Below are 56,783 nucleotides of genomic sequence, written 5' to 3'. Positions count from 1 at the left end.
CTCCGCGTTGCCGTAGGCGTCGTCCACGGCGACGACGGCACGGCCCGCCGCGGCCAGCAGGGAGGCGGCGACGGCGGCGCGCATCCCGCCGGCGCAGTGCACCCACACCTCGCCCGCCGGGATCTCGTCGAGGCGACGATGCAGGGTGTGCAGGGGGATGTGGACCGAGCCCGCGATGAAGCCTCCGGCGCGTTCGGAGGCGCGCCGGACGTCCAGCACGACGACGCCCTCGCTCCCGGACGAACTCCCGGACCCGCTCCCGGCTCCCCTCCGCTCGGCGAGGTCGGCGAGGTCGGCGAAGGCGGCGCGCCGGAAGGACCCCAGCGCCTCGCCCTCACGCACCCAGCCCGACGGCTCGCCGGTGGCCGCGGCGGCGGGCCGGTCGATGCCGACCCGGACGAGTTCCCGCTGGGCTGCGGCCAGTTGACCGGCCGACTCCGCGAGCAGGGTCACCGGTTTGCCCCAGGGGATCAACCAGGCCAGATACGTGGCGAGTTGGCCTTCGGCCTCGAAGTTGAACGAGCCCGAGACATGCCCGCCGGCGAAGGCGACCCGGTTGCGCAGATCCACCACCCACTCCCCCGCGGCCAGCCGCGCGGCGATCTCCTCGGCATCGGCCACGGCGGGCGGGGTGAGGTCGACCGGCGCGGGTCCGGCGGCGTTGGCCGGTCCCATGTGCGTGTAGTAGGCGGGGACGGCGTCGAGCCCGGCGAGCAGGTCGGAGACGAAGGTCTCGACGTCCCGGGTGAGCGCCTCGTTCGCCGTCCTCTCCTTGCCGATGGTGCTGTCACTGCCGTCGGACCGGCCGGCGGAGCAGAAGCTGCCGAAGCCATGGGTGGGCAACACGGCGGTCTCGTCCGGGAGTTCGGCCGCGAGCCGGTGTGCGGAGGCGTGCTGGGCACGGGCCAGGTGTGCGGTCAGTCGCGGCTCGACGAGATCGGGGCGGCCGACCGTGCCGATGAGCAGCGAACCGCCGGTGAACACCGCGACCGCCAGTCCGTCCTCCTCCAGGACGTACGCGGTGTGGTGCGGGGTGTGACCGGGGGTGGCCATGGCCCGCAGGGTCAGACCGGCCGGACCGTCGACTTCGACGACGTCCCCGTCCCGGACCGGGGTCCGGGCGAAGGACACCCGGGCGTCGGCCGGGACCAGATAGGCGGCGCCGGTGATCCGCGCCAACTCGAGGCCGCCGGTGACGTAGTCGTTGTGGAGGTGCGTCTCCACGACATGGGATATCCGCACCCCGCGGCGGGCAGCCACGGCCAGGACCTGGTCGACGTCCCGCGGTGGATCCACCGCCACCGCGGTGTGCTCACCGCCCGCGAGGTAACTGCGGTTGCCGAGACCCGCCAACTCGATGGCATCGACGAAGAACACGCCGGTGACTCCTTTCCGTCGGAGATCCACCTCGGAGATGTACCCCCGGGGGTATATGAACGACAGTAGCACGGGTACCCCCGGGGGTATTTTCAGGGGACTGTCAGCCGGCCAGCCGGGCCAGGCCTCGAGACGGCCAGGCGGTCAGGCGGTCAGGCGCGACCTTTGAGCATGCCGTGCCAGTACAGGGCGGGCAGGCCGTAGCGCTTGAGCAGCCACATGTCGCGGCGCTCCTTGGTGGTGTCGAGCAGGGGAATGCTGGGGGCGGGGTTGTGGTCGTAGTCGAACTCGGCGAGGAGCACCCTGTCGCGGGCGGTGACCAGCGGGCAGGACGTGTAGCCGTCGTAGCGGCGCCGCCGACCGCCGCGTTCGCCTGCCAGCTCGGCCAGCAGGTTGGCGACCAGAACGGGGGCCTGCTTGCGGACGGCGGCGCCCGTCTTGGAGGTGGGCAGGTCGGCGACGTCGCCCAGAGCGAAGACGTTGGCGTGGCGCGGGTGTTGGAGGGTGTGCTTGTCCACCTCGACGTAGCCGTAGGGGCTCGCAGAGGCGGCGAGAGGGCTGCGCTCGACCCAGTCGGGGGCGCTCTGCGGCGGTACGGCGTGGAGCAGGTCGAAGGCGAGGCTCTCCTCGGCGCCGGTGGAGCGGTCGGCGAGGGTCAGCCTGCGGGCCGCGCCGTCCACGGCGGTCATCTCGGAGTTCAGGCGGACCTCGATGCCGTAGCGGTCGGCGACCCGTTCCAGGGCACGACGCCAGACCGGCACCCCGAACAGGGAGTCGGCGGGCAGCACGAGGACCACTCGGATGCGGTCCAGAACGCCCTGCCTGCGCCAGTGGTCGGCGGCGAGATAGGCGATCTTCTGCGGGGCGCCGCCGCACTTCACCGGGCCGGCGGGCTGGGTGAAGACCGCGGTGCCCGAGCGCAGGCCGCGGATCAGCTCCCAGGTGTAGGGAGCGTGCTCGGCGGAGTAGTTGCTGGAGACCGCGCCGTGCCCGACGGCGGCGTCCAGTCCGGGGACCTCTCCCCAGTCCAGCTGCAGACCGGGAGCCATCACCAGGAAGTCGTAGCCGATGACACGGCCCGCTCGGGTCGTGACGGTCCCCTCCTCGGGGTCTACGGCGACGGCGGCCTCGCGGATCCAACGCGCCCGCCGGGGCATCACGGAGGCTTCGGAGCGGCGGGTGACGCCGAGCGGGGCCCGGCCGCCGCCGACCAGGGTCCACAGCGGCTGGTACCAGTGGACGTCGGCCGGCTCGAGCACCGCGACATCGACGACGCCCGCGCGACACAGCCGGGCGGCGACCGTGATCCCGGCGGTGCCGCCGCCGACGATCAGCACCTGGTGGTGGTCACGGGCGGAGGCGGGGAGGGAGGCGGAGGGCGGGGAAGACACGGAAGACACGACGGACTCTCCTCACTGTCTGCTGCACTGCTGCACTGGTGCTCTGCTGCACTGGCGCTCTGCTGCACTGCCGCGATCAATACCCCCAGGGGTATTCAGCGATGGTAGGCCCGCATCCCGGGCGAGGGCCACCGAGAGCCCGAACAATTGCCTTACAGGCAAGGCGAGTTGACAGACGCCCTGCGACGCCCTCTCCTCCCTCGACCGCCTTGCCCGACCGTTTCGCGCCGACCGTCTCGCGCAGCGCACCGGTGTAGCCGACTGCACCACAGGTTCGGGAGCGCGCTCCCTCGTGGGGACGACCCGGTGCCGGGATGGTTGACGACACAAGGTCGTCGCTCTTCCGGCACCGGTTTCGACCTGTTCCCCGAGCGCCGACCGAGCGACGAGGCAGCCGAACACACGAGGCAGGGAACGACGTGAGAGCCAGGAGTCATATGACGAGCGACGGCGATCTCGAAGGGCGGAGTGTCGTCGTCAACGGCGCGGGATCCGGCATCGGACGGGCCTCGGCCCTCGGTTTCGCCGCGCTGGGCGCCAAGGTCGTGGTCGCCGACCGGGACGCGGCCGCCGCAGCTCAGGTGGTCAAGACCATTTCCTATGCGGGTGGCGCCGCCTGCGCGGTGATCGGCGATCCCTGTGACCCGCGCGTGGTGGACGAGGTCGTCACGATGGCCGTAGGGGCCTTCGGCGGGCTGGACGTCCTGGTCGACGACACCGGGATACCGCACCGGACGACCGCCCTCGCCGACACCCGCCACACCGACGCCACCGACGTCACCGATGTCGCCGACGACGCCGAGTGGCGCCGCGTCATCGAGGCGGGTCTGACCGCGCCCTACCTGCTGATCCGCGCCGCGCTGCCGCACATGTTGGCCAAGGGGCGCGGGGCGATCGTCCTCACCGTCTCCGAGGCCGGTCTGCGCGGCGGCGCCGCGGGCGCCGCCTGCACCGCCGTCGCGCACGGCGTCGTAGGCCTGGTGAAGTCCCTTGCCGTGCGCCACCGCGACCAGGGCATTCGCGCCAACGCCATCGCCGCCCCCGGCGGAGCCGGCGCCGATCCCAGCCTTGTCTGCGCCTGCGGCGCGGCCCCGTCGGGCAGGGCGGCCGAGTCGGCGGAGCACGCGGACGTCGTCCTCTTCCTCGCCTCCGAGGCCGCGAGGAACATCAACGGCGTCGTCCTGCCCGTGGACAACGGGCGGTCCGCCGCCTGACCCGGTCCGCCAGGCGCGCGAAGTGCCCGTACCGGAGTATCAAGGGCAGGACGACTCCGGCACGGGCACGCTCTGGGTGGGCCTAGGAGAACTGGTGCTTGAGGAAGGATCCCGACCACGCCATCAGGTCGGAGGGGACGTAGTAGTCCTTCTCCTCGTTGATGGCGTCCCAGTTCCTGGCGACGTCCTCGATCGAGGCGGGCCCGTCCTCGTGGGCGTATCCCTCGGTGGAGGCGATGAACAGCCGCGCGAAGCGGCCCGCCCCGGCCGTGTAGATCTCCCCGCTGACCGGGCAGTTCTCATGCGCGAGGTACGCGACCATGGGGGCGACCGCGTTCGACGGCATGTACGGCTGACCGGGCGTCGGCGGGGCGTCCTCGGGCGGCTCTCCCCCGCCCATCCGGGTCATCGCCGCCGGCGCGATCAGGTTGACCTTGATGTTGTGCGGCTCGCCCGCCAGTTTCGCGCTGCGCGCCAGCCCGATCGTGCCGCCCTTCGCCGCCGCGTACGACAGGTTGTTGGGAAGTCCCAGGACACCGCTCGACGTCGTCAGCACGACCCTGCCGTAGCCCTGTTCGACGAAGTGCGGCCAGGCGGCCCGCAGCGTGTTGAAGGAGCCGATCAGGTGGACGGCGAGATGCCGTTCGAGGTTGTCGAGGTCGACCTCGGGCAGGCCCGCCCACCGGATGATCCCGGCGTTGTTGACGAGGACGTCGATCCGGCCGAAGTGCTCGATCGCGGAGTCGACGATCGCCCGGCCGCCCGCCTCCGTGGACACGTCGTGCGTGTCGGCGACGGCCTCGCCGCCGGCGGCCCTGATCTCGTCCACGACCTTCTGCGCGGGGCCGGCGTCGGCGCCCTCGCCCTCCATCGATCCGCCGAGGTCGTTGACGACGACCTTCGCGCCCTGCTCCGCCAGAAGGCGGGCGTAGGCCCGGCCGAGACCACGGCCCGCGCCGGTGACGACCGCCACGCGCCCTTCGAAGCTGAACTCGCTCATGGGTGACTCCGTACGTTGTCGGGCGGTGTCCGGCGGCTCCGGGCGCCCTGCGCTGATCGGGGTGGTGCTCGGCTGCCGGGTGACGGCTACCAGGTGACGGGCAACTCGCTGACGCCGAAGGCCAACGCGTCGGCCGGCCGGAACTTCAGCTCGTCGCGGTCGACCGCGAGGCGCAGGGTCGGGATGCGCCGGTAGAGCGTGCCGTAGACGACCTGGAGCTCGATGCGGGCGAGCTGCTGGCCGAGGCACTGGTGGATGCCCCAGCCGAAGGCGTGGTGGTGGGTCGCCTTGCGGGTGAGGTCGAGCCGCTCCGGGTCGGGGAACGCCACCGGGTCCCAGTTCCCCGCGGGCAGCGGGACGATGATGCCGTCCCCGGCCTTGATGTCCGCACCCTCGAACGCGAAGTCCTCACGGGCGATGCGCCGCTGCCCGAACGTGGCGACGGTCAGATAGCGCAGGATCTCGTCGACCGCGTTCGCGACGATCTTCGGGTCGTCCGTCTCCCGCAGCAGCCGCAGCTGTTCGGGGTTGTCCAGCAGCAGGCCGGTGCCCAGTGTGATCATGGTCGCGCTGGTCTCGTGCCCGGCGATCAGCAGGATCATGGACAGCAGCGTGGCCTCGGGAAGGGTGAGGTCCCCCGCCTTGATCCGCGCCGCGAAGTCCGAGAGCACGTCATCGGCCGGCGTCTCCATCTTGACCTGCAGCAGATTGGCCAGATAGCCGCCCAGCGCCTCGCCCGCCGCACGGTCGTCCTCGGCCGTCTTCTCGCTCGTGGTCGCCACGCGGGCGTGCTTCTGGAAGAACTCGTGATCCTCGTACGGCACTCCGAGCAGCGCGCAGATCATCAGCGAGGGCAGCGGCAGGGACAGCGCGGTCGTCAGGTTGACGGGCTTCGGGCCCGCCAGCATCTTGTCGATGAGCTCGTCGGTGAACCGCTGGATCTCCGGGCGCAGCGCCTCCATCCGGGGGCGGGTGAACGGGCGGGTCATCATCCGGCGGATCCGGGTGTGGTCGGCGCCGTCGGCGTTGAAGATCGTGAGCGGGTGGTGGGGGGCGTTCTCCGCCATGGCCTGGTTCGGGTACGGGAACCCGGCCTGCTTGTCGTCCGAGCTCACCCGGGGGTCGGACAGGATCGCGCGCTGCGCGGCGTGGCCCGTGACGAGCCAGGGGGTGCTGCCGTCCCAGATCCGGCCCCGGGAGATGGGCGCCTCGTCGTTGAGGGCCCGCAGTCCGGGCGGCGGGGCGTAGGGGCACTTGGCGTCCCTGTCGTCCTGGTAGTAGTAGACCGGCTCGTCGGGGGCGAGCCGGACATCGGCCTCGGTCATGGTCGTTTCCTCCAGATACGTGGGGGGTAAAGGGGGAGCCCCGGGGCTGCCGGGGCCGAAGTCCGGGGGGAGCTATTCCTCGATGCGGATGGCCAGCGCCGGGCACACGGCGGCCGCGTTGCGGACGTCGTCGGCCAGCTCCGGCGGCGGGTTCTCGTTGAGCAGGACGACGATGCCGTCCTCGTCGCGCTGGTCGAACACGTCCATGGCGGCGGACACGCACTGTCCGGCGGCGACGCACTTGTCCTCGTCGACGACAACCTTCATGGGTCTCTCCTGATCGTTCAGTGGGTAGGGGTCGACGCGAACAGGGGTGCCCCCGCGCGCGTGGCGTCCGGGCGTGGGAGGGCGTCGACGACCTCCTGGCGGCGCAGGCGCGTCTGCTTCGGCATGTTCCAGCCGAGCACCCCCGTGACGCGGCCCTCGCTGCGGTAGCGGACCACGAACCGGCGGGCCGACAGGTCGCCCTCGACGACGTCCGCTTCGGCGTCGGGAGGAAGGAAGCCGTGGACCTGGAGCTTGGCGTCGAACTGGTCGGTCCAGAAGTACGGCACCGGCAGATACGGCCGGCCCTCGCCGAGGATGTCGGCGGCGACGGCGATGGCCTGCTCCGTGGCGTTCGTACGGTTCTCCAGGCGGACCAGACGGCCGAGGTGCTCGTGGTGGAAGCGGGCCACGTCGCCGACGGCGTAGATCCCGTCCTCCGCCCGGCTCCGTGAGTCGCACACCACGCCGTTGTCCAGCTCGAGACCGCTGTCCGTCAGCCAGTCCGTCGCCGGGGACGCGCCGATCGCGACGACCACCACGTCGGCCGGCAGCACCTCGCCCGTGCCGAGCGCCACGCCGGTGACCCGGCCCCGCTCGCCGGTCAGGCCCGCGACGCCGGCGCCCAGCCGCAGCCGTACTCCGCGTTCGGTGTGCAGTTCCGCCAGCGCTTCCGACACCAGCGGGCCCACCTGCAGGGCCATCGGGGCGGCGAGCGGGCCGGTGAGGGTGACGTCGAGGCCGAGGGTGCGCGCGGTGGCCGCGATCTCGGAGCCGAGGACGCCCTCGCCGACGACCACCAGCCGGGTGGCGGTCCGCAGGTCCTCCCGCAGGGCGAGCGCGTCGTCGAGGCTGCGCAGCACGTGCACACCGGCCAGGGGCTCCTGGCCCGGGAGCGTCCGGGCCCGCACCCCGGTGGCGATCACGATCGCGTCCGCCCGCAGCTCCCGCCCGGACTCCGTCCGCACGGTCCGCGTGGGCACGTGCAGCGCGGTCGCCCGGTCGCCCAGACAGAAGTCGGCGTTCAGGTCCGACAGGACCTCGGCGGTCCGCAGTTCGGCCCGGCCCGGTTCCCAGGCGCCGGAGAGGACCTGCTTGGACAGCGGCGGCCGGTCGTAAGGAGGGTGCGGCTCGTCGCCGAGGACCGTGACGGCTCCGGCGTACCCCGTGCGCCGCAGCGCCTCCACCGTGGTCAGTCCGGACGCTGACGCGCCCACCACCAGGACGCTGGCCGGGACTGTCCCGCGGTCCCCGTTGTCGTTGTCGATCCTCATGCGCGGCTCCATTGCGGCGTGCCCGGGGTCCGGACTGTGCGGGAAATATAGACCTAACGGTCGGTACAATCAATAGACGGGGCTCCGTCCAGAAGACCGGGCTCCGGCCCGGACTCACACCAGGTAGCGCCCGCCGTTCGCGCTGAGCGTCTGACCGGTGACGTAGCTCGCCTCCGGGGAGGCCAGATAGGCCACCGCGTACGCGACGTCCTCGGGGGTGCCGGCCCGCTTCATCGGCATGGTGGCGGCGACCGCCTCCACGTCGACGGGGCCCTGGCGGACCAGCGGGGTGTCGATGAACCCGGGCGGGACGTGGTTGACGGTGATGCCCTTGTCGATGTACTCGATCGCCAGCGCCCGGGTCAGGCCGATGACACCGCCCTTGGACGCCGCGTAGTGGGCCATGGCGGGCGCGCCGGTCTGCGCCGACGAGGAGGAGATGTTGACGATCCGGCCCCAGCCGGCCGCCAGCATGTCCGGCACCAGCTCCTTGGTGACCAGGAACGGCCCCTTCAGGTTGATGCCGATCATGCGGTCCCAGGCGTCCTCGGTGATGTCGGTGAAGGGCTGGTAGGCGGTCGTCCCGGCGTTGTTGACGAGGATGGCGACCGGTCCGAGCTCCTCGCGGGTGCGGGCGGCCGCGGCCGCCACCGCGGCGGCGTCGGAGGCGTCGCCGCCCACGGCGATCGCCTTGCCGCCCGCTTCCTGGATCGTGGCGACCGTCTTCTCGGCGCCTTCGAGGTTCAGGTCCCAGACCGCGACGGCTGCGCCCTTGGCCGCCAGGACCTTCGCGATCCCCTGACCGATGCCCCGGGCGCCGCCGGTGACCACGGCGACCTTTCCTTGCAGTGACATGCGTGCTCCTTAGTGCCTCTTGCGGATCCGCCGGGCGGGCCCGGTCAACGGGCCAGTGCCTCGCGGGCGGCGGTGCGGGCCGCCGTGGCGCGGGGGTAGCCGGCGTATCCGGCGGAGTGGTAGATGACCTCGGCGATCTCGTCCTCGGTCAGTCCGTTGGTCAGCGCGATCCGGACGTGGGTCTTCAGCTCCGACTCGGCGCCGAGCGCGATCAGGATGCCCAGCGTGACCAGGCTGCGGTCCCGGAACCCGAGCCCCTTGCGGGCCCACAGGGAGCCGAACACGGTCGTCAGGCCGATCTCGACAAGTTCCTCACCCACTTGTCCGTCCCGCAGGTCGACGTCACCCTCGGGAAACACCCCGGGCAGCACCGCGCGCAGGGCTTCGAGACCCGCGGCCCGCAGATCCGAGCCGGCTGCGGGCTCCTCGGACTCCTCGGCGGTCTTCGCGTTCATATGCGGCTCCTGCTTGCACGAGAAGGCGGCCATCGCCTTGACCGGAAAGTTAGATCAAACGGTCGGTACAATCAATGGCTGAAGCGGGTCGACGCACAAAACGTTCGCCACCGCGCCCATTGCCCGCACCGACCCCCTCATCTACGCTCGGTCTGAATATTCGATCGACCGGTCGAACTATGAATCACCGCAGGAGCACCACCGCCCCTGTCACCTTGGAGGGCAGATGAGCGAATCGACGAAGGTGTCGAGCGCCTGGACCGACGTCCTGGTCATCGGAGCCGGCGTCACCGGCATCTACCAGCTGTACCTGGCGCGCGAGGCCGGGTTCTCGGCGCGGCTGATCGAGGCGGGCACCGGTGTGGGCGGGACCTGGTACTGGAACCGCTACCCCGAGGCGCGCTTCGACTCCGAGAGCTACACCTACGGCTACCTGTTCTCGAAGGAGCTGTGGGAGGAGTGGGAGTGGTCGGAGAAGTTCGCGGGCCAGCCCGAGATCGAGCGCTACTTCAACCACGTCGTCGACCGGTTCGACCTGCGGCGCGACATCCGGCTCGGGGTCAAGGTGACCGAGGCCGTCTACGACGAGCCGTCCGGGACCTGGACCGTACGGGGCAGCGACGGCACCGAGTTCCGGGCCCGCTACGTCGTCGCGGCGACCGGTAACCTCTCGGTGCCGTTCATCCCCGCCATCCCGGGACGCGAGGACTTCCGCGGCGAGCAGCACCACACCAGCCGCTGGCCGAAGACCCCCGTCGACTTCAGCGGCAAGCGGGTGGCCCAGATCGGCACCGGATCCAGCGGTGTGCAGATCGTCCCCGCGATCGCGGACGACGTGGCCCAACTCACGGTCTACCAGAAGCAGGCCGACTGGCTCACCCCGCTCAACAACGGGCCGATCACGCCGGAGGAGCAGGCCGAGCTCAAGGCGAACTACGAGTCCATCCGCGACACGCTGAACACCTCGCCGAGCGGCTTCCTCCACCAGATCACCATGCGTTCCGGCCTCGACGACACCCCGGAGCAGCGCCAGGAGTTCTACGAGACTCGGTGGAACGGGCCCGGCTTCACCAAGCTGTCCGAGCACTACTGGGACATGCTGACGAACGAGACCGTGAACGCGGAGTGGTGCGCGTTCATGGCCGACAAGATCCGCGGCATCGTCAAGGACCCGGAGACGGCGGAGAAGCTGATCCCCAAGGGACACGGCTACGGCGGTCGGCGGCCTCCCTTCGGAACCGGCTACTACGAGGCGTACAACAAGCCGAACGTCTCCCTCGTCGACATCAACGAGACGCCGATCACCCGCATCACCGAGGACGGGATCGAAACCTCCGCGGGTGTCGAGGAGTTCGACATCATCATCTGGGCGACCGGCTACGACTTCGGCACCGGCGCCCTCAACCGGCTCGGTGTGCGCGGCCGTCAGGGCCTCCCGCTGAAGGAGTACTGGGCGGAGGGTCCGCGCACCTACCTCGGGATCGCGGCGGCCGGCTTCCCGAACTTCTTCTTCCCCGGCGGACCGCACGGCGCGACGGGCAACAACCCGCGGTACGCCGGCGACCAGGTGGAGCTCGTCACCGACGCGCTCGTCCACGCGCGCGACCACGGCCACGACGTCGTCGAGGCGGCCGCCGGCGCCGAGGAGGAGTGGACGGAACAGATGAACAGCAGCACGCAGTCCTCCTTCCTGGAGAGCAGCTACTTCTACGGGGCCAACATCCCCGGCAAGCCGGTCAAGCAACTGCTGAACCCGACGGGTCGGTGGGCGCTCCTGGAGACCGTCGCCGCCGTCAGGCAGAACGAGTACGCGACGTTCACCTTCTCCAAGGCCATGGAGAAGGACGACGCCTGAACACCGCGGCGGGGCCGGTCGGGGCTGCTGAACCATCCCCGACCGGCCCCGCCGTCTCGCACTCGGCGCTACTGCAGGAAGGTCGTCACCCGCCGCTGGAACCGCCAGACGCCGTCACGCCGGCTGAGCGTGTCGTCGTAGCGGCCCACGAGCAGCACCGCCCAGCCCGCCTCGCCGCGCTGGAAGAACGCGAGGTTGCTCACGGCGGTCGCCTCGTCCTGCGTCCACGAGGTGACGACGGTGTTGGCCGTCAGGTGGAGTTGGGGCTGGGTCGGGGCGAAGGCCGAGTACCCCTTGCGTATGGCCTCCTGGCCTTCGAAGGTGCCGATGCCGGCGATCTCGGCGACGCCGTCGGGCCAGAACAGCTCGGCCACGTCGTCGAGGCGTCCGGTGTCCAGCGCCTGTGCGTAGGCGGCGATCGCGGCCTGGACGTTCGCCGCGACCGAGGCCTCGGTCGATGTGCTCATCTCGCTCCCAAGGGTGAGAGGGTGGGACTACTGGACAGGGGGACTACTGGAAGGTGGTGCTCCTGCGGTGCAGCCGCCACCCGCCCTCGTCACGGCGCAGCGTGTCCTCGTAGTGCCCGACGAGCTGCACCGCCCAGCCGGACTCGCCCCGCTGGAGGAAGGCCACGTCGCTGGTCGCGGTCGCCTCGCCCTCGGCCCGGGAGACGACGACGGTGTTGGTCACCAGGTGCAGCTGCGGCTGCGTCGGCGCCCACGACTTGAAGGCCTCGCGCAGCGCGTCATGCCCCTCGATGGGGTCCATGCCCGGCAGTTCCAGCACCGCGTCGGGGGTGTACAGCGCGACGACGTCGTCCGTACGTCCGGCGTCCTGGGCCTGGGTGTGCGCCCCTATCACGGATCGCACGCCCGCCGCGACCCACGCCGCTGTGGAATCACTCATTAGTTCCTCCAGATTGTTTCGACCACACAGTCTATTGCTCTTGGCGAGATTAAGGGAGAGGCTACTCACCACAGCATCAAAGATTTGTTGACCGAACGGTACAATCTCCATAGCATACTGGTCGACTGTCAACGTGGACCGTCGCACGAGGAGGCAACATCGTGACCAAGCGTTGGAAGCAGCGTCCGCCCGGCTCGACCTGGGGCGAGTTCGGTGAGGACGACGAGCTGGGGCGCATCAACCTGCTGACCCCGCAGAAGGTCCTGCAGGGGGTGCGGGAGGTGGAGCACGGGATCACCTTCAGCCTGAGCCTGCCGCTCGACTATCCGGGCGGGACGGCCCTGAACCAGCGGCGCTACCCGCCGATCCTGCGGCCCACCGAGGACCTCCAGCACAAGCAGGACGTCTTCTACAACATCAGGGCGAGCGAGCACTTCTCGCCCGACCTCATCGACGTGTGGTCCGACGACGTGGTCACCCTGTGGCTGCAGTACTCGACGCAGTGGGACTCCCTCGCCCACCAGGGCGCCGAGTTCGACGCCGACGGCGACGGGGTCGCCGAGCCGGTCTACTACAACGGCTACCGGCCCGACGCCGACATCGTCGGGCCCCAGGACGACGCCAAGGGCGACGGCAGCGGCAGCGTCGGGTTCGCCCGCCACCTGGGCCTGGAGCACATGGCCCAGCACGGCGTCCAGGGCCGCGGCGTCCTCATCGACATCGCCCACCACCTGGGCACCGGCTATCAGGCGGTCAACTTCGCCCAGCTCCAGGAGATCATGGCGGCGGACGAGGTCGTGGTCGAGCCCGGCGACATCCTCCTGCTGCACACGGGCTTCGCCACCCAGATCCTCGCCTGGGAGAAGAACCCCGACCCCGTGGCCATCCACCAGACGGCGGCCTACCTCGACGCGGACGACCCGGAGCTGCTCGCCTGGATCGCCGAGTCGCAGATCTCCGCCATCGCGTCGGACAACTACGCGATCGAGGGCGTGGGGGTCACCCAGGCCCAGGGCCCCCACACCCTGCTGCCGCTGCACCATCTGTGCCTGTTCAAGCTGGGCGTCCCGATGGGCGAGCTGTGGTACCTGCACGACCTGGCGGCCTGGCTGCGCGAGCACCGCCGCAGCCGCTTCCTGCTCACCGCGCCCCCGCTGAACCTGCCGGGGACGCAGGGCAGCCCGCTGACGCCGGTCGCCACCGTCTGACGGCCCGACACCGGCGAAGGGCCCCCGGGATCCGATCCCGGGGGCCCTTCGCCGTGTACGTCGTGAAAGGCCCGCTCCGGCCGCACGGCTCAGACGGCCGCGATCCGCCGTACCGTCTCCGCGATGGTGTCCCGGGACGGGAGCCACAGGCGTTCCAGCGACGGGGCGTACGGGGCCGGCATCGACGGCGGCGCCACCCGGGTGACCGGTGCGTCGAGATGCCAGAAGCCCTCGTCGACGGCGAGCGCGGCCAGCTCCGCGCCGACCCCGAAGTCCCGTACCGCCTCGTGTGCGATGACCAGGCGGTTGGTCTTGGCGAGGGAGGCGAGGACGGTCTCGCGGTCCAGCGGGGAGATCGTCCGCAGGTCGACGACCTCGACGCTCACGCCCTCGGCCGCGAGCAGCTCGGCGGCGGCCAGGCAGTCCTGGACCATCCGCGACCAGGAGACGAGGGTGACGTCCGTGCCCTCGCGGACGACCTTCGCCCTGCCCAGCGGCACCAGGTGGTCCTCCGGCGGGCGCGGGCCCTTGAGGCCGTACTGCAGGCGGTTCTCCACGAAGACCACCGGGTTGGGGTCCTGGATGGCGGCGCGCAGCAGACCGTAGGTGTCGGCGGGGTTGGAGGGCATCACCACGGTCAGGCCGGGGATGTGGGCGAGGAGCGCCTCCAGGCTCTGCGAGTGCTGGCTGCCGGAGGAGCGGCCGGCCCCGAACTGGGTGCGCACGACGAGCGGCAGGGAAGCCCGGCCGCCGGTCATGAAGCGGAGCTTGGCGGCCTGGTTGAGCAGCATGTCGAGGCAGACGCCGATGAAGTCCATGTACATGATCTCGACGACCGGCTTCATCCCGGCCATGGCCGCCCCGACCGCCGTGCCGAGGATGGCGCTCTCGCTGATCGGGGTGTCCCGTACCCGGCCGGGGAAGGCCTCGGCGAGGCCGCGGGTGAGGCCGAAGACGTTGCCGCCCGCGCCGACGTCGATCCCGGCGACGAAGACGGACGGATCCGCCGTCAACTCGTGCTCCAGGGCGAGGCGTACGGCGTCCATGGAGCGGAAGATCTCGCCCTGGGCCGGAGCGGGCTCGGGCACGGCCGTGCGGGGTGCGGAGACGAAGTCGTACAGCGTCTCCGGGGCGGGCTCGGACAGACCGCGCGCCCACTGCACCGCCGCCTCGATCTCGTTGTCGATCTCCTCGTCGACGGCGTCGGCGAGGGCGGCCGGCACGCCCGCCTCGGCCAGAGCGCGGCGGGCGACCAGCAGCGGGTCGCGCTCCTTGGCGGCGGCGACCTCCTCGGAGCTGCGATAGCGCTCGGGGTCGCCCTCGTAGTGGCCGTGCCACCGGTAGGTCTCCGCCTCCACCAGCACCGGGCCGCCGCCCTTGCGCAGCCTGTCGACGACGTCGGTCATCATCCCGGCCACCGCGAGGACGTCGTTGCCGTCGACGTGCGCGTAGCCGATGCCGTACCCGGCGGCGCGGGCGGAGAGCGGGGCGCGGTGCTGCTCGGAGGCGGGCGAGAACTCGGAGTAGTGGTTGTTCTCGCAGAGGAAGACGACGGGCAGGTCCCATACGGCGGCCAGGTTCACCGCCTCGTGGAACATGCCCTGGGCGACCGCGCCGTCCCCGAAGAACGCCACCACCACGTCGCCGGCGGCGCGCAGCTTGGCGGCGGTGGCCACGCCGGCGGCGATGGGCAGGCCCGCGCCGACGATGCCGTTGGCGCCGTAGATCCCGAGGCCGGGGTCCGCGATGTGCATCGAGCCGCCACGGCCATGACAGGTGCCCGCGTCCTTGCCCATCAGCTCGGCCATCATCGAGGCGGAGTCCAGGCCCTTGGCCAGGACATGCCCGTGACCGCGGTGGGTGGAGGTGATGCCGTCGCGTTCTCCCAGCGGCCAGCAGGCGCCCACGGCGGTGGCCTCCTGTCCGATGGACAGGTGCAGGAAGCCTGGGATCTCCGTCGCCTTGTACAGGTCGGAAGCCCGCTCCTCGAAGCGGCGGATGCGGCGCATCCGACGGTACATTTCCAGGAGTTGCTCCGCGTGTGCGGATCGGGTCCCGACGCCCGCGTCGGTGAACTGAGGTGCCTGAATCATGCGCGTCCTCGCAATGTTCGCGCAGATGGCGCGACCCCGCGCCCTCTGAGTCCGTCTTTTAATGTACCGTCTGGTCTAGCAAACTAAAGTGACGGCGTCCCCTGATCCGCTGTCCCCCCAGGCGTCCCCCGAGGCCGCCCGGAGCGGCTCCGGGGTGGAGTCGGTTCGACACGTCGTCTCGTGCAGGGGAGAGATGCGATGCCACGACCGCCTGGTCATGGACCGGACTTCGAGGTCCGACGCCAGAAGATCATCGACACGGCCGCCGAGCTGTTCGCCCGCCAGGGCTACGCGGCGACGTCCGTCAACGACTTGGGCCGCGCCGTGGGGCTCGCCAAGGGAGCGCTGTACTACTACATCGGCTCCAAGGAGAACCTGCTGATCGAGATCCAGTCGCGGGTGATGAGCCCGCTGCTGGCCCGCGCCCGCCAGATCGCCGAGCTCGACGCGGACCCGCTGCTTCGGTTGCGGCTGCTGTCCGAGTCGCTGCTGACGATCATCTACCACCGGCTCGATCACATCTGGGTCTACGAGCACGACTACCGCTCGCTCAGCGGCAGCGAGCTGGAGACCCTGATGGGACAGCGCGCCGACTTCGAGCGGCTGATCACGGGCCTGCTCACCGAGGCCGCCGAGCAGGGCGCCTTCCGTATGCCGGAACCGCGCCTGGCCACCCTGCAGTTCCTCAATCTGCACAACCACACCTACCAGTGGGTGCGGCCGGGCGGCCGCTGGGACCCGGCGTATCTGTCGCGCGCGTACTGCGCGACCCTGTTCCGCGGCTTCGGCGCGGCCGAGAGCAGCCTCGACGACGCCGAGGAACGGGCCGCGGCGTTCAAGGCCGACCGGCAGGAACTGCCGCTCGACCCCGAGGCCGTGTGGACCGCGGTCCCGGTCGGCGGCTGAACCGGTCCCGCGGTGCGCTCCGGCGCATCGCGGGACCCCGGTCCCCCTCATGGCCGGCTCACGCCTGCTTCACCAGGGCCCTGGCGATGACGTTGCGCTGGATCTCGTTCGTGCCCTCGCCGATCTCGAGGATCTTCGCGTCGGCGTAGAAGCGGGAGATCTCCGACTCCCGTACGTAGCCGTAGCCGCCGTGGATCTGCACGGCCTGGGAGGCGGCGCGGTTGGCGACCTCGGACGCGTACACCTTGGCCATCGCGGCCTCGGTGCCGTACGGGCGGCCCTGGTCGGCGAGCCAGGCGGCGCGGTAGACCATCCAACGGGCCGCCTCGACCTCGGTGCCCATGTCGGCGATCTTGTGCGCGACGGCCTGGAAGCCCGACAGCGGGCGCCCGAACTGGTGGCGTTCCGTCGCGTGCTTGACGGAGAGGGCCAGGGCCGCCTTGGCCAGCGACAGCCCCAGGGCGGCGACGCTGATCCGGCCCTTGTCCAGCACCGACAGGAACTGGCGCAGCCCGTTGCCCTCCTCCCCGATCAGATGGTCCTCGGGAATCCAGCAGTCGTCGAAGACCAGCTCCCGGGTGTCCATGGCGTGCCAGCCGAGCTTCTTGAGCTTGGGGCCGCAGCTGTAGCCGGGGGTTCCGGTGGGCACGTAGAACGTGGCGTACCGTTTGCCGCCGTCCTCGCCCCGGCCGGTCACGGCGAGCAGGGTGACGCCCTGACTGATGTCGGTGCCGGCGTTGGTGATGAACATCTTGGTGCCGTTGATCAGCCAGCCGCCGTCCGCCCGGCGGGCGGTGGTGGCGATGCCGGCCGCGTCGGAGCCGGCGTCGGGCTCGGTGAGGCCGAACGCCCCGATCGCCTCGCCTCTGGCCAGCGGTCCCAGCCAGCGCTGCTTCTGCGTGTGGGTGCCGTAGGCGAGCAGGGGCAGGCTGGCGATGGTGGAGTGCGCGTTCCAGGAGGAGGCCACCGACTGGTCGGCCGCGCCCAGCTCCTCCATGACCGCGACATAGGACACGGTGTCGGAGCCGGCACCGCCGTACTCCTCGGGCACGAGCATGCCCATCAGGCCGAGCTCGCCGAGCTTGGTGAAGACATGGGTCGGGAAGTGCTCGCTCTCGGACCACCCGGCGGCGTGCGGGGCGATCTCCTTGGCCGCGAACTCACGGACCATGTCCTGAAGGTCCCGGGTCTCCTCCGGCAGGTCGAAATCCATGTCACAGTCCCTTCGGGGTCAGCAGAACCTTGAGATGGCGGGCCCGGTCGGCGGCCAGGTCCGCGAAGACCGCGGCTCCTTCGGAGAGCGGGAAGCGTCCGGTGACCAGGGGTGAGGCGTCCAGGCGCCCCGTGCTCATGAGGTCGATCACGCGGGGGATGTCGTGGTGGTAGCCGAGCGTGCCGAGGACGGAGCGCTCGTAGAAGACGAGCTGTCCCATGTCGAACTCGACCTTTCCGTGGCCGACGCCCGCCAGGACGACCCGCCCGCCGCGGCGGACGGCGGCGACGGCCTCGGCGGCCAGCGCGGGCACCCCGGTCGCGTCGATCACGACGTCCGGTCCGACGCGGGCCGTCCGCAGGAACACCTCGCGGCGTACGTCGCTCTCGCGCGGGTCGAAGGCCTCGGTGACGCCGAGTTCGAGGAGCCTCTCCCTGCGCTCCTTGAGCGGCTCGCTCACATACAGCCCGGCCGCGCCCGCCAGCCTCGCCGCGAGGACCACGGCGAAGCCGATGGGGCCGCCGCCGACGACCAGGACGTTGTCGCCGGGCCGCACTCCCCCGCGGGTGACCGCGTGCAGGCCGACGGCGAGCGGCTCGGCCACGGCCGCCATCTCGTCGCTGACCTGGTCGGGCAGGCGGGTCAGGCCGGCGATCGGAACGGTGACCCGGTCCGCGAAGGCGCCGGGTGAGGCGAGCCCCACCGAGCCGCTCCTGGGGCAGATGTGGTACTCGCCGCGCACACACCAGTAGCAGACCCCGCAGCGCCACACCGGGTCGGCGGCCACCCGGTCGCCGACCGTGATGCCCGGCACGTCCGCGCCCAACGCGACCACCGTGCCGCTGAGTTCATGGCCGAGGGCGAGCGGCGGGCTGGCGCCGGTGAGCGGATGCGGACCGACCCGGATCATGTGGGGACCTTCGAGGAACTCGTGCAGGTCGGTACCGCACACCCCGCACCAGGCCACCTCCACGACCGCCTGGTGCGGTTGCGGCTCCGGCGGATCGGGCAGCTCCTCCAGCCGCAGATCCCGCGCGCCATGCCAGCGCAGCGCTTTCATCTCTCCACCCCTTTTCGTGTCGTACGGCCTCTGCGGCGCGCCTATGCGTCCCCGTCGGAGCCGGTGAACCGCGCCTTGCCGGGGCCGTGTTCGAGGAACGAGCGGATTCCGGCGGCGGCGTCCTGCGTGCCGAACACCCCGGTGAACAGGGACCGTTCGAGAGCGAGCCCGGCGGACAGGCCGACGTCGCCGCCGTGGTCGACCGCCTCCTTGATCGCCTCCAGAGCGGCGGGCGGCCCCTCGGCGAGCCGGCGGGCGTAGCCGAGCGCGGTGTCCAGGACCGCGTCCGGGCGGACGACCTCGTCGACGAGACCGAGCCGGAGCGCCTCCTCGGCGCCCACCCGGCGGCCGGTCATCAGCAGGTTCTTCGCCCGCGAGGGCCCGATCAGCCGGACCAGCCGCTGGGTGCCGCCCGAACCCGGCATGATGCCCAGCTGCACCTCGGGCTGACCGAGGATCGCGTCGTCGGCCGCCACCCGATAGTCGGCGGCCAGGGCCAGTTCCATGCCTCCGCCGAGCGCGTACCCGGTGACGGCCGCCACGACCGGCATCGGCAGCCGGGCGATCTCGTCGAAGGTCCGCTGCAGGGCGCGGTTCCAGCCGCGCACCTCCTCGGGACGCATCGCGGCCAACGCCTTGATGTCTGCCCCTGCGGCGAACAGCCGCTCCCCTCCGTAGAGGACCACCGCCCGTACGGCGTCGTCGTCCGCCAGTCGGCGCGCGCACGCGGAGAGCGCCTCCCGCTGGAGGGAGTCGAACGCGTTCATCGGCGGATGGTCGAGGCGGACCGTGGCGACGGGTCCGTCGGTGTCCAGGAGGATGCGTGGCACGTGAGCCTTCCTCGTCTGCGGAGGAGCGAGATCGCCGGTGCCCGGACGGTTGTCGCTCGGCGCGCGTCGTCGTAGAGTGCGGATGGTTTTATAGACCAAGAGGTACACTAAATCTTGGGAGCGAGCAACCGACCGGTCGGGACATTCCTGACCGCCGAGCCGAGAGAGTTGCCGTGCACAATTTCGCGAGCATCCTCGATTACCACCTGTCTCAACGACCTGATGCCGTGGTCGTCGTACAGGAAAAGCAGCGCCTGACCGTCCGTCAGCTGCACGAGCGAGTGAACCGGCTGGCCGCCGGTCTGTCCGAGCTGGGCGTCGGACGCGGTGACGTCGTCGGTCTGCTGCTCTACAACCAGCCGGAGTTCCTGGAGCTGGTCTACGCGGTGAACCGGATCGGCGCGGTGTTCCTGCCGTTGAACTACCGGCTTTCCGAGGAGGAATGGCAGTACATCCTGGGCCACGCGCAGGCCAAGGTCCTCGTGACGGAGCCGGAGTTCGTCCGCGCAGCGGACCGGATCCTCTCGGACCTGCCCGGCCTGGCGCACCGGATCCAGGTCGGCGGCGATACGACGGCGGAGGCCTGGACGGGCTACGAGGACCTGCTCGCGCGCCACCCCGGCGCGCGCGTGGAACCGGTGGAGGCCGGGCCGGACGAGCTCCAGCGCCTGATGTACACCTCCGGCACCACGGCACGCCCCAAGGGCGTGTGCCTCACCCACGCCAACGTGCAGGCCAAGAACCTGGCCCACATCGTCCACTTCGGTCTGACCGCGGCCGACACCACGCTGGTCTGCGGACCGCTGTACCACGTCGGCGGGCTCGACATGCCCGCGCTGGCGACCCTGTACGCGGGCGGAAGCGTGGTGCTCCAGCGCAAGTTCGACGCGGCCGGCGCCCTGCGCGCGATCGAGGAGCACGGCGTCACCAACGTGTGGCTGGCGCCCGCCATGGTCAACGCGGTCCTGGAAGTGCCCGACCGCGAGTCCTACGACACCCGCTCGGTGCGCTTCGTCCTCGGCGGCGGCGAGAAGACCCCCGAACCCGTGCTGCGCCGCATCATGAGCGCCTTCCCCGGCGCCTGGTTCGCCGACGCCTACGGCCTCACCGAGACGGTCTCCGGCGACACCTTCCTCGACCGCGCCCACGCCCTCACCAAACTGGGCTCGGTCGGACGCCCGGTCCCGCACACCCGGATCAGGATCGTCGACGACACCGGCAAGGAGGTCCCGGCGGGCGAGCTCGGCGAGATCACGCTGCGCGGCCCGAAGGTCTTCGCGGGCTACTGGCGCGACGAGCAGGCCACCGCCGCGGTCCTGCGGGACGGCTGGTTCCACACTGGGGACATCGGACACGTCGACGAGGACGGCTTCCTCTACATCGACGACCGCAAGAAGGACATGATCGTCTCCGGCGGCGAGAACATCGCCACGCCCGAGGTCGAACGCGTCCTGTACGCGCACCCCGCCGTGCTGGAGGCCGCCGTCGTCGGCCTGACGCATCCCCGCTGGGGCGAGGTGCCGCGGGCGTTCGTGGTGCTGCGGCCCGAGGCGAACGCCGGGGCGGAGGAGCTCCGGGAGTTCTGCCGGGCCCGGCTGGCCCGGTTCAAGGTGCCGGCCCGTTTCGACTTCGTCGACGAGCTGCCCCGTACTCCCTCGGGCAAGGTCCTCAAGCGGACCCTGCGCGACCTTCCCACGGAGAGCCCGTCATGAGCAGCGTGAACACGGAACTGCGCCTGGACCGCAAGACCGCCTGGGTGACCGGGGCCGGCAAGGGCCTCGGCCGGGCGATCGCCGTCGCCCTGGCCCAGGCGGGGGCGACCGTGGCGGTGACGGCGCGCACCCCGTCGGACCTCGAGACGTTGGCGTCCGAGCTCGGCGGGCACGGCGCCAAGGTGCTGGTCGTGCCCGGATCCGTCGCCGACTCGACCGCCGTGCGGGACATGGTCGAGCGGATCACCCAGTGGACCGGCCGCCTGGACGCGGTGATCAACTGCGCCGGCATCAGCCCTCGCTTCACCCGCAGCGAGTGGGTCACCGACGACGACTGGCGCCAGGTCCTCGACGTCAATCTGCAGGGCACCTTCCACTGCTGCCGTGAGGCCGGCAAGGTGATGCTGGAACAGGGCTCGGGCTCGATCGTCAACGTCTCGTCGGTGCACGCCAGCAGCGGTTTCGAACGGATCGCCGCTTACGCCGCCAGCAAGGGCGGGGTCGAGGCCCTCACCAAGTCCCTCGCCGTCGAATGGGCCGACCGGGGGGTCCGCGTCAACGCCCTGGCACCGGGCTACTTCCACACCGACCTCAGCTCCGGGCTCCTGGAGAGCCGCTGGGGCGACCAGATCGTACAGAACACCCCGCTGGGCCGGGTGGGCAGCGCCGAGGAACTCGGCGGCGCGGCGGTGTTCCTCGCCTCGGACGCCTCCCGCTTCGTCACCGGAACCACCCTCACCGTGGACGGCGGCTGGACCGCACGGTGAGCGGACGCGCGCCGGCGACGAGCAGGACGCCGGGCGCGCGAACACCGTCGGCTCCGCCCGCAGAAACGGGCGGAGCCGACGTGGCGTCCGGGGGAGGCGTCTGGAGGGTGCCTGGGGGAGGCGTCCGGGGGCGTCAGGTCAGGCGCCCCCGGACGGGCGTCAGGTCAGGCGCGCGGTCGCGAAGGCCGTCAGCTCGCGGGCGACGTCCGGCCCGCCGGGCGTGTAGATGATCTCGCGGAAGCCGTCGTCGGCCAGGCGCGCGAGATGCCGCCGGACGCCGTGCACGTCGCCGACCATGGTCGTGTGGTCGATGTGCTCCAGCAACTCGCGGTCACGGGGCGGCAGATGGGTGACGTGGCCTTCGAAGGTCAGCAGATGGCGTGACCCCGCCGGGGCGAGCGCCTCGATCGTCTCCCGCCACCGTCGGCCGCCCGGCAGGGCGTCCACGGCCTCGGCGCCGCCATGGGCGTAGGCGTTGTGCCAGCCCACGACCCTCCAGGGTCCGATCGCACGGCGCACCCGGTCGCTGCCCGGGTCCTCGCCCGGCTCCAGAACGGTCCCGGACACCAGGGTCGCCGTGGGAAGGTCGGGGTGGACGGGGCCGATGACCCCGTCGGCGACGTCGGACGCCAGCTCGGCGCCGCGAGGCCCGAACGCGCTGAGCCACAGGGGAACGTTCATCGGGCGGGACTGCGCGAGCCCGTCCGCGTGGAGCATGCGGACGGGCTCGCCGTTCACCGACGCCGTTTCCCCCGCGAGCAGTCGGCGCAGCGAGGAGACGTAGTCGCCCAGCGCCTGCAACCGCATGGGCGACTGCCCGACGGTCAGGCGAGCGGTGAAGCCGGTGCCGAAGCAGGGCCGGAAACGCCCGCCGGAGAGTCGTGCGACCGTGGCGATCGCCGAGGCCGTCGCCATGACCTCGCGTTGCGCCGGGATGAGCACGGCGGCGCCCAGGTCGATACGGCTGGTGCGTTCGGCGGCGAGCGCCAGGTGCACGAACGGGTCCTCCCACAGGGCGGCCGAGTCGTAGATCCATGCCCGGCGGTAGCCGAGCTGTTCGGCCAGCACCACGAGATCGGCGAACTCGGGCCCCGGCGGCAGCCCGCAGGACAACTCGGGTTCAGTCATGAGGCGGCTCGAAACCGCTCACCAGCACCATGTGCGACTCGGCCGCGGCCTGTCGCAGGGGTCTGGCCGCGGTGTAGGCGTCGGAGTCGTACCAGGCGCGGGCCGCTTCGACGGACTCGAATTCGAGAACGACCGTGCGGTTTCCGTGCCATTCGCCTTCCAGCACCTCGTATTGCGAGTCGACGACCAGTGGCCTGGCCCCGCTCTCGGCCATGGAGGGCGCCGCCGCCCGGCTGTACGCCGCCATTCCCTCGTCGTCCTTGATTGCTTCGGTCAGGATGACGTATCCCTTGGCACCGAGGTTCTCCTGAGAATCGTGCGAGTCGAGGATCTCTTCTCGGAGTCTCCTGAAGGACTCTCGTGAAGGAGTCTCCTGATGAAGTCTCTTGAAGGACCCTCTTGAGGGTCCCCCTTGATGAAATGCGGCGGTGAGCCGCTCAGCCGGCCTCGCCCTCGGCGACCGCGGGCGGCCGGTAGGACGCGGCGAGGAGGCCCGCCGCTGCGCCCGCGCCCGCCGCCGCCGCGCCCACGGCCCACCAGGCGCCGGCGACCTCGAGTCCGAGCACGCCGTCCAGCGACCACGCGCCGGGTCCGGCGGACGCGACGCCGACGGCCACCAGGGCGACGAGCAGCACGTACTCGCAACCGCCCTTGAAGACGAAGTAGCCCTTGCCCCGGTGATCGGTGAGGGCGGCCACGAGCATCAGGCCCACGTACGCGGCGCAGGCCAGGCCCGTCAGGAGGCCGGCGCCGAGGAGGACTCCCGCTGCGATCTCCATGGCCGCGGCGAGCCGTGCGTGCAGCCATGCCGGACGCAACCCGAGTGAGGCGAACCAGGCGGTCGTGCCGCCGAGTCCACCGGGCCCGAAGGCCTTGTTCGACCCGTGGGCGACCAGCATCAGCCCGAGGGCCAGGCGGATCACCAGCATGCCTATGTCATGGCCCATGGCCGTCTCCGACTCCTCGTCGCGTCTGGAACACCACGTCGGTCCCGGCCCCCTCGAAGGGCCGGGACCGGCGACCGGTCTGCGGTTCGGCCGCGGTTCAGGCGTCCTCGGCGACCTTCACCGGGGCCAGCTTCCTGGTCTTGTCGAAGTGCACGACGTCGGCCAGGGTGCCGCCGAGGATGGCGGCGCGGTCCTCGTCGTCGACGCCCTCGAAGTTCTCGGCGATGCAGTCCGCGCTGCTGCGGAAGGTGCCCTCGGCGTGCGGGTAGTCGTTGCCCCACATGACCGTCGACAGGCCCGTGATGTGGCGGGCCTTGACGGCCGTCGGGTCGTCCGCGAACTGCACGTGGATCTGCCGGCGGACGTACTCGGTGGGCTTGAGCGGGTAGGGCCACTTGTCGTTGATGGCGAACAGCCGTCCCATGGAGGGCTGTTCCGTCGCCGGACGGTTGTCGTCCCAGAAGCCCAGCCACCAGTCCGGGTCCTGGCCGGTGCCCGTCTTCCACGCCTTGTCCATGTAGCCCATGAAGGAGACCAGCCAGCCGGCCGTGTACTCGATCAGGTTGAAGTGCAGGTCGGGGAAGCGCTCGCACACGCCGCCGCCGACGAGGCTGGCGATGATGCCCTGCGGACCGGCCACGGCCGACCCGACCGCGCTGCCCATGGTCCGGCCCGCCACCATGTCGTCGGTCAGGTTGCCCTTGCCCATGTTCATGGACGTCATCAGGCCCCGCACGGTCACCGCCGTGTCGGACACGTCCTCCCTGACCTTCACCCCGCCGGTGGCCACGTGGATGAACACCGGCAGCCCGTGCGCCTGGGCGGCCGCCCAGACCGGGTCGTACTCCCGCGCGTAGTACGGCAGGGGCGGGATCTCCGGCAGGAGGATCGCGCCGAGCCCCAGCCTGGCGCACCGCTCGATCTCCGCCACGGCCGCGGGGACGTCCGTGAGCGGGATCGCGGCCGTCGGGCGCAGCCGGTCCTTGTACGGGAGGTAACGCTCGACGAGGTAGTCGTTCCACACGCGGGCGTGGGCCATGGAGAGCTCGTGGTCGTCGGTGAACAGGACGAACAGCGAGAGGTTGGGGAACATCACCGACGCGTCGACGCCGTCGAGGTTCATGTCCCGGATGATGTGCTCGGGATCGCCGTCCGGGGTCTCCCCGCCGGTCTGCCGGTATTTGGAGATGGTCCAGCCGTCGAACCCGATCGTGTGCAGTTTCTTGAACTCGGTGTGCCCGCCCGGAACGATCGGCTCGTCGAGCGTGAACTCCTCTTCCCACAAAGCCCGTTCCCTCATGGCCTTGGGAAGGCGGGTCTTGAACAGATCGACGGGCTCGATAATGTGCGAATCGCCCGACACGACGAATTCCTTGAACACAGGCGGTACCTCTCTCCGAACCTCATTGTCCGCTCCACAATCCACACCTGGATGATGGAAATTCACCTGCACCGATCGGTCCGGCCGCCGACGAGAGCACACCCGCGCGGAATCCCCTCGGCGGGCTCCGGATTACTTATACCGACCGGTCGTTCTACGATTATGTCTACCCCCGCTCCCCCTCTTCGTCAAGTGGCGGGACACACGCGACTGCTGACGTATTCGCGGCACTGTGCAAGGGGCTCACCGAACGCCGTCCGGCCGTGATACAGCGACCCGCGACCCGCTCGGAAGCAGGCTGCGGCGCCTCTCAGCGTTACGAGCGGTGCGAGCGATACGGGTATGGAGGGCGATTCGACTGCGCGGCGACGAAGAGTTCGTCGGACACGGACCGCACGGTGTCGGCCACCAGCGGCGCGATGCGCTCTACGGCGGAACCTCCCTCGCCCACAGCCGAGATAGCCGCGATCGGGCCGTCCGGGCCACGGATCGCCAGGCCCACGCACGCGATGTCCGGAAAGCACTCCCCTCGGTCGAGGGCCAGCCCGTTGCGGCGGCGTACGGCGCCGAGCTCCCGGTGCAGCGAGTCGAGGCGGCCGATGCTGTGCGGGGTGCGACGCTCGATCAGCCGCGCGTAGCGCGCGTCTATCTCCTCCGGGGCCAGCCAGGCGAGCATCGCCTTGCCGAGCCCCGTACAGTGCGCGACCGCCCGGCCGCCGACCCTGGACGGCACGTCCACCGCCGCCCGGCCTCCCACTTTGTCGAGATAGTAGATCTCGGGCCCGTCGAGCACCGCGAGATGGACGACCATCTTGGTGCGCACGGCCAGTTCGAGCAGTCGGGGCGCGGCGGCGGCGCGCAGGGCGCTGTGCCCGATCTCCCGTCCGCCGAGGCCGAGGGCGCGCGGTCCGAGCAGATATCCGGACACCGCGTGATGGAGCCAGTCCAGCCGGACCAGCTGGTCGAGTATCCGGTGGGTGGTCGAACGGGGCAGTCCCGTCCGGCGGGAGATCGTCTCGAGCGTGAGGCGGGTCTGGGGACGCTCGAAGAGGTCCATGATCAGCGTCACGCGCTCCATCATCGACGGGGGGAGCGCGTGCGGTTCGGTCCCGGGTCGCGAGTCAAGGCGAAGGGCAGACGTCATCGTCCGTGCCTCTCTGCTAAAACTGAAATCTATTTCAGTTTGACGCGGCGCCAAAGTACCAACGCCCCCGGTCGCGGGCCAAGAGTCGTGCACGAACGGGCATGGGCCGACGCGGGCCCGGCCATACGCCGGTCAGAGCGACCGCGCGTCCCGGTCTCCGTAGGGTGCGAGGATCAGCCTCACGGCCAGGCGCAGGTCGGCCTCCACCTGCCCGACGGAGATCTCCTCGGTCTGCGCCGCCACGAACAGGCCCCACCAGCTGTAGATGAGCAGCCGCACGGTGCTGCGGTCCTCGTCGCGGGGTTCATGGACGCCGAGCAGCCGCAGCACCGCCTGTCCGAGGCAACTGCCGGCGATGTCGTAGCGGTTGGGGACCGCGCTCGAGTACTCGGTGAACGACGACAGCGCCACGGCCGAGGCGAGCAGGGGACTGTCCAGCAGCTTCACGGTGAGCGCGATGAGCGTCTCCGCGACCTCGCCCACCCCGTCCGCCGCCCCGCCCTCGGCGTCGGCGTCGTCAGCGGCGCGGTCTTCCAGGAACAGCTCGATGCGCCATTCCAGGACCGCCGTGAACAGATGCGTCTTGGACGGGAAGTAGCGGTACAGCGTGGCGATCGCGACGCCCGCCTCCTTGGCCACGTCCAGCATCTGCACACCGGCGAGCCCCTCGCGCGCGCCGAGTTCGCCGGCGGCCCGGAGGATGGCCACCCGGCGGGCGAGCTGCCTGCGCGACACCGGTGCGGCGGGCTGCCGCGGCTCAGCGGTCCTGGCCACACCGTCTCCCAAGTCGTCGGCCCGTCCCCACGTTAGCAGCGCGAGCGCGACGCCTCACGGGCCGCCTCCGGCGCGGCCTCTCCGTGACCGGTTCCCGACGGATCCCGCGGCGCCCGGGGGGCGGTTCCCGCGGCGCCCGGGGACGAAGGCCCGGTCCACGGGGTCGGCTGCACCGCCTCAGGGTGATCTCACGGCGCGAGTGACCGCCGAGGGGCTCCCGCTGACCGGGACGGGCGTCCGGAACCGCCCGCCGGGCGCTCGAAAATCCTCCTGCGCCCCTCATTGATTGTACCGACCGTTAGGTCTACGTTACGCACGTCGCGTTCCGACAGGCCGAGGCAGACGACGTTCCCGACCGGCCTCCCCCTCCGCACACCGGCACGGCCCCGCGTGCCGGAACCGACGAGCGCCACTCTCCCCGCACCCTCCGACCACCCACGGAAGGCCCTCATGTCCGAGACCCGAACCGCTCCCCCGCAGGTCCCCGAGGCCACCCGCTCCACCACGCGCAACGCGCTCGTCGTCGTCGCACTGCTGTGGGCGGTCCAACTGGTGTCGCTCGTCGGCGCGCTGTCCGGCATCGCACAGGCCGAGGTCGCGATCCACTTCCGCACCACCCAGATCGCCTGGTTCACCCTGATGACCCTGCTGACCGGGACCTTCTTCCTGCCCTTCGTGGTCAAGGGAGCGGCCCTCTACGGCAAGAAGCGCGCCCTGCTGGTCGCCACCGGGCTCGGCCTCGTCGGCGACCTGGTCGCCGCCGTCGCCACCGACTACCGCACCCTGCTGATCGGGCGCGGCATCGCGGGCGTCTACGCGGCGGCGGCCCCCCTGGCCTACGCGATCACCCGTGACATCTTCCCCCGCCGCTGGGTCGGACTCGCCAGCGGCATCATGGCCGGCGGCGTGGGCCTCGTCGCCTTCGGCGGGCCGTTCCTGTCCGGCTGGCTCCTGGACAACCACGGCTTCCGGGGCGTGCTGTGGTTCATGGCCGTCAGCACCGCCGTCAGCTTCGTCCTGGTCGCCGTCGTCGTCCCCGAGAGCCCGGTCCGCGAACGCGGCGGCCGGATGGACTGGCTCGGCGGAGTCCTGCTCGGCGGCGGGGTCGCGGTGCTCGTCTACGCCGTCGGCCAGGGGACGCACTGGGGCTGGAGCAGCGGCAGATTCCTCGCCTTCGTCGCCGGAGGGCTGATCACGCTGATCGTCTTCGTGCTCGTCGAGCGCCGGGTCGCCGAACCGCTGTTCCCCCTCGCCATGACCCGGCGCCGCTCGGTGTGGAGCGTCCTGCTGGCCACGTCCGTGGCGGCCGGCTCGCTCAGCGCGGTCGGCGTGGTGATCCAGCTCCTGATCCTGATGCCGAAGATCCCCACCGTCTCCGAGGGGCTGGGCTGGTCCGGGACGCACAACGCCATCGTGACCAGCCCGATCAGCGCCATGATCATCGTGGCCGCGGTGGCCACCGGCGTACTCGCCCGCCGCATGGACGCCCGGATCCTGCTGGGCGCCGGCTCCGCGCTCACGGTCATCGGGTACGGCATCGGCACCCAACTCCATCACAGCGCCGCGCAGATCATCGAGATGGGCGTGATCGCCGGCGTGGGCACGGGCATGGTCCTCGCTGTCATCCCCATCATGATCATCGAGGTGGTCACTCCCGAGGAGCAGGCCCTGGCCAACGGCGCCCAGACCCTCGCGCAGGGAGTCGCGCAGATCGTCGTCTCCCAACTGGCCTTCGTCGTCATGGCCCAGAACGGAAAGGTCCTGAAGGGCACCCAGTTCTATCTGGACGCCGGCTTCACCAACGGGCTCTGGCTGGTCGTCGGATGCTGCGCGGTCGGCGCGCTGCTCGTCTTCCTGATCCCGAGAAGCAAGCGCCTCGACGAGGTGACCGTGGGTCAGGCGGCCTGACCCACCACGGCGGAGAGGGGGCGGCCGACAGGCTTCCCCCTCTCCGCGTGATCCGGCAGAACGGAGGGCGACGGATGCCGAGCGGACTCGTCGCGCCCGCACTCGGCGCGTTCGGCATCGGGCTGACCGAGTTGGACGAACCGTGGCACACCAGGCTCCGCAGCCGCCACAGAGTGTCAGTTGACGTGACGCGCCCTGACGCCGTGGGCCTCGAAGTCGTAGATGGTCTGGTTGATGCGCAGACCGTCGACGGCGCCGATCCACATGTCGTCGCGGCCCTTGCCCACCGCGGCGCTGTAGACGGTCGCTCCCTGGCCGTCGGCGTCGGCGAGCGCGGTCTTCACCTCCGCGAAGGAGCACTGATCGGCCGCCGGGCAGACCTCGCCGCCCGTCAGGTACCAGTAGCCGTTCGTGGTGGCGTCGATGAACCCGCTCCACCGGTTCGTCGCCACCGTGGACCCGTCAGGCACCCACACCAACGTGGAGTAGTTGTCGGTGGGAAGCGTGCCCAGGTTCGGGTCGATCTCGAACTTGATGTTCGGCAGGTTCCCCGTGCCCCCGTAGTCGACGTTCTCGCCGGTCTGGAAGACGTGGAAGCCGAGCTGGTCCAGGCCCTGCACCGGATCGCCGAAGAAGTCGACCTCGTTGCCGAAGTCGACCTTCTCGCTGGGAGGAGTCAGCGAAGTGGAGTCGTCCGCCACCTCGATTCCCAGACTGCCCTGCCCATACGGCGGCCTGGCCGAGGACCCCGTCACGCCGAACGAGCCGAACGGGCCGTTGCGCAGATCGGCGACGGGAGAGCCGATCGTGTTGCGGGTGATCACGCCCCAGTGTTCCGAGCGCACCCGGTCTCCGTCCGTGTCCCCGTCCGCGAGAGCGGAAACCGATCCCGAGACGGCCGAGGCGACGATCGCGGCCAGTGCCGCGACCGCGAGCACCCTTCCTCGGCCCACGCCAAAGCGAGCTTTCACGCCCACTCCTTCCAGGTAGTCGAAGGGCCAGACGCACGCCTGGCTCAGGGGCCGGACGAAGCCGGCTCCCGGCGGGCACGACCGTGCCGCCGTTCCTGACTCCCGGTATTGACCATGCCGCAGGCATATTCACAGATATGCGTACTTATACTTCGAATGGCATGCCGTTCGGGGTGCACCGCACACAGCCGAGCTTCCCCGGACCCTGCAGCCCCGCCCATGCTCAGGTCGGGTCGGGTCGGGTCAGGTCAGGTCAGGTCAGGTCAGGTCAGGTCAGGTCAGCTGGCCGTACGCCGGATGCGTCCCGCGTACCGCTCCTCCAGTTCGAGGTTGCTCTCGAAGCCGCCGGGCACGTTGGCGGAGACGTAGACCGGGGGGCGGTCGCCGGAGGCGAGGAGGCGGGCGGTCGCCTCGGCGACCGTCATCTGGACCAGCAGCACGCCGGTCAGCGTGGACAGGGCGCAGACCGCGCCGCCTCCGGGAAGTTCGAGGAGGGCGTCGCCGTGCGGGGCCGCGTTGTCGAGGACGACGTCGGCGAGGTCGGCGAGCCTCTTGCCGCTGGGGTGGACGGCCGGCACGGCCCCGGTGTGGGCGAGGGAGGTGAGGGCGAGGAGGCGGTGGCCGCGCTCCTTGACCCGCAGCGCCATCTCGACGATGACGTTGTTGACGCCGGAGTTGGAGACGATGACGAAGAGGTCCTGGGGCCGGGGGGCGGCGAGCTCGTAGAGGCGGGCCGCGATCCCCGGCTTCCGTTCCAGGAGCGGGTCGTCGAGGACGCGGGGGTGGTCGCCGCCGAAGAGGACGAGGTCGGCGATGCTGAGGCGGTTGGTGGGCGCCAGTCCGCCCGCCCGGCCGGCGAGTTCGAGGACGAGGGCCTGGGAGTGGCCGGTGCCGAAGGCGTGCACGACACCGTCCTCGCGCACACAGTCCGCGATCAGCCCGGCGGCGGCGCTCACGTCGGCGCGCGCGGACTCGGCGAGGCGGTTCAGGACCGCCAGGCCCTCGCGCGCGAAGCGGTCGGCGCTCACCGGCTCGGTCACGGACTCGCTCACGGACTCGTTGGCGGGCTCGACGGACACCTGAGACTCCCCACTGGTGGACTGCTGGTGGATTGAACCACCGTGTACTTAGCCATCAATGAATCATCGAATCATATGCCCGGCGTCGCGGGCAATGGCCCGGCTCGCCCCCGGGCGTGGGGAGGCAGACCTGGTCCTGGTATTCAAGGATCGCCCCAATGGGTGGCTGGTACCTTCTCCGTATGCCCTCGACCGATGTCACCGCTCTGATCCGCACCGAACTGCCCCGGCTGGCCGGCTCCCTGCGGAAGGTCGGTGAGCTGATCCTGGAGGATCCGGCCGCCGTCACCCACTGCTCGGCCGCGGAGCTGGGCCGCCGCACCGGCACCTCCCAGGCCACCGTCACCCGGTTCTGCCGGGCCATCGGCCTCGACTCCTACCAGCATCTGCTGATCGAGCTGGCCCACGAGCGCGGCCGGGGCGAGTCCTCCGAGTGGGGCAGCGCCGAGATCGGCCCGGACATCTCCCCCGACGACAGCCTGGAGCGGGTCGTGCAGGTCGTGGGCACCGCGGATCTGCGAGCCGTCCAGCAGACCATCGACCGGATCGACCTGGACGCGATCGAGCGCGCGGCCCAGGCCGTCGCCCGCGCCCGGCGCATCGACGTCTACGGCGTCGGCGGCAGCGGCGCGGTCGCCCAGGAGACGGAGACCCGGCTGTTCCGCATCGGCTGCGCGGTGCGCGGCTGGACCGAGGTGCACGCGGCCACCACCTCCGCCGCCCTGCTCACCCCGGCGGACGTGGCGATCGGCATCTCCCACTCCGGCGCCACCCGGGAGACGATCGAGCCGTTCGAGCTGGCCAAGGAGCGCGGCGCCACCACGGTCGCCCTGACCGCCGACCCTCGCTCCCCGCTGGCCCGCGCCGCCGACGTACGGCTGATCTCCTCCTCCTCGGAGACCAGCTTCCGCACCGGCAGCATCGGCGCCCGCCACTCGGTGCTGATGCTCATCGACTGCCTCTACGTCCGGGTCGGCCAGCTCTCCTACCAGCGGGCGAGCGCCTCCCTGGCGCTGACCGACCACATCGCCGGGGCGCACGCGGTGAAGTCCCGACGGACCCGCTGAACCGACCGGGCCGTGCATGATTGAACCAACCGAGATGACAATAGATGGTTGATTGAACCATCCCACGATGCCAGGATGGGGCTCCGCCGACCACTCGTAGGAGTCCCATGCGCGTCACCTCTGTCGAGTCCACCGAGCTCTTCACCGGCACGCAGGACCAGCCGCACCAGGTGGTCGCCGTCGACCTCGAGCACGAGCCCGGCCGGCCGGTCCGGGTGAGCGTGGCGGGGCCGGGCGTCCACGGCGTCGGGGAGAGCGTCGTCACCGTCGGCGAGGACGGGACCGTACGCGCCGAGATACCCGTGGCCGCCGGCCTGTCCCCCGGCGACCGCCGGCCGATCACGGTCACCGCCGAGGATGCGGGCGCGGGCCTGCTGGTCCGGCACGCCGCCGAGTTCACGGCCGCCGAACCGGGCTGGACCATGTTCATGGTCAGCCACTTCCACTACGACCCCGTCTGGTGGAACACCCAGGCCGCCTACACCGAGACCTGGGACGTCGCCGACGACCCGGCCCTCACCGGGCTGCCCGCCCGCACCTTCGACTCGCGCGGCCAGAGCGGCATGAGCCTGGTCCGGGCCCACTGCGACCTGGCCCGGCGCGACCCGGCGTACACCTTCGTGCTCGCCGAGGTCGACTGTCTCAAGCCCTACTGGGACGCCTTCCCCGAGGAGCGGGCCTTCCTGCGGCAGCTGATCCGCGCCGGCCGGGTCGAGATCATGGGCGGCACCTACAACGAGCCCAACACCAACCTCACCGGCGCCGAGGCGACCGTGCGCAACGCGCTGTACGGCGACGGCTTCCAGCGCGGGATCATCGGAGCGACGCCGGAGACCGCCTGGCAGTTGGACGCGTTCGGGCACGATCCGCAGTTCCCGGGGCTGATGGCGGACGCGGGGGTCACGTCCAGTTCCTGGGCGCGCGGGCCCTTCCACCAGTGGGGGCCGACCCTGTCGGTGTTCGGCGAGGAGCCGCGTGATCCCCGACGGATGCAGTTCCCGGCCGAGTTCAGCTGGATCGCCCCCTCCGGACGGGGACTGCTGACCGCCTACATGGTCAACCACTACGGCGCCGGCTGGGCCGTCGACAACGCGCCCACCCTGCCCGAGGCGGAGGCGGCCGCGCTCAAGCTGTTCCAGGGGCTGAAGAAGGTCGCGCTCACCCGCAACGTCCTGCTGCCGGTCGGCGGCGACTACGCCCCGCCGTGCCGCTGGGTGATGGGCATCCACCGCGACTGGAACGCCCGTTACGTCTGGCCGCGGTTCGTCAGCGGCATCCCCCGGGACTTCTTCGCCGCTGTACGGGAGGAGTTGGAGCGGGAGGGGCGCACCGCGTCGCCGCAGACCCGGGACATGAACCCGGTCTACACCGGCAAGGACGTCTCCTACATCGACACCAAGCAGGCCCAGCGGCACGGCGAGACGCTGCTCGCCGACGCCGAGGCCTGGGCGACCCTCGCCTCCCTCGTCGCCGGGCGCCCCTACCCGGACGCGGCCCTCGACAAGGCCTGGCGGCAGCTGATCTACGGCGCCCATCACGACGCCATCACCGGCTCGGAGTCGGACCAGGTCTACATCGACCTGCTCACCGGCTGGCGGGAGCTGTACGACCTGGCGCGGGCGGTGCACGCCGACGCGACCGACGCGCTGGCCCGCAGGGTGGTCGCGCTGCCCGGCGGCGCGCCCGACCTGGTCGTCTTCAACTCCGCGACCTGGCGGCGCCGGGACGTGCTCACCGTCGCCGACCCGGGCCTGGTCCCGCTGGACCTCACCGGTCTGCCGCTGCCCGCGGTACGCGAGGACGGCGAACTGCGGGTCGTCGTACCGGAGGTGCCCGGCCTGGGCCTCAAGGCGCTCTCCCTCGCGGAGGGCCCCGTGCCCGGCTGGACGGCGGGCGAGGGCACCACGATCCGCAACGAGTTCTACGAGGTGACGGTCGACCCCGCGCGCGGCGGCGGCGTCAGCAGTCTGCGCACGCTCACCGAGGGCGGCCGGGAGCTGCTGCGCCCCGGGGACGTGGGCAACGAGTTGGTGGTGCAGGAGGAGTACCCGAGGCACCCCCGCTTCGGCGAGGGCCCCTGGCACCTCACGCCGACCGGCGCCACGGCCGCCCGCAGCCGGGACGTGACCGCTGACATCGATGTCGAGCACTCGCCGGCCGGTTCCCGCATCACCGTCCGCGCCGACCTGGGCCTCTTCCGGTACACCCAGCGGCTCACGCTGTGGACGGGGGTCGACCGGCTGGACGTGACGACGACCGTCGACGGCTACGACGGGGCCGACCGGCTGATCCGGGTGCGCTGGCCCTCGGACGTGCGCGGCGGGCTGCCGGTGCACGAGGTCGCGGACGCGGTGATCGGGCGCGGCTTCGGGTTCGTGGAGGTGGACAGCGAGCGGTTCCCGTGGACGCTGGACAACCCGGCCAACACCTGGTTCGGCCTGGGCTCCACGGCCCGCGTGGCCGTCCACGACGGCGCGGGCGCGCTGCTCGGACACCGGTCGATCGGCGTCGCCGAGCTCGTGTTCACCGACTGGGACGCGGCCGGCGAGCTGGGCGCCCCGCTCGCGGCGGCCCTGGTGCGCGCGGGCGTCACGGCCACCTCGACGATCGCGGGCGGCCCGCGCTACGGAGACCTGGAGGTCGACTCCAACCTGCCCGACATCCGGATCGCCGTCGGCGGCCCCGAGCGCAACCCCCTGGTGGCCGAGGCCCTCGGCTGGGACCCGGCGGCCGCCCGCGAGCTGCGCCGCCAGCTGGCCGAGAAGGGCCTGGCCGCCGTGTGGGTGGCGCCCCGCGCCTCGCTGCGCGAGGAGTGGGTGCCCGGCGCCGACCTGCGCGATCTGGAACGGCTGCCGCTGCTCCTGGTGGCCGGCGCCCGCGCCGAGGACGACGCGAAGGCCGTCGACTCGCTGGTCGCCGACCTGGACGACGCGACCGTACAGGCCACGGCGGCCGGCGGCGGCGAGGCGCTGCCGCCCGGCGACGCCTGGGACGGCCGGGGCTTCGCGATCCTCAACCGGGGCACCCCGGGCTGTGTGGTCACCTCCTCCGGCGACCTCTACATGTCCCTGATGCGCTCCTGCACCGGCTGGCCCTCCGGCGTCTGGGTCGACCCGCCCCGGCGCACCGCCCCGGACGGCTCCGGCTTCCAGCTGCAGCGCTGGTCGCACACCTTCGAGTACGCGGTCGTCGCGGGCGAGGGCGACTGGCGTGAGCTGGGCTGGCCGCGCGCCGGACATGCCTTCAACCATCCGCTCACCGCACGGCTGCGCAGGCCCTGCGAGACGCCGGCCGACCTGCCGAGGACGGGGGCCCTGCTGCGGCTGGAGCCCGAGGGCCGGGTGCTGCTGGACGCGCTGAAGCCGGCCGGCTCCCCGCTGGCCCGGGGCGGGACCGCGCCCGTCGACCCCGCGCGGGGGGTCGTCGTACGGGTGCACGAGGTGGACGGACGGCCGGTGCGGGCGCTGCTGGCGGGCCCCTCGGCGTGGACCGAGGGCGCCCGGGCGGATGTGCTGGAACGGCCCGGGGAGCCCCTGGCCCCCGGGCCGGACGGCGTGTTGGAGCTGGACCTGACGGGCTTCCAGGTGGCGACCGTGCTGGCCTCGCCGTCGGCCGACGGGCGGGTCGAGGGTCCCGGTGTCGCCGCGCACGAGCCCGCGCAGCCGGTGCACACCCGCTACTGGCTGCACAACTCGGGTCCCGCGCCCAGGGGGAACCTGCCCGTGGCGGTCTATCTCTCCCCGGCCGCGCTGACCGCCGACGGCCCGGTCACCGCGACGGTCCGGGTCTCCTCCGAGCTGACCGACGCGCCGGTGTCGGGGACGGTGGCCCTGGAGGCCCCGCCCGGCTGGACCGCCGACCCCGCCGAACTGCCGTACGCCCTCGGCCCAGGCGGCTTCACCCTCACCGAGGTCACCGTCACACCCCCACCGGACCCGGTCCCCGGCCGCCACCGGCTCGCCGCGCGGCTGACGTACGGCGGGCAGACGTACGAGGACACGGTCGCCCTGGACGTGCCGGGCGAGGCCCCGGACGGCGGACCGGACGGACGGACCGGGCCGAGCCTGGTGCTGGAGCTGGGCGTCGACCGGGTCGCGGTGCGCCGGGGTGAGCGGGTCCGGGTGCCGGTGAGCGTGCGCAACACCACCCGGGGCCCGATCGACGGAACCCTGTGGGCGGTGTCGTCCTGGGGCGCCTGGGCCGGTGTCGAACCCGGCTGCCAGGGCTTCGCCGTGCCCGCGGGGGAGGAACTGCGGTCCGTGGTCGAGGTGGACGGCTCGGCGGTGCCCCCGGGCTCGTACTGGCTGATGGCGAAGGCCGGCTGGCACGGCTGCGTGGCCTACACGGAGGCGGTCGTGCTGGAGGTCACCGAATGACCGGGCACACGGCCGTGGCCGCCGGCGAGGCCGAGCCCGAGGACCACCCGGACGCCGTACCGGACGCGGGGCCCGCCCCCGGCCCACCCCCGCGGCAGCACAGCCGGCCGACCGCGAGAACCGGCGACCGCGGCGGGGGCGACGCCGAGAGCGGGTCCGCCGGACGGGTGGGCGGCGAGGCCGAGCCCGAGAGACGGGCGGACGCCGACGCCGTCCCGGACTCCAGGCGGCCCGGGGACGCCGACCCGCACGAACGGCGCCACAGTCGACGGGCCGCCCGCGGAGACGACGGCATGAGCGGGCATGCGGCGCTCGTGGGCGGGGAGGCGGTGTCGGCGGGGCGGGTGGACGCCTTGTTGGCGGCCGTTCCGGCGCGGGATCGGGTGGTACGGACGGAGGCGCTGGCGCGGGCCGAGCGGCAGCGCAGACGGTGGGCCACGCAGATCGTGGTCGCCGACGAGCTCGCCCGCCGGGCCTGCGCGGAGCGTGGGCTGGCGCCGCCGGTCGAGGTGTCCCCGGCGCGGGTGCTCGCGGTGTCCGGGACCGAGGTCGCCGACCTGGGCAGCATCGTGGCGGTCGCGCTCGCCCACTCCCCGGCCGCGCGCGCCCTGTTGGCGGCGCTGGAGGCGGAGCAGCAGGTCCCGGAGCGGGCCGTACGGGACTACTACGACCGCAATCGCGACCGGTTCCTGACCCGGGAGGCGCTGCGGCTCGGCGTCGACCCGTACGGCGACGTGGGGCCCGCCGACGTGCTGCCGTACCCGGAGGTCCGCGACGAGGTGGCGCGGGAGTTGCGGCGGGGGGTGGCCCGGCAGGCGTTCTTCGACTGGCTGGACCGCGCCCGGGCGGGCGTGGAGTACGCGGCGGGGCACGAGCACCCGGGCGACCCGTCCCACCCCGACCACGAGCACCGGCACTGAACACGGCGGTAACCGCCCGGAACCGAAAAGCAACACGGCAAGCCATTGACCTCCGATGAATTCTGGTCCACCTTTTCATCAATCGAAGTCCAAGTTGGTGATTTGAACCAGCAACTCGGGCGGCAGCTCGGGCCGGCGGCCCGAAGCGGCCGCTGACGGATCGCAGGAGGCACCATGCATGCGGGAAGACTGACCGGAACCGTGGCGGGCGTCATCGCCCTGGCCCTGACCGCCGCCGGCTGCGGTCTGTCGGGCAGCTCCGGCAGCGGGGACGCCACGGCCGGCGGCTGCAAGGTCGACAAGGGCAACGTCGGCTCCGGGAAGCTCACCGGGGACGTCAAAGGGAAGATCACCTTCCAGACGACCAACCTCAAGAAAGACTTCGGCGACTTCTTCAACGGAGTGATCAAGGACTTCGAGAAGGCCCACCCCGGCGCCTCGGTCAAGTGGATCGACGACCCCGGCGACAACACCTTCACCCAGCGCACCGTCGCCGACGCCCAGGCCTGCACGCTGCCGGACGTGCTCAACCTCAACTCCGAGACGGCGACGGCTCTCACCAAGGCCGGCTACCTGCTCAACGTGGGCGTGAAGGACCCCGACGCCTCGAAGCCCTTCGTGCCGGCCTTCTGGAACTCCAGCACCTTCAAGGACGCTTCGGGCATGCCGCTGCACACCGCGCTCCCCTGGTACACCGGCGGCATCCTCCTGACGTACAACACCGACCTGCTGAAGAAGTCCGGGATCGACCCGGACAAGCCGCCGACGACCCTGTTCGGGCTGTTCGCCGACTACGAGAAGATCGCCAAGACGTCCGACGGCACGTACTACGCGACGATGGCCAACCCGATCTGGCGGATCCCGGCCGACTGGGACCAGATGAACGTCAAGATCCTGACCGACGACGGCAAGACGGCCGTCTTCGGCGACGACCCGAGGACCACGCAGTGGGTCGCCTGGATGGCGAAGCTGTACAAGGAGGGCGCGATGCCGAAGGACTCGCTGTCCTCCAGCAACGACCCCTCCACGCTCTACAGCCAGGGCAAGGTCGCCTACGGCTCGACCAACCCGAGTTTCGTGCGCTTCGTCAAGCAGAACAGCCCGTCGGTGTACACCAAGACCGGCGTCGGCCAGCAGCCCTTCGACCAGCTCGGCCACACCACCGCCGCCCCGCAGTACATCTCGGTCGCGGCGACCAGCAAGAACGCCTCCGCCGCCCTCTCGTTCGCCGAGTTCCTCACCAACGCCGAGAACCAGACGGCCTGGTGCAAGGACCCGGCCGTCGTCATCTTCCCGACGACCACGACCTCCCTGAACGACCCGTTCTTCCAGAAGGTCACCGGCAGCGACCCCTTCTCCGCGGCCCGCAAGCTCGTCGCCGAGCAGCTGAAGACCACCACCGCCTACCAGACCAACCTCTCCCCGGCCGTGCAGAACGCCATCGTGGCCCAGGTGCAACTGGCCATGCAGGGCAAGAAGAGCCCCGCACAGGCCGTCAAGGACGCCCAGTCGAAGGCGAACGAGCTGCTGAAGCAGGCAGGCTGACGGTGGCGACCGAGACCGCGAACCCGGTGTCCGTGTCCGGTGCGCCGTGCACAGCCGCGGCGCCGGGCCCGGCCCCGTCCCGCATACGACGCCTCGGCCGGGCCCTGCTGCCCGGCCCCGCTCCCGGCGCCAACGGAGCGGCGCTGTACCGCCGTTGGTGGCTGCCCTGGCTGTGGACCGCCCCCGCGGTCGCGTGCGCGGTGATCTTCGGGGTGTTCCCCTTCTTCAACACCCTCCTGCTGTCCTTCACCGACGCCAAGCCGCTCGGCGGGGCCGCGTCCTTCGTGGGCTTCGACAACTACAGCCGGATGCTGGGCGACTCCGACTTCTGGCTCGCCACCCGCAACAGCGTGCTGTACGCGGTGATCGTGGTCCCGCTGATGGTGCTGCTGCCGTTGCTGCTGGCCGTCCTGGTGGAGAAGAACCTGCCTGGCATCGGCTTCTTCCGCTCCGCCTTCTACACCCCCGTCCTCGCCTCCAGCGTGGTCGTGGGACTGAGCTGGCAGTGGCTGCTGGCCGACGACGGGCTGATCAACACCTGGCTGGAGAAGGCCCATCTGATCAAGGACGCCGTCCCCTTCCTGTCCGACTCCTGGCTGATCCTGCTGTCCGCGATGGGCCTGACGCTGTGGAAGGGGCTCGGCTGGTACATGATCTTCTACCTGGCCGCGCTCGGGAACGTGCCGAAGGAACTGCACGAGGCCGCGTCCATGGACGGCGCCGGCGCGGCCCGCCGCTTCTGGCACATCACCGTGCCGGGCGTGCGGCAGGCCATGATGCTGGTCGGCACGCTCACCGGCATCGGCTCGCTGCGGGTGTTCACCGAGATCTACATGCTGGGCGGCTCCACGGGCGGCCCCGGCGGCGCCGACCGCACCCTGCCCTTCTACATCCGGGACGTCGGCCTGGACCCGCTCACCGGGAACGCCGGGTACGGCTCGGCGGTCAGTGTGGCCCTGTTCGCGCTGACGCTGGGGCTGACCCTGCTGGCACAGCGCGTGACCAAGGAGGACGAGTCATGACGACCGCCGTGGAGAAGCCCCGGCGCCCGCTCCCGCGCTGGCGGGACTACGGCCGCCCCCGCGAACTGGTCGTCCGCTACCTGCTGTTGCTCCTCGTGCTCGGCCTCACCGTCGGCCCGCTGGTCTGGCAGCTGCTCGCCTCGCTGAAGAGCGCCGGCGAGGACGTCTTCGGGGCGAACGCCTCGCTGCTGCCGCACCATCCGACGCTCCGGGCCTACCGGCAGGTCTTCGAACAGGTGCCGGTGGCCACGTACATCAGGAACAGCGTGCTGGTGGTCGTCCTGTCGATCGCCAGCCAGCTGCTGTTCTCCACCACGGCCGGCTACATGCTCTCCAAGCCCGGCTGGAAGGGCCGCAAGGCGGTCTGGGTGGTGCTGGTCGCCTCCATGATGTTCCCCTTCGAGTCGATCATGGTGTCGCTGTTCCTGAGCATCCGCGACCTGGGCCTGGTCGACAACCTGGTCGGCGTCTGGCTGCCCGGGTTCGTCGGGGCCATCAACGTCCTGCTGATGCGCGGCGCGTTCCTGGCGGTGCCCCGCGAGATCGAGGACTCGGCGATGCTCGACGGGGCGGGCGAGTGGCAGCGCTTCCGGTACCTGTATCTGCCGTCCGCCTGGGGCGCGATCCTGGTGGTCACCGTCAACACGTTCATCAGCGCCTGGGACGACTTCCTCTGGCCGCTGATCGTGCTGCGCTCCGAGGACCACATGACGCTGACCCTGGGTCTCTCCCGGCTGCAGAGCTCGTCGTTCGGCTACGACCAGCGGGTGGTGATGGCCGGCTCGGTGATCTCCGTGATCCCGGTGCTGGTGCTGTTCGTCATCACGCAGCGGTGGTTCTACAAGGGGGTGTCGGCGGGGGCCGTGAAGCTCTGATCGAACACCAGCGGTACGGCGGTCTGCGCCTCGCGCGCCGACGCGGCGACCCGGATCTCGACCGCGCCGAGGTCGGCGGCGAGCCGCATGCCGACCGTACGGCACTGGCCGGGAGCGAGAGCGACACCCTCGAACGCGCACAGTTCGAGGGTGCGCGGCCAGGTGGGGGTGCGCAGCCGGCGGATGTACAGCTGGACGACGGTACGCCCGTGCCGCTCCCCTGTGTTGACGACGTCGACCTCGACGGTCCGCCCGGCCACGCGGGGCTCGCCGTACGCGAAGGTCGTGTACGACAGCCCGTGCCCGAAGGAGAAGAGCGGCTCGGCGCTCTCGTCGACGTAACGTCCGTACTCGGTGTCCTTGTGGTTGTAGTAGACGGGGAGTTGGGCCGCCGAGCGCGGCATGGAGACGGGGAGGCGGCCGGCGGGGTCGGTGAGCCCGAGGAGCACCTCGGCGACCGCGTCGCCGCCCCAGGGGCCCGGATACCAGGCGGTGAGCAGCGCGGCGGCGCGGTCCGCCGCCTCCGGGACGGCGTGCGGTCGGCCCTGGACGAGGACGACGGCGGTGGGCGTGCCGGTGGCCGTGACCGCGTCCAGCAGCGCGTGCTGGGCCTCCCCCAGCCGCAGCCCGGCGAGGTCGACGCCCTCGCCGCAGGTCATCTCCGACACGACCGTCCGCGCGGCCCCGTTGGCGTCGAACTCCGTGTCGGGGGTACGGGCGCTGCTGCCGCCCAGCACCAGCACGGCCAGGTCGCAGGCGGCGGCCTCGGCGACCGCCTCGGGGATGCCGGAGAGGTCGTCGCCGGTGAGCGCGCAGCCGCGGGCGTGCCGGACGTCGAAGCCGGGCGGGGCGAGCCGGCGCAGACCGTCGAGGACGCTGCTGCCGACGCCGGGGCGCTGCGGTGCCGTGTAGTCGCCCAACTGGTGGACAACGGTGGCGGATTGGGGTCCGATGACGGCGATACGGGAGACGGTCGCCGGGACGGGCAGGACACCGCCGTCGTTGTGGAGGAGGGTGACCGCGGCGCGGGCGAGCGCGGTGCTCAGGTCCCTGCCCCGCTCGGCGGATGGCAACTCGCCGGTGCTGTAGGGCTGTTCGAACAGCCCGAGACGGAACTTCAGGCGGAGGACGCGGGCCACGGCGGTGTCGAGGGTCTCCTCGCGCACCAGTCCGCGTTCGACCGCCTCCTCCAGATGTGTGAAGCCCTCGTCCCAGAGGCTCAGGTCGACACCGGCGTTGAGCGCGAGGGCGCCAGCCGAGACCGGGTCGCCGGTGAGGCGGGCCAGCCGGTCCACGGCCAGGCCGTCGGCCATGACCAGGCCCTCGAAACCCCAGCGGTCCCGCAGGAGACCGGTGAGGAGGGCACGGTTGCCGGAGCAGGGCACGCCGTCGACCTCGTTGTACGCGGACATGACGGCGACGGCCCCGGCGCGGATTCCGGCACGGGCGGCGGGGAGGTGGATCTCGTGGAGTTCACGGAGCCCGAGCTCGGACTCGGCGGAGTTGCGGCCGCCGACCGTGGCTCCCTGCCCGGCGAAGTGCTTGAGGACGACCGGGGCCTTGTCGGCGGCGAAGACCTCCCCCGTGCCCTGCATGCCCCGGACCAGCGCCTCCGTCAGCCGGGCCGCGAGGTGGGGGTCCTCGCCGTAGCACTCCTCGGTGCGGCCCCAGCGGGGATCGCGGGCGATGTCGAGGGCCGAGACGAGGGCGACATGCCCGCCGCGGGCCCGCAGTTCGGCGGCGGCGTGGGCGGCGGCCCGCTCGTACAGGCCAGGGTCCCAGGTGGCGCCGACAGCCAGGTTGACGGGGAGGACCGTGCCGTCGAGGGCCATATGGCCGTGCGGCACCTCCTCGACGAACAGGGCGGGGACACGGAGCCGGCTGTGCTCCAGGACGTGCCGCTGGACCAGGTCGGCGAGGCCGGCGCCGTCCTGGGCGCCTGGTCCTTCACCGTGTCCGACGCCGGACCAGGCGTCCGCGCGCATCAGCCCGTAGAGGGCGCCGAGCCCTGCGAAGCGCTCGGTCTCGGCGTACAGGGCCTCGGTGAGCTCGAAGTCCCCGTCCGGGGTGCGACGGTAGGCGTCCCAGCCGTACATCCGCTGGTTGAGCTGACCGACCTTCTCGCGCAGGGTCATCCGGGAGAGGAGATCGGCGACGCGGGTGTCGAGGGGGGCCGCCGGGTCGAGGTACGCGGGGACGACGGCCGGGGCGAGCGGGTGCTCCTGAGGGGGCATGGGGCGTCCTTGTGCGGGGCGGTACGGGGCGTGGGGTGCGCGGGGCGTGGGGTGCGTCAGCGGTCGGCGCCGTGGGCGAGACGGGCCAGGGCCACGGCGCCCGGGGAGCCGTCCGACACCGGGGTGACGGTGAGCGCGAGGTGGGCCAGGCGTTCGGTCAGGGGGGTCAGCAGGGGGCCGTGCGGGGCGAGCAGACCGCCGGTGACGACCAGGGGTTCGCCCGGGCGCGGCCCCAGGGCCGTCACGGTCCCGGCCAGCCTGCGGGCGGCCTCCGCCAGGATCTCCGCGGCGACGGCGTCCTTGTCCTCGGCGGCGCGGACGACCAGCGGCGCGTGGTCGGCCAGCCGGACGGGCGGCCGGTCCATGACGGCGGGCAGCAGGTGCGCGCGGTAGGCGGTGCGCAGGGCGGCGCTCCAGCGGACGGTGTCCGTGACGCCGTAGCCCTCCGGGGGGAGGACTCCCGGCGGGAGTCCGAGTTCCCGGCCGACCGCGAGGACGAGTGCGGTGGGCGCGCCCCGGCCGTCGGCCGCCCGCAGGGCCGCGCGTACGGCAGCGCGGCCCATCCAGAAGCCGCTGCCGTCGTCGCCGAGGAGCCAGCCGTCGCCGCCGGAGGTCGCGGCCGGCGTCCGGGCGGCGATCCGGGCCGCGACCGCGCCGGTGCCGGCCACCAGGACCAGGCCGTCGGCGGGGTGGCCGGGGGCGGTGGCGAACGTGGTCTCGATGTCGCTGTGCACGCCGACCGTGGCCGCGGTGACGCCCAGCCGGGCGAGCGCTGCGGACAGGGCCGTGCGGGCCCGCACCCGGCCGGGCTCGTCGGCGCCCTGGCCCTGGTGTCCGGCGCCGGCGAAACCGCCCGCCACCGCGACGACCCGGCCGCGCAGCGGTTCGGGCACGGCGTGCGCGAGAGCCTCGGCGAGGTGGTCGGCGAGCTCCGGACCGGGCACGGTGAGCGCGTTGCCCGGACCGGCCGTGCCCTCGCCCCGGGGACGTCCGTCGTCCAGGTCCGCCAGGACGGCACGGGTTCGGGTGCCGCCGGCGTCGAGGCCGACCACGAAGGCCGGGGAAGCCGAGGAAGCCAGGGAAGCCGAGGAGGTCGGGTTCAAATCACTATTCATTGCCGTCCATGGTGGTTGATACATTCGCCGAAGACAAGGTCCGTCTGCGTCCGGAGGACACCATCGACACGCTCCCGCCCGCGCCCGCACTCCGCTTCGGGGTCAACTACACCCCACGCCGGGGCTGGTTCCACGCCTGGCACGACTTCGACCCCGGGCTCGCGCGCGAGGACCTGGCGCAGATCGCCGGGCTGGGCCTCGACCACGTCCGCGTCTTCCACCTGTGGCCCCTGCTCCAGCCCAACCGCACCCTCGTCCGCGCCTCGGCCGTGGACCAGCTCGTCCGACTGGTGGACCTGGCGGGCGAGTGCGGCCTCGACGTCCTCGTGGACGGCGTCCAGGGCCATCTGTCGAGCTTCGACTTCTACCCGGAGTGGACGCGCAGCTGGCACCACCGCAACGTGTTCACCGACCCCGAGGCGATCGAGGCCCAGGCACTGCTGCTGCGGACCCTGGGCCGCGCCCTGTCCGGCCGCCCCCACCTCATCGGCCTCCAGCTCGGCAACGAGCTCAACAACCTGGTCGAGCACAACCCGGTGTCCGTGCCCGAGGTGGACCACTACCTGGACACCCTGCTGACCGCCGCGCGGGACGGGCTGGGCGCGGGCGGCGCACTGGTCACGCACTCGGCGTACGACGCCGCCTGGTACGGCGACGACCACCCCTTCACCCCGGAGGCCTCGGCCCGCAAGGGCGACCTGACCACCGTCCACCCCTGGGTGTTCTCCGCCGACTGCGCCCGCCGCTACGGCCCGCGCTCGCCGCAGGTGCACCACCTCGCGGAGTACGGCACGGAGCTGGCCGCGGCCTACGCCACCGACCCGTCCCGCCCGGTCTGGGTCCAGGAGACCGGGGCCCCCGAGCCGCACATCCCGGCGGCCGACGCCCCCGACTTCGCCCGCGCGACGCTGCGCAACGCGGCCGACTGCGCACGGCTGTGGGGCGTCACCTGGTGGTGCTCCCACGACGTCGACCGCTCCCTGGCCGACTTCCCGGAACTCGAGTACACCCTGGGTCTGTTCGACTCCACGGGCCGCCCCAAGCCGATCGCCGACGCCTTGTCGACGACGGTGGCCGAGCTGCGTACGGCCGCCGCCCCACCCGCTCCCCGTACGACGGCCCTGGTCCTGGACTGCACCCCGTCCACCCGCTCGACCTCCGGCCCGGGCGGCGCCTTCTTCGAGGCCTGGATGCGCCTGCGCCAGGAGGGCGCCCGCCCGGCGGTGGTCCTGGCGGAGCACGCGCAGGACACGGCGTACCTGAAGGGGAGGGGCATCACGGAGCCGATCGAGGCGGCGTGAAGCGGGGGGAAGGGCGGAGGTTCGTCAGAACGTCCGCCCTGTCAACGCCTCCGCCACCGCCCGCAGGTTGACCCGCCCCCTCCCGTACGCACACACCGCGCCGCCCGGCTCCGGCAACCCGGTGGAGACCGGCAGCGCGTCCGGTCGTGCGGCGAGGAGCGCGTCGCGCAGGCGCCCCTGCCAGGGATGCAGTTCGGCATCGCACACGGCGACGACCAACGGCCGCCCCACCGCAGCCCGCAACACCTCCCCCACAACGGCCCCGACATCCCCCGGCTCCCCGGCGACCGTCGTCCCCGTGACCGTCGGGTCGAGGGCGCGCAGCTCCGTCAGGAGGTCCTCGCCGCCCCAGTTGAGGGCGGGGTGCGGGGGCGGGAAGCAGTCGACGACATGGGCGCCCGGCGCCGACGCCGGCAACGGCCCCCCGCTCCGTACGGCCCGGCGCGCCGCCGTCAGCCCGGCCCGCGCGTCCCACGCGGCGACGACACCCGGCCGGTACGGCGTCGCGTACCGCAGCGCGAGCCGCCGTACCCGCTCCGCTGCCTCGGTCACGCGCCGCGGAGCCAGTTCGCCCGCCCGCAGGGCGTGAAGCACGGCGTCCCGGCAGGCGAGGGTGACCTCCAGATCCGGCACGGCGACGATGACCTGGTCCGCTCCGGCGGCGAGCGCGAGACGGGCGCCGGCCGCCTCGCCGTAGCGGTCGGCGATGGCCTTCATCTCCAGCGCGTCGCTCACCAGAACGCCGTCGAAGCCGAGCTCGCCCCGCAGCAGCTCCGAGAGGATGCCCGGACTGAGGGTGGCGGGCCGGTCCGGGTCGAGGGCCGGGAAGACGACATGGGCGCTCATCAGCATGGGCACGCCCGCGTCGACGGCCGCCCGGAAGGGGGCGAGGTCGAGCCGGTCGTACGGCCGCGGGTCGACCGCGAGTTCGTGGTGGCTGTCGGTCACGGTGCCCCCGTGGCCGGGGAAGTGCTTGGCGCAGGAGGCCACACCGCGTGCCTCGGTGGCCGCGATCCAGGCGCGCAGGTGCCGGGAGACCAAATCGGGGTCGGCGCCGAAGGCGCGGGTGCGCACGATCGGGTTCTCGGGCCGGCTCTGGACGTCGGCGACGGGAGCGTAGGAGACGGTGATGCCCAGCGAGAGCAGATGTCCGGCCAGGGCGTCGGCGCACGCGGCGGTGAGCGCGGGGTCGTCGGCGACGCCGAGCGCCCAGGAGCCGGGCGCCTCGGGGGCGCCCGCGGCGACCAGATGGCCGATGCCGCCGCCCTCGTTGTCGATGGCGATCAGCAGGTCCGGGCGCAACGCCCGCAGCGTGCCGGTGAGTTCGCGGACCTGGTCGGCGTCGCGGACGTTGCGGGTGAACAGGATGACCCCGCCCAGCCCGCGGTCGACGAGCCGCTTCAGGGGGTCGGGGACGGTCGTCGTCCCGTCGAAGCCCGCGACGAGACAGCGGTGGGCCGCCTCGTCGAGCGTGGTGGGGAGGACCGGGTCGGCAGGCCCGGGGGCGGAGTGCGTCACCTCCGAGATCCTCTGGTTCATCCAGCCGAAAGTCAACATCTTGATGGATTAATGATTCAACCGAACTGATTCTCGACAAGATCTACGAGGTGCGTTCCCACTGGATGCGTTTCCACTGGATGCGTTCCTAGGACGTGCGTTCCAGGAGCATCGCCATGCCCTGGCCGCCTGCCGCGACGACGCTGACCAGGGCGGTGCCGAGATCGTCGTGGCGCAGGGTGGTGAGCGCGGTGGTGGTCAGGCGGGCGCCGGCCGCGCCGTAGGGCTCGCCCAGGGCGATCGAGCCGCCGTGGGGGTTCATGCGCTCGGGGTCCAGGGCCAGTTCGGCGCAGTAGGCCAGGATCTGCGCGGCGAAGGGCTCGTTGCCGGCGACGGTGCCGACGTCCGCCAGGGACAGGCCGGCCCGGGCCAGGACGGCGCGGGTCGCGGCGACGGGGACCGGGCCCTCGGTCTCGGGGGTGCCGGCGCTCACGGCGGTGGCCAGGACGCGGGCGAGCGGGGTGTGCCCGTGGGCGCGGGCATAGGTCTCGGACATGACGACGACCGCTGCGGCTCCGTCGGACAACGGGGCGCTGTTGCCCGCGGTGACCCCGCCGTCGGAGCGGAACCGTGGCGGCAGGGCGGCGAGGCTCTGCCGGGTGACCCCTGTGCGCGGGCAGTCGTCGGCGGTCGCGGTGGCGCCGTCCGGGATCTTGATCGGCACGATGTCGCCGAAGTGGAAGCCCTCGTCGAGGGCCTGTTGGGTGAGCCGGTGGGAGCGGACGGCGTAGGCGTCCATGTCGGCGCGGGTGATGCCGTACAGATCGGCGGTGTTCTCGGCGGCCAGTCCCACCGGGATGTACGGGTCCGGACGCCCACCCTGTCCACGGGGGTCGCTCCAGATCCCCGCGCCGGCCTGCGCGCGGTGCCGGGTGCGCTGCCCGGCGGCCCGGAACGCCGGGTTCTCGGTGTTGGGCCAGGTGTCGGAGCTGCCGTGCGCCAGCCGGGACTGCGACTCGACCCCGGCGGCGATGACGACGTCGGCGTCGCCGCAGCGCACGGCCTGGGCGGCGATGCGGATCGCCTGTAGGGAGGAGGTGCAGAAGCGGTTGACGGTCAGGCCGGGCACCTGGTCCCAGCCGAGCAGGACGGCGGCGATCCGGGCGATGTTGAAGCCCTGCTCGCCGCCGGGCAGGGCGCAGCCCACGACCAGGTCCTCGACGCTGCTCGCGGGCAGGCCGGGGGTGCGGGCGAGGGCTTCGGCGACGGTGGCCGCCAGCAGGTCGTCGGGGCGGACGGTGGCCAGGGCGCCCTTGTGGGCGCGTCCGATGGGCGTGCGGACGGCTGAGGTGATCACGGCGCGCTGCATGGCGGAGTCCTGGGAGGTGTCGGGAGCGGGGGGGCGGTGACGGGGCGTCGGGGATGGCGGGCGGTCACAGGTGGAGGGCGGGGCGGTGGGTGCGCAGCCACTGGTCGAGGTCCAGGACGAGTTCCAGTCCCTCGCGGGGGAATCGTCTCCCTCCGGTGGGCTCCAGCAGCAGACGGCGTACGGCGGCGGTGTCCAGCAGGTCGACTGCCGGGCTGCCGTCGTCCAGGAGTCGGGCGACCTGCGCGGTCAGGGCGGCGCGGTAGGCGGGGTCGCGGACCATGGGGTAGGGGCTCTTGCGGCGGGCCAGCACCGATGCGGGAAGCAGATCGGCGACGGCGGCGCGCAGCAGGCTCTTCTCACGACCGTCGAAGGTCTTCATGGCCCAGGGGATGTTGAAGACGTACTCGACGAGGCGGTGGTCCAGGAACGGCACCCGGACCTCCAGGCCGACGCCCATGCCGAGGCGGTCGGCGCGGTCCAGGAGGCAGGGCAGGAACCGGGTCAGGTTGAGGTGGCTGTCGCGGCGCAGCGCCGCCTCGGCGGGCGCGGTGCCGGGCAGGTGTTCGATCTCGGCGCAGGCGGCCCGGTGGAGTGCGGCACGGTGTGCGGGCAGGTCCAGGGCGGCGGCCAGGGTCGGATCGAGCAGCCGGGTCAGGTCGGCGCGCTCGAGCACGTGGTCCCAGGGAAAGGATTCCGCTGCCGCTGCCTCGGGCGTGAACCAGCGGTATCCGCCGAAGAGCTCGTCGGCCCCGTCGCCGGCCAGGGTGACGGGGAAGTGCTCGCGCACCGCGCGGTACAGCTCCAGCAGCGAGGTGTCGAAGTCCCCCAGCGTCAGCCCGTCGCGCAGCCGGCCGACGTGGGCGCGCCGGGCGGGGTCGGCCAAGGCGTCGGCGTCCAGGCGCACCCGGCGGTGGGCGCTGCCCAGGTGGGCCGCCATCAGGTCGGCGTAGGGGCCGTCCGGGTCGCGCCGCATGGCGTCCTGGCCCGAGGCCCTCTCGCCGAGGTCCACCGACAGGGTGCGCAGGGTCCCGGCCGCCGGACGCGCCAGCGCCGCGATCGCGCTGGAGTCCAGTCCGCCGGACAGCAGCACGCTCACCGGCACGTCGGCCGTCAGCTGCCCGGTGACGGACTCCTCCAGCAGTCGGCGCACCCGGGCCACCGTGGCGGGCAGGTCGTCGCCGTGCTCGGCCGGGTCCAACGACCAGTAGCGGCGGGCGCGCACGCCCTGCGGGGTCATGGTGACCACGGTGCCCGGGGCGACCTCGCGCAGTCCCGCGAAGGCGCTGCGTCCGGGCGTCTTGATCATCGGGTGGGCGGACAGCAGCAGTTCCCGCAGCCCGTCCAGATCCAGCCGCGCGGTCACCGCCGGGTGCGCCAGCACGGCCTTGGGCTCGGAGGCGAAGACCACCGCGTCGTCGAGGTGCGCGTAGCACAGGGGCTTGATTCCGAACCGGTCCCGCACCAGTGTCAGCCGCCTGGGGCCGGGCTCCCAGGCGACATAGGCGAACATGCCCTCCAGCCGGGACGGCGCCTGCTCGCCCCAGGCGTCGACGGCGCGCAGCACCACCTCGCTGTCGCCGCGGGTGGAGAACCGGTGCCCCAGCGCGGCCAGTTCCGTACGCAGCCGGGCGTGGTTGTAGACCTCGCCGGTGAACGCCACCGCCAGCACCGTGCTCCCGTCGCGCTCGAGGAGCAGCGGTTGCCGGCCTCCGATCAGGTCGACGACGGCCAGTCGGGTGTGGCCCAACCCCGCCGCCTGCTCGGCCCACACGGCCGACGCGTCGGGGCCACGGCACGCCAAGGTCTCGGTCATCGCCTTGAGCGAGGTGTCCGCTGTCCCCCGGGGCGCACCGCCCGCGAACCCGGCATAGCCGACCAGCCCACACATCGTCGAGCCTCCCCGACCCCGGCACGCGGGGCCCACCGTACGATTCCGGGCCCGCTGCGCCGGCCACCACCACTGGAACGATCAGGACACGCCCAGGTCACCGTCCGATCCGGCGGCGCACCGTCGAGGGGCCCGTGCGCGGCCCTGCTTCTAGGGCGCCCCGTAGCGGCGGGCGAGTGCGTGGAACGCCTCCTTCGGTTCCCAGGGCATGTCCGGGTAGGCACGCGGGCCGGCGGGGTGGCCGCTGTGCTCGTCGAGGATCTTGACGATGCCGTAGGAGGCCATGTCCTCGTCCGGTCCCGTCGTGCGGTGGGGTGTGGCGAAGCCGGCGAAGCTGAACCAGAAGACGGAGTCGACGTCCTCCTCCTCGAAGACGGTCATGAGGTCGTCGAGGTAGCGGACCTGTTCGCCCTCGTCGCGCACCAGGTCGGGCTTGAGGGTGACGCCGTCGGCCTCCTTGGCCATGTACCAGCCGGCGCCGCCGTAGTCGCCCGCGCCCCGGTAGGTGCAGCAGCCGACCTCCATGACGGCGACGGGCTTGCCGTGGGCGAACTCCTTGCGCAGGTCGTCGCGGTAGGTGGGAGCGTTGCGCAGGCCTCGGAAGGCGTCCAGGCCCACGATGTCGAACGGGGTCCAGTCCACGCCGTCCAGAGGGCAGGAGGCATAGCTCACGCGACCGCCGAAGAGGGGCCGTACGGTGTCGACGACCTCGCTCAGGAAGACGTTGACCTTGTCGGGGATGCCCTGGAGCGCGGCTTCGCGGCCGGGGCCCGCCAGGACCGGGACGCGTTCGGCGAAGGTGTCGCCTGGCAGGTAGCCGCGGGCGAACAGGCTGAGTTCGCAGCCGGTGACGAGGACGACCTCGGCGCCGTCGCGGCGCAGCCGCTGCGCACGCTCGGCGCAGTCGGCGAACAGCGGCAGCATCTCCGTGTCCGTCAGCTCGCAGGGGAACGGCGAGAACCAGACCTCCAGTCCCGCCTCCGCCGCGTATCGTGCCGTGGTCTCGATCCGGTCCGGGTCGCCGCCGGTGATGCGGACCGCGGTGCAGTGCAGGTCCTCCGCGACGACCCGCATGTCCCGTTCGACGTCCCGGGGGTCGAAGACGGGGCGCGAGGTGTCGCCGTCGGGGAAGGTGCCGGTGTCGTAGTGGATGCCCTTGCCGCGCAGCATGACGGATGCCTCCGAGAGGAGTCGCTGTGTGTCGTACGGCGCGATCGTCCAGGTTCCAGCCGCGTGAGGGTCAAGACCGGACGGTCGCCGGCGGCTGGAGAACGCTGCCCGGCTACCCGGCTGCCCAGCGGCCCAGTCGCTCAGCCGCCCAGATAGGCGAGTTGGGGGAAGTGGTGCTGGTAGGCGGCCAGCAGGCGCTTCGCGACGGTGTACGAGTCGATCAGCGGGTGGATGGTCAGCGCCTTGACGGCGTGGGTGCGGTCGGCGGTGGTGGCGGCGTGGATCACCGCGCGTTCGACCGCCTTGACCGCGCACACCAGGCCCTTGCCGTGGTCGGGCAGCGGGGCTCCGGCGATGGGGCGGGCCCCGTTGGCGTCCACGTGGCAGGGGACCTCGATGACGGCGTCGTCGTCGAGGGTGGGGATCCGGCCGCGGTTGCGGACGTTGAGGATGAGGGTGGCGCGCTCGTCCAGGGCGATGGCCCGCATGAGGGAGAGGGCCACCTGCTCGTAGCCGCCGGACTCCAGGTCGCAGGAGTCCCGTTCGCCCATGCCGACGGCCTCGCGGTTCTCGGCCATGTAGGTCGTCTCGCGCTCCAGGCGGGTGGCGTCCCAGGCGTTCCAGGCGGTGCGGGGTGCGGACGGACCGCCGTCGGAGCCGCCCCCGGAGCCCGTGCTCAAGGACTCCGTGCCCAACGCGTCGTAGAAGCGTTGCTGTTGGGAGTGGAGGAAGGCGCCGCGGGTCTGTTCGGCGGCGCGTGCGGAGTCGACCGACTCGCGGTTGAAGTAGTAGTAGTGCAGGTACTCGTTGGGCAGCGCGCCGAGTGTGCGCAGTAGGTCGGCGCCGAAGAGTTTGCCCTCCTCGAAGGAGGTCAGGGCCGCCTCGTTCTCGAACAGGGACGGCAGCAGGTCCCGGCCGTCCGCGTACAGGCCGCACAGCCAGCCCAGGTGGTTCAGGCCCACGTAGTCCAGGCGGGTGCGGGCGGGGTCGGCGCCGAGCGCGCCGGCCACCCGGCGGCCGAGGCCCACCGGGGAGTCGCAGATCCCGATCACACGGTCGCCGAGGTGGGCGGTCATGGCCTCGGTGACCAGGCCGGCCGGGTTGGTGAAGTTGATGACCCAGGCGTCGGGCGCCAGGGCGGCGATACGGCGGGCGATGGCGAGCGCTTCGGGGACGGTGCGCAGCCCGTAGGAGATGCCGCCCGCGCCGACGGTCTCCTGGCCCAGCACTCCCAGCTCCAGGGCGATCCGCTCGTCCGCCGCGCGCCCGGCGAGCCCGCCGACCCGGATGGCCGAGAACACGAAGTCGGCTCCCGTGACCGCCTCGTCGAGGTCGGTGGTGACGGTGACGGCGGGCGGGTCGCGGTGTCCGGCGGCCTGGTCGGCGAGGACCTTGCGGATGGTGGTCAGCCGGGAGGCGTCCAGGTCGTACAGGGTCACGTCGGTGACGCGTCCAGGGCCGTGGTCGGCCAGCAGCGCCCGGTAGACCAGCGGGACGCGGAATCCGCCGCCGCCCAGGATCGTGAGTCTCATACTTCGACCACCTCAACTCCCGCCTCACGCAGTCGGTTACAGGTCTTCTCGTCCCCCGGGGCGTTGGTGACCACCACGTCGAGCTCGTCCGGCCCGCACACCCGGGCCATTCCGGTGCCGGGGAACTTGCCCGCGTCCGCCAGCAGGATCACCTGGGCGCTGGCGGCGATCATCGCCCGCTTGACGGGGACCTCGACGGCGGTGGTGTCCAGCACCTGGCCGTCGGGGCGGATCCCGCTGGTGCCCAGGAACAGCCGGTCGGCGTGGATCTGTCGCAGGTTGTCCTCGGTGAGGAAGCCCACCAGCGAGCGGTAGTCGCGCCGGACCACTCCGCCGAGCAGGATCAGCTGGACGGCCTTGTCGTCCTGGAGCTCCTCGTAGACGGCCAGGTTGCTGGTGATCACGGTCAGGGAGCGGCCGTGCAGATGGCGGGCCACCCGGTGCGCGGTGGTGCCGATGTCGAGCAGGACCGTCTCGCCGTCCTTGACGAGATCTGCGCACCAGGCGGCCAGGGCGTCCTTGGCCTCGACCCGGACCGCGGCCACGTCGGCGAACGGGTCGTCCTCGCCGACGACGGGCACGGCGCCGCCGTACACGCGTTTGAGCAGTCCCTCTTCCTCCAGCTGAACGAGGTCGCGCCGGATCGTGGCAGGGCTCGCCCCGACCTTCTCGGCCAGGGCGATCACGCTGGTGGGACCGTCCGCGCGCAGGGCCCGGAGGATCAGCTCATGTCTTCGGTCAGGGAGCATGGCGCAGACCATACTCGCGAACTCGCCAAACTCAAGCAAAGTCACGCATGAATGTCTCGATGTTCGCTTGACTCTTGTCAAAGTCGCGCACCGGGTGCACTCTCTTGCGTAATTCGAGCCGGACCCGGGCCCCACTCCGGTCGGCCGAAGCGGATCAACGGCGTTCATCGCCGCCATTCACGCGTCGGCACCGTCTGAGAAAGCCAGGTCACACGTTCCGGGCAGCACGTTCCGGGCAACGAGGTGCATTTTTCGGCCACCGCCGCCCTTCAGCCACCCGGATCCCCGCCGCCCCCGCCGTCGCCCCGACGTTTCCCCGCCCCTCGCTGTCACGCCCTCCCTCGCCCTCTGCCTTCACCCCTCCGTCTCCCTTCACCCCTCCGTCTCCCTTCACCCCTCCGTCTCCCCTCGCCCCTCCGTCTCCCCTCGCCCCTCCGTCTCCCCTCGCCCCTCCGTCTCCCTCGACTCACCGGTCCTTGCCGGACATGCCGAACCACCAGGAGAAGACCGTGGACCTTTCCCGCAGACGATTCCTTCAGGCCGCCGTGCTCACGGCCGCCGCAGCAGGCGCCACCGCGGCCTGCGGCGGCGGCTCCGGGTCGAGCGGCAGCAAGGACGACAAGAACCTGACGCTCTGGTACTGGTCCGGCGGCCTGAGCGACAAGGTCGTCGCGGACGCCAAGACGCACTTCTCCGGCATCAGCCTCAAGACCTCCGTGGTCGGCGGCGACTTCAAGACCAAGCTGCTCACCGGTCTGCGGGCCGCGCAGTCCGCGCCGGACATCACCGGCATCAAGGGCGAGGACATCGCCTCGTTCCTGCCCAACGCCGACCGCTTCATCGACCTGAAGACCGTCGGCGCGGACAAGCTCGTGCCGCAGTACCTGTCATGGAAGCTGAAGCAGGCCACCACCCAGGACGGCAAGCTCATCGGCTTCCCGATCGACATCGGCCCGTGCGCCATGTTCTACCGCGCGGACCTCTTCGCGAAGGCGGGGCTGCCCACCGACCCCGCCGAGGTCTCCTCCCAGCTGTCCACCTGGGACGACTACTTCAAGGCCGGCGTCGAGCTGCACAAGGCCGTGCCGAAGACCGTGCTGATCAACAACATCGGCTCGGTGTTCTCGATGATCGTCGGCCAGGGCACCCAGCGGTTCATCGACGAGGACAACAAGTTCATCGGCGATCAGGACCACATCCGCACCGCCTGGACCACCGCCGTGAAGCCCTACACCCTGGGCGTCGACGCCAAGATCAACGACAACACCTGGAACGCCGCCATCAGCGGCGGCACCCTGGGCACCGAGCTGGGCGCCGCCTGGCACGCGCTGGACATCACGAGCGCCGCCCCGGGCACCAAGGGCAAGTGGCGGGTGGCGAGCCTGCCGGGCGGACCGTCCAACCTCGGCGGGTCTTTCCTGGCCCTGCCCGCGACCTGCGGCAACCCCGAAGAGGCCTTCAAGATCATCAGCTGGATCCTCAGCCCGGAGAACCAGGCGCGCGGCTTCACCGACGCGGCCCTGTTCCCGACCGCCCCGGCCGCGTACAAGCTGCCGGCGCTGACCGGCGGCGACGCTTTCTTCGGCGGCCAGAAGACCATCGAGATCTTCGGTCCGGCGGCCGAGAAGATCTCCGCCACCTATGAGGCTCCCGCCGACGCGGCGGTCTCGGCGCCCTTCTTCAGCGAGCTGACCAGCATCGAGGCCAAGGGCAAGGACCCCGACCAGGCCTGGAAGGACGCGGTCAGCCAGGCCAAGCAGATCGCCCAGCGGCAGGGAGTGAAGTGACATGTCGTCAAGCCCGGTAGCCGGACCGGCCGCGACCGGACCGTCCTCCGGATCCGACACCGGGCCCGTCGGCCGGCCGTCCCCGGACCGCCCGCGCGGTCCGGGCCGGCCGGGCCGGTCCGGCCGTCGGGTCCGCCCGGTGTCGGCCGGGACCCGGCGCGGGCCGCGCCGCCGGGTCGCCCGGCACTGGCCGCAGTACCTGGCCATCTCGCCGTACTACCTGATCTTCACGGTCTTCATGCTCTTCCCGGTGCTCTACACCGTCTTCCTGGCGTTCCAGAAGTGGGACGGCATCGGGGACATGCACTTCGTCGGGTTCCAGCAGTTCCGCTTCCTGTGGGACGACCCGGTGTTCTGGCTGTCCATCCGCAACACCCTCGTCATCTGGGTGCTGTCCACGGTGCCGATGCTCTTCATGGCGCTGGTGGTCGCGGTGCTGGTGAACTCCACCCGGCGTTTCACGGCCTTCTACCGGGTCGCGCTGTTCATCCCCAGCATCACCTCGCTGGTGGCCATCGCGATCTTCTTCGGCGCGATCTTCAGCAACAACTTCGGCCTGATCAACGCCATCCTCAGGTCGGTGCACCTGTCGGCCGTGCCCTGGATGAGCAACGAGTGGACGATCAAGCTGGTGATCGCGGCGCTGATGACCTGGCAGTGGACCGGCTACAACGCCATCATCTATCTGGCCGGCCTCCAGGCGATCCCCTCGGAGGTCTACGAGGCCGCCAGGATGGACGGGGCCGGCCCGGCGCGGATCTTCTTCTCCATCACGATCCCGCTGCTGCGGCCCATCATCCTGTTCACCGTGGTGATCTCCACCGTCACCGGCCTGCAGAGCTTCACCGAACCACAGGTGCTGTTCGGCAGCGAGGCGGCCACCAACCCCAACTCCGGCGGACCGGGCCAGGCGGGCCTGACCACGCTGCTGTACTTCTACCACCAGGCCTTCGACAACAACGACTTCGGCTACGGGGCCGCGATCGTCTGGGCCTTCTTCCTGCTGATCCTGCTCATCGTCACCGTCAACTGGCGTCTGGTGCAGCGTAAGGAGCGACGGCCATGAACGGCTTGACCGGAAAGCGCGTCCGGGGGCTGAGCGTCCATCTGATCCTGATGACCGGTGTCGTCATCTCGGTGTTCCCGTTCTACTGGATCGTCGTCATGGCGACGAACACCTCGCAGGACATCTACCGCTACCCGCCGAAGCTGTGGTTCGGCGGCCACCTCCTCACCAACATCCAGCACCTGTTCGCGAAGATGGACTTCGTCGGGTCGCTGCTCAACACC

47 protein-coding genes (2 of these 47 cut by a window edge) are annotated in these 56,783 nt (G+C 71.7%); 17 read left to right on the top strand and 30 right to left on the bottom strand.

Features of this window, described 5'->3' with window-relative positions; translation table 11 throughout:
• Both OG562_RS43660 and OG562_RS43655 read right to left on the bottom strand, forming a co-directional pair.
• Positions 1 to 1,377, bottom strand: the 5' portion of a protein-coding gene (locus OG562_RS43660) for an MBL fold metallo-hydrolase (protein ID WP_266408161.1). It extends 57 nt beyond the left edge of the window; 1,377 of the gene's 1,434 nt are visible here — the first part of the coding sequence; its start codon is at positions 1,375 to 1,377; its stop codon lies beyond the left edge, outside the window.
• Between the two features lie 152 nt (positions 1,378 to 1,529).
• Positions 1,530 to 2,777: an FAD/NAD(P)-binding oxidoreductase gene (locus tag OG562_RS43655; protein WP_266408159.1), complete on the bottom strand. Its 1,248-nt coding sequence runs from the start codon at positions 2,775 to 2,777 to the stop codon at positions 1,530 to 1,532.
• Between the two features lie 437 nt (positions 2,778 to 3,214).
• On the opposite strand from OG562_RS43655, the gene OG562_RS43650 reads away from it, so the two are divergent.
• Positions 3,215 to 3,991 (top strand): SDR family NAD(P)-dependent oxidoreductase, encoded by a 777-nt coding sequence (locus tag OG562_RS43650; protein WP_266408157.1) that lies wholly within the window; start codon positions 3,215 to 3,217, stop codon positions 3,989 to 3,991.
• Between the two features lie 82 nt (positions 3,992 to 4,073).
• Here OG562_RS43650 and OG562_RS43645 read toward each other — a convergent pair whose 3' ends face one another.
• From OG562_RS43645 to OG562_RS43620, 6 genes are all read right to left on the bottom strand, one after another.
• Positions 4,074 to 4,991, bottom strand: a complete 918-nt coding sequence (locus OG562_RS43645) for an SDR family NAD(P)-dependent oxidoreductase (protein ID WP_266408154.1) — start codon at positions 4,989 to 4,991, stop codon at positions 4,074 to 4,076.
• Positions 4,992 to 5,077: 86 nt separating this feature from the next.
• Positions 5,078 to 6,316, bottom strand: a complete 1,239-nt coding sequence (locus OG562_RS43640) for a cytochrome P450 (protein ID WP_266408151.1) — start codon at positions 6,314 to 6,316, stop codon at positions 5,078 to 5,080.
• 72 nt (positions 6,317 to 6,388) lie between these two features.
• The gene (locus OG562_RS43635) at positions 6,389 to 6,583 is read right to left on the bottom strand and encodes a ferredoxin (RefSeq protein WP_266408148.1); all 195 of its coding nucleotides are present in this window, start codon (positions 6,581 to 6,583) and stop codon (positions 6,389 to 6,391) included.
• Positions 6,584 to 6,600: 17 nt separating this feature from the next.
• Positions 6,601 to 7,854 (bottom strand): NAD(P)/FAD-dependent oxidoreductase, encoded by a 1,254-nt coding sequence (locus tag OG562_RS43630; protein ID WP_266408145.1) that lies wholly within the window; start codon positions 7,852 to 7,854, stop codon positions 6,601 to 6,603.
• Positions 7,855 to 7,968: 114 nt separating this feature from the next.
• Complete coding sequence (locus OG562_RS43625; protein ID WP_266408143.1) at positions 7,969 to 8,709, bottom strand: SDR family NAD(P)-dependent oxidoreductase; 741 nt, start codon at positions 8,707 to 8,709, stop codon at positions 7,969 to 7,971.
• A 44-nt stretch (positions 8,710 to 8,753) separates the two neighbouring features.
• Positions 8,754 to 9,164 (bottom strand): carboxymuconolactone decarboxylase family protein, encoded by a 411-nt coding sequence (locus OG562_RS43620; protein ID WP_266408141.1) that lies wholly within the window; start codon positions 9,162 to 9,164, stop codon positions 8,754 to 8,756.
• A 226-nt stretch (positions 9,165 to 9,390) separates the two neighbouring features.
• Here OG562_RS43620 and OG562_RS43615 point away from each other — a divergent pair, with 226 nt between their 5' ends.
• Positions 9,391 to 11,019, top strand: coding sequence for an NAD(P)/FAD-dependent oxidoreductase (locus OG562_RS43615; RefSeq protein WP_266408138.1), 1,629 nt, complete (start codon positions 9,391 to 9,393; stop codon positions 11,017 to 11,019).
• A 68-nt stretch (positions 11,020 to 11,087) separates the two neighbouring features.
• On the opposite strand, the gene OG562_RS43610 is transcribed toward OG562_RS43615, so the two are convergent.
• Together OG562_RS43610 and OG562_RS43605 are read right to left on the bottom strand one after the other, a co-directional pair.
• The gene (locus tag OG562_RS43610) at positions 11,088 to 11,486 is read right to left on the bottom strand and encodes a nuclear transport factor 2 family protein (RefSeq protein WP_266408137.1); all 399 of its coding nucleotides are present in this window, start codon (positions 11,484 to 11,486) and stop codon (positions 11,088 to 11,090) included.
• Between the two features lie 43 nt (positions 11,487 to 11,529).
• The gene (locus tag OG562_RS43605) at positions 11,530 to 11,925 is read right to left on the bottom strand and encodes a nuclear transport factor 2 family protein (RefSeq protein WP_266408135.1); all 396 of its coding nucleotides are present in this window, start codon (positions 11,923 to 11,925) and stop codon (positions 11,530 to 11,532) included.
• Between the two features lie 161 nt (positions 11,926 to 12,086).
• Between OG562_RS43605 and OG562_RS43600 the strand changes: the two genes are divergently transcribed.
• Positions 12,087 to 13,133 (top strand): cyclase family protein, encoded by a 1,047-nt coding sequence (locus tag OG562_RS43600; protein WP_266408134.1) that lies wholly within the window; start codon positions 12,087 to 12,089, stop codon positions 13,131 to 13,133.
• A gap of 89 nt (positions 13,134 to 13,222) precedes the next feature.
• On the opposite strand, the gene OG562_RS43595 is transcribed toward OG562_RS43600, so the two are convergent.
• The gene (locus OG562_RS43595; protein ID WP_266408131.1) at positions 13,223 to 15,226 is read right to left on the bottom strand and encodes a dehydrogenase E1 component subunit alpha/beta; all 2,004 of its coding nucleotides are present in this window, start codon (positions 15,224 to 15,226) and stop codon (positions 13,223 to 13,225) included.
• Between the two features lie 198 nt (positions 15,227 to 15,424).
• Here OG562_RS43595 and OG562_RS43590 point away from each other — a divergent pair, with 198 nt between their 5' ends.
• Positions 15,425 to 16,132, top strand: a complete 708-nt coding sequence (locus OG562_RS43590) for a TetR/AcrR family transcriptional regulator (protein WP_266408129.1) — start codon at positions 15,425 to 15,427, stop codon at positions 16,130 to 16,132.
• A gap of 58 nt (positions 16,133 to 16,190) precedes the next feature.
• On the opposite strand, the gene OG562_RS43585 is transcribed toward OG562_RS43590, so the two are convergent.
• From OG562_RS43585 to OG562_RS43575, 3 genes are read right to left on the bottom strand one after another with little or no spacing between them, the layout of a single operon-like run.
• Positions 16,191 to 17,345: an acyl-CoA dehydrogenase family protein gene (locus OG562_RS43585; RefSeq protein WP_266408126.1), complete on the bottom strand. Its 1,155-nt coding sequence runs from the start codon at positions 17,343 to 17,345 to the stop codon at positions 16,191 to 16,193.
• Between the two features lies 1 nt (position 17,346).
• Positions 17,347 to 18,405, bottom strand: coding sequence for an alcohol dehydrogenase catalytic domain-containing protein (locus OG562_RS43580; protein ID WP_266408123.1), 1,059 nt, complete (start codon positions 18,403 to 18,405; stop codon positions 17,347 to 17,349).
• 41 nt (positions 18,406 to 18,446) lie between these two features.
• Positions 18,447 to 19,235, bottom strand: coding sequence for an enoyl-CoA hydratase/isomerase family protein (locus OG562_RS43575; protein WP_266408120.1), 789 nt, complete (start codon positions 19,233 to 19,235; stop codon positions 18,447 to 18,449).
• Positions 19,236 to 19,408: 173 nt separating this feature from the next.
• Between OG562_RS43575 and OG562_RS43570 the strand changes: the two genes are divergently transcribed.
• Both OG562_RS43570 and OG562_RS43565 read left to right on the top strand, forming a co-directional pair.
• Entirely contained in the window at positions 19,409 to 20,947 is a 1,539-nt protein-coding gene (locus tag OG562_RS43570; protein ID WP_266408118.1) for a long-chain fatty acid--CoA ligase, read from the top strand.
• On the top strand, positions 20,944 to 21,714 hold the full coding sequence (locus tag OG562_RS43565; RefSeq protein WP_266408116.1) for an SDR family NAD(P)-dependent oxidoreductase: 771 nt from the start codon (positions 20,944 to 20,946) through the stop codon (positions 21,712 to 21,714). Before OG562_RS43570 ends, OG562_RS43565 begins: the two co-directional genes overlap by 4 nt.
• A 159-nt stretch (positions 21,715 to 21,873) precedes the next feature.
• Here the strand turns inward: OG562_RS43565 and OG562_RS43560 are convergent, their stop codons facing one another.
• From OG562_RS43560 to OG562_RS43535, 6 genes are all read right to left on the bottom strand, one after another.
• Positions 21,874 to 22,842 carry an LLM class flavin-dependent oxidoreductase gene (locus tag OG562_RS43560; protein WP_266408114.1) on the bottom strand — a complete coding sequence of 323 codons (969 nt, stop codon included), beginning with the start codon at positions 22,840 to 22,842 and terminating at the stop codon, positions 21,874 to 21,876.
• Positions 22,835 to 23,122 carry a DUF1330 domain-containing protein gene (locus OG562_RS43555; RefSeq protein ID WP_266409848.1) on the bottom strand — a complete coding sequence of 96 codons (288 nt, stop codon included), beginning with the start codon at positions 23,120 to 23,122 and terminating at the stop codon, positions 22,835 to 22,837. The genes OG562_RS43560 and OG562_RS43555 overlap by 8 nt, the downstream gene beginning before the upstream one ends.
• 157 nt (positions 23,123 to 23,279) lie before the next feature.
• Entirely contained in the window at positions 23,280 to 23,789 is a 510-nt protein-coding gene (locus OG562_RS43550) for a DoxX family protein (RefSeq protein WP_266408111.1), read from the bottom strand.
• 97 nt (positions 23,790 to 23,886) lie between these two features.
• Entirely contained in the window at positions 23,887 to 25,152 is a 1,266-nt protein-coding gene (locus OG562_RS43545) for an amidohydrolase family protein (protein WP_266408108.1), read from the bottom strand.
• 334 nt (positions 25,153 to 25,486) lie between these two features.
• Positions 25,487 to 26,248: an IclR family transcriptional regulator gene (locus tag OG562_RS43540; RefSeq protein WP_266409847.1), complete on the bottom strand. Its 762-nt coding sequence runs from the start codon at positions 26,246 to 26,248 to the stop codon at positions 25,487 to 25,489.
• 198 nt (positions 26,249 to 26,446) lie between these two features.
• The gene (locus OG562_RS43535) at positions 26,447 to 27,088 is read right to left on the bottom strand and encodes a TetR/AcrR family transcriptional regulator (RefSeq protein ID WP_266408107.1); all 642 of its coding nucleotides are present in this window, start codon (positions 27,086 to 27,088) and stop codon (positions 26,447 to 26,449) included.
• Positions 27,089 to 27,538: 450 nt separating this feature from the next.
• On the opposite strand from OG562_RS43535, the gene OG562_RS43530 reads away from it, so the two are divergent.
• Positions 27,539 to 28,996, top strand: coding sequence for an MFS transporter (locus OG562_RS43530; RefSeq protein WP_266408106.1), 1,458 nt, complete (start codon positions 27,539 to 27,541; stop codon positions 28,994 to 28,996).
• Between the two features lie 176 nt (positions 28,997 to 29,172).
• Here the strand turns inward: OG562_RS43530 and OG562_RS43525 are convergent, their stop codons facing one another.
• Together OG562_RS43525 and OG562_RS43520 are read right to left on the bottom strand one after the other, a co-directional pair.
• Positions 29,173 to 29,967, bottom strand: a complete 795-nt coding sequence (locus tag OG562_RS43525) for a hypothetical protein (RefSeq protein WP_266408104.1) — start codon at positions 29,965 to 29,967, stop codon at positions 29,173 to 29,175.
• A 278-nt stretch (positions 29,968 to 30,245) separates the two neighbouring features.
• Entirely contained in the window at positions 30,246 to 31,046 is an 801-nt protein-coding gene (locus tag OG562_RS43520) for an SIS domain-containing protein (RefSeq protein WP_266408103.1), read from the bottom strand.
• 182 nt (positions 31,047 to 31,228) lie between these two features.
• Between OG562_RS43520 and OG562_RS43515 the strand changes: the two genes are divergently transcribed.
• The 6 genes from OG562_RS43515 (at position 31,229) to OG562_RS43490 (ending at position 40,851) form a co-directional block, all read left to right on the top strand.
• Positions 31,229 to 32,113, top strand: a complete 885-nt coding sequence (locus OG562_RS43515) for a MurR/RpiR family transcriptional regulator (protein WP_266408101.1) — start codon at positions 31,229 to 31,231, stop codon at positions 32,111 to 32,113.
• Between the two features lie 107 nt (positions 32,114 to 32,220).
• Entirely contained in the window at positions 32,221 to 36,489 is a 4,269-nt protein-coding gene (locus OG562_RS43510) for an NEW3 domain-containing protein (RefSeq protein WP_266408099.1), read from the top strand.
• Positions 36,490 to 36,782: 293 nt separating this feature from the next.
• Positions 36,783 to 37,409 (top strand): peptidyl-prolyl cis-trans isomerase, encoded by a 627-nt coding sequence (locus OG562_RS43505; protein ID WP_266409846.1) that lies wholly within the window; start codon positions 36,783 to 36,785, stop codon positions 37,407 to 37,409.
• Between the two features lie 174 nt (positions 37,410 to 37,583).
• Positions 37,584 to 38,954 carry an extracellular solute-binding protein gene (locus OG562_RS43500; protein ID WP_266408097.1) on the top strand — a complete coding sequence of 457 codons (1,371 nt, stop codon included), beginning with the start codon at positions 37,584 to 37,586 and terminating at the stop codon, positions 38,952 to 38,954.
• A gap of 2 nt (positions 38,955 to 38,956) precedes the next feature.
• Entirely contained in the window at positions 38,957 to 39,976 is a 1,020-nt protein-coding gene (locus tag OG562_RS43495; RefSeq protein WP_266408096.1) for a carbohydrate ABC transporter permease, read from the top strand.
• Complete coding sequence (locus tag OG562_RS43490; protein WP_266408095.1) at positions 39,973 to 40,851, top strand: carbohydrate ABC transporter permease; 879 nt, start codon at positions 39,973 to 39,975, stop codon at positions 40,849 to 40,851. The genes OG562_RS43495 and OG562_RS43490 overlap by 4 nt, the downstream gene beginning before the upstream one ends.
• Here the strand turns inward: OG562_RS43490 and OG562_RS43485 are convergent.
• Together OG562_RS43485 and OG562_RS43480 are read right to left on the bottom strand one after the other, a co-directional pair.
• Positions 40,815 to 43,085 carry a glycoside hydrolase family 3 N-terminal domain-containing protein gene (locus OG562_RS43485; RefSeq protein WP_266408094.1) on the bottom strand — a complete coding sequence of 757 codons (2,271 nt, stop codon included), beginning with the start codon at positions 43,083 to 43,085 and terminating at the stop codon, positions 40,815 to 40,817. The two genes, OG562_RS43490 and OG562_RS43485, sit on opposite strands and share 37 nt — an antisense overlap.
• Positions 43,086 to 43,141: 56 nt before the next feature.
• Positions 43,142 to 44,200, bottom strand: coding sequence for an N-acetylglucosamine kinase (locus OG562_RS43480; RefSeq protein ID WP_266408092.1), 1,059 nt, complete (start codon positions 44,198 to 44,200; stop codon positions 43,142 to 43,144).
• Between the two features lie 8 nt (positions 44,201 to 44,208).
• Between OG562_RS43480 and OG562_RS43475 the strand changes: the two genes are divergently transcribed.
• Entirely contained in the window at positions 44,209 to 45,501 is a 1,293-nt protein-coding gene (locus OG562_RS43475; RefSeq protein ID WP_266408089.1) for a glycosyl hydrolase, read from the top strand.
• A gap of 24 nt (positions 45,502 to 45,525) precedes the next feature.
• Here the strand turns inward: OG562_RS43475 and OG562_RS43470 are convergent, their stop codons facing one another.
• The 6 genes from OG562_RS43470 to OG562_RS43445 all read right to left on the bottom strand — a co-directional run bounded on the left by OG562_RS43470 (position 45,526) and on the right by OG562_RS43445 (position 53,706).
• Positions 45,526 to 47,040, bottom strand: a complete 1,515-nt coding sequence (locus tag OG562_RS43470) for a glycoside hydrolase family 3 N-terminal domain-containing protein (protein ID WP_266408087.1) — start codon at positions 47,038 to 47,040, stop codon at positions 45,526 to 45,528.
• 106 nt (positions 47,041 to 47,146) lie between these two features.
• Positions 47,147 to 48,367 carry an acetyl-CoA C-acyltransferase gene (locus OG562_RS43465; RefSeq protein WP_266408085.1) on the bottom strand — a complete coding sequence of 407 codons (1,221 nt, stop codon included), beginning with the start codon at positions 48,365 to 48,367 and terminating at the stop codon, positions 47,147 to 47,149.
• A 64-nt stretch (positions 48,368 to 48,431) separates the two neighbouring features.
• A complete protein-coding gene (asnB, locus tag OG562_RS43460; RefSeq protein WP_266408082.1) occupies positions 48,432 to 50,255 on the bottom strand; it encodes an asparagine synthase (glutamine-hydrolyzing) in 1,824 nt (607 codons plus the stop codon).
• Positions 50,256 to 50,405: 150 nt separating this feature from the next.
• Positions 50,406 to 51,425 (bottom strand): hypothetical protein, encoded by a 1,020-nt coding sequence (locus tag OG562_RS43455; RefSeq protein WP_266408079.1) that lies wholly within the window; start codon positions 51,423 to 51,425, stop codon positions 50,406 to 50,408.
• Positions 51,426 to 51,565: 140 nt separating this feature from the next.
• Positions 51,566 to 52,957 carry a 6-phospho-beta-glucosidase gene (locus OG562_RS43450; RefSeq protein ID WP_266408077.1) on the bottom strand — a complete coding sequence of 464 codons (1,392 nt, stop codon included), beginning with the start codon at positions 52,955 to 52,957 and terminating at the stop codon, positions 51,566 to 51,568.
• A complete protein-coding gene (locus tag OG562_RS43445; RefSeq protein ID WP_266408075.1) occupies positions 52,954 to 53,706 on the bottom strand; it encodes a DeoR/GlpR family DNA-binding transcription regulator in 753 nt (250 codons plus the stop codon). Before OG562_RS43445 ends, OG562_RS43450 begins: the two co-directional genes overlap by 4 nt.
• Before the next feature lie 485 nt (positions 53,707 to 54,191).
• Here OG562_RS43445 and OG562_RS43440 point away from each other — a divergent pair, with 485 nt between their 5' ends.
• The 3 genes in view from OG562_RS43440 to OG562_RS43430 are tightly spaced (at most 1 nt apart) and all read left to right on the top strand, a layout consistent with a single transcriptional unit that may run on beyond the window.
• The gene (locus tag OG562_RS43440; RefSeq protein WP_266408073.1) at positions 54,192 to 55,493 is read left to right on the top strand and encodes an extracellular solute-binding protein; all 1,302 of its coding nucleotides are present in this window, start codon (positions 54,192 to 54,194) and stop codon (positions 55,491 to 55,493) included.
• Between the two features lies 1 nt (position 55,494).
• Positions 55,495 to 56,559, top strand: coding sequence for a carbohydrate ABC transporter permease (locus OG562_RS43435; RefSeq protein WP_266408071.1), 1,065 nt, complete (start codon positions 55,495 to 55,497; stop codon positions 56,557 to 56,559).
• Positions 56,556 to 56,783: the 5' end (the start) of a carbohydrate ABC transporter permease gene (locus OG562_RS43430; RefSeq protein ID WP_266408069.1), read on the top strand. The gene runs 606 nt beyond the window's last position; the window shows 228 of its 834 coding nt (coding positions 1-228); the start codon lies at positions 56,556 to 56,558; the stop codon falls past the right edge of the window. Before OG562_RS43435 ends, OG562_RS43430 begins: the two co-directional genes overlap by 4 nt.

It is taken from the genome of Streptomyces sp. NBC_01275 (assembly GCF_026340655.1).
Taxonomy (GTDB): Bacteria; Actinomycetota; Actinomycetes; order Streptomycetales; family Streptomycetaceae; genus Streptomyces.
Note: the sequence above shows the minus strand (reverse complement) of the source record. Positions and strands in the feature narration are given on the sequence as shown.

Coding starts and splice junctions, on each gene's coding strand:
- OG562_RS43650 (WP_266408157.1), top strand. CDS start 3,215: ATGACGAGCGACGGCGATCTCGAAGGGCGGAGTGTCGTCGTCAACGGC.
- OG562_RS43645 (WP_266408154.1), bottom strand. CDS start 4,991: ATGAGCGAGTTCAGCTTCGAAGGGCGCGTGGCGGTCGTCACCGGCGCG.
- OG562_RS43640 (WP_266408151.1), bottom strand. CDS start 6,316: ATGACCGAGGCCGATGTCCGGCTCGCCCCCGACGAGCCGGTCTACTAC.
- OG562_RS43635 (WP_266408148.1), bottom strand. CDS start 6,583: ATGAAGGTTGTCGTCGACGAGGACAAGTGCGTCGCCGCCGGACAGTGC.
- OG562_RS43630 (WP_266408145.1), bottom strand. CDS start 7,854: ATGAGGATCGACAACGACAACGGGGACCGCGGGACAGTCCCGGCCAGC.
- OG562_RS43625 (WP_266408143.1), bottom strand. CDS start 8,709: ATGTCACTGCAAGGAAAGGTCGCCGTGGTCACCGGCGGCGCCCGGGGC.
- OG562_RS43620 (WP_266408141.1), bottom strand. CDS start 9,164: ATGAACGCGAAGACCGCCGAGGAGTCCGAGGAGCCCGCAGCCGGCTCG.
- OG562_RS43615 (WP_266408138.1), top strand. CDS start 9,391: ATGAGCGAATCGACGAAGGTGTCGAGCGCCTGGACCGACGTCCTGGTC.
- OG562_RS43610 (WP_266408137.1), bottom strand. CDS start 11,486: ATGAGCACATCGACCGAGGCCTCGGTCGCGGCGAACGTCCAGGCCGCG.
- OG562_RS43605 (WP_266408135.1), bottom strand. CDS start 11,925: ATGAGTGATTCCACAGCGGCGTGGGTCGCGGCGGGCGTGCGATCCGTG.
- OG562_RS43595 (WP_266408131.1), bottom strand. CDS start 15,226: ATGATTCAGGCACCTCAGTTCACCGACGCGGGCGTCGGGACCCGATCC.
- OG562_RS43590 (WP_266408129.1), top strand. CDS start 15,425: ATGCCACGACCGCCTGGTCATGGACCGGACTTCGAGGTCCGACGCCAG.
- OG562_RS43585 (WP_266408126.1), bottom strand. CDS start 17,345: ATGGATTTCGACCTGCCGGAGGAGACCCGGGACCTTCAGGACATGGTC.
- OG562_RS43580 (WP_266408123.1), bottom strand. CDS start 18,405: ATGAAAGCGCTGCGCTGGCATGGCGCGCGGGATCTGCGGCTGGAGGAG.
- OG562_RS43565 (WP_266408116.1), top strand. CDS start 20,944: ATGAGCAGCGTGAACACGGAACTGCGCCTGGACCGCAAGACCGCCTGG.
- OG562_RS43560 (WP_266408114.1), bottom strand. CDS start 22,842: ATGACTGAACCCGAGTTGTCCTGCGGGCTGCCGCCGGGGCCCGAGTTC.
- OG562_RS43550 (WP_266408111.1), bottom strand. CDS start 23,789: ATGGGCCATGACATAGGCATGCTGGTGATCCGCCTGGCCCTCGGGCTG.
- OG562_RS43540 (WP_266409847.1), bottom strand. CDS start 26,248: ATGGAGCGCGTGACGCTGATCATGGACCTCTTCGAGCGTCCCCAGACC.
- OG562_RS43530 (WP_266408106.1), top strand. CDS start 27,539: ATGTCCGAGACCCGAACCGCTCCCCCGCAGGTCCCCGAGGCCACCCGC.
- OG562_RS43515 (WP_266408101.1), top strand. CDS start 31,229: ATGCCCTCGACCGATGTCACCGCTCTGATCCGCACCGAACTGCCCCGG.
- OG562_RS43510 (WP_266408099.1), top strand. CDS start 32,221: ATGCGCGTCACCTCTGTCGAGTCCACCGAGCTCTTCACCGGCACGCAG.
- OG562_RS43505 (WP_266409846.1), top strand. CDS start 36,783: ATGAGCGGGCATGCGGCGCTCGTGGGCGGGGAGGCGGTGTCGGCGGGG.
- OG562_RS43500 (WP_266408097.1), top strand. CDS start 37,584: ATGCATGCGGGAAGACTGACCGGAACCGTGGCGGGCGTCATCGCCCTG.
- OG562_RS43490 (WP_266408095.1), top strand. CDS start 39,973: ATGACGACCGCCGTGGAGAAGCCCCGGCGCCCGCTCCCGCGCTGGCGG.
- OG562_RS43485 (WP_266408094.1), bottom strand. CDS start 43,085: ATGCCCCCTCAGGAGCACCCGCTCGCCCCGGCCGTCGTCCCCGCGTAC.
- OG562_RS43480 (WP_266408092.1), bottom strand. CDS start 44,200: ATGAATAGTGATTTGAACCCGACCTCCTCGGCTTCCCTGGCTTCCTCG.
- OG562_RS43475 (WP_266408089.1), top strand. CDS start 44,209: ATGGTGGTTGATACATTCGCCGAAGACAAGGTCCGTCTGCGTCCGGAG.
- OG562_RS43470 (WP_266408087.1), bottom strand. CDS start 47,040: ATGAACCAGAGGATCTCGGAGGTGACGCACTCCGCCCCCGGGCCTGCC.
- OG562_RS43465 (WP_266408085.1), bottom strand. CDS start 48,367: ATGCAGCGCGCCGTGATCACCTCAGCCGTCCGCACGCCCATCGGACGC.
- asnB (WP_266408082.1), bottom strand. CDS start 50,255: ATGTGTGGGCTGGTCGGCTATGCCGGGTTCGCGGGCGGTGCGCCCCGG.
- OG562_RS43455 (WP_266408079.1), bottom strand. CDS start 51,425: ATGCTGCGCGGCAAGGGCATCCACTACGACACCGGCACCTTCCCCGAC.
- OG562_RS43450 (WP_266408077.1), bottom strand. CDS start 52,957: ATGAGACTCACGATCCTGGGCGGCGGCGGATTCCGCGTCCCGCTGGTC.
- OG562_RS43445 (WP_266408075.1), bottom strand. CDS start 53,706: ATGCTCCCTGACCGAAGACATGAGCTGATCCTCCGGGCCCTGCGCGCG.
- OG562_RS43440 (WP_266408073.1), top strand. CDS start 54,192: ATGCCGAACCACCAGGAGAAGACCGTGGACCTTTCCCGCAGACGATTC.
- OG562_RS43435 (WP_266408071.1), top strand. CDS start 55,495: ATGTCGTCAAGCCCGGTAGCCGGACCGGCCGCGACCGGACCGTCCTCC.